Raw genomic sequence first — 47604 nt, 5'->3', positions numbered from 1 at the left:
GCGGGTGACGGTGGCGTCGTCGAGCAGGGAGATCGCGTTGCCGGTCACGCCGATGGGGGCGGTGACGGGTGCGGTGATCTGGGTGCCGCCGAGGATGCCGTCGGTTCCGGTGGTGGTGTTCCCTCCGGTCACGGGCGTGGTCGGTGCGGTGGTTCCGCCGGTCCCGGTGCGGGTGACGGTGGCGTCGTCGAGCAGGGAGATCGCGTTGCCGGTCACGCCGATGGGGGCGGTGACGGGTGCGGTGAGCTGGGTGCCGCCGAGGATGCTGTCGGTTCCGGTGGTGGTGTTCCCTCCGGTCGCGGGCGTGGTCGGTGCGGTGGTTCCGCCGGTTCCGGTCGCCGAGGTGTCACCGAGGAGCGAGATCGCGTTCCCCGACACCGTCACCGGTGCCGTGACGGGCGCAGTCACCTGCGTGCCGCCGAGGATCGCGTCGTCACCCGAGGTGCCCGCCGCGGTGGCGGGAGCGGACGAAGCGGTCGGGCCGGCAGTGCCGGTTCCCGTCGAACTCGTGTCGCCGAACAGCGAGATCGCGTTCCCCGACACCGTCACCGGTGCCGTGATGGGGGCGACGACCTGTGTGCCGCTGCCGATCCCGTCCTCTCCGGATGTGCCCGCGCCGACCGGGGTCGAGGGGGCCGGTGCTGCGGCGCCCTGTCCACTCGATGCCGCGCTCTCGCTGTCACCGAGCAGCGACACGGCGTTGCCCGTGACGGTGATCGGGGCGTTGACCGCGAGCAGCGCCTGGGTGCCCGAGAGCACGCCGTCCAGGCCGTTCGTGGTCACGAGAGGCGCCCCGGCCGGCGTCTCGGCCTGGGGAGCCGAGCTCTGGGGAGTTGCGGCCGGGGCGCTGGTCGAAGAGGTGTCGAGCACGCTCACCGCGTTGTTCGACACGGTGACGGGGAGGTCCACGGTGACCACGGCCTGGGTGCCGGATACCGTGCCGGACGAGCCGTCGGTGACGGCGGCCGGAGCGGCTGCCGGAGCGGGCGCGGGCGCGGGAGCCGGAGCTGGGGCCGGTGCCGGAGCGGGTGCCGGTGCCGGCGTGACCGCATCGCCGAGCACCGAGATCGCGTTGCCCACGACCTTGATCGGTGCCGAGATGGTGGTCTCCGCCTGCGTGCCGGAGAGAAGTCCGTCGTCTCCGGATGTCTCGGCCGCATTCGCGGCCGTCGCACCGAGGAGCGTGATGCCCCCGGCGATGAGCGTGCCCCAGAGGGCTCGCTTGAGGTAAGTGCGCATGATGATGTCTCCTGACTGGATGGATCGTCTGATGGGTGCGCGCGAGGAAAGTGCGCGCGCAGCACGGCATCTGTCGTTCCCGGGGGAACGACGTGACGGTCCGTCAGTCGGGAGAGACGTCGGTGTCGGCGACCGGCGACGCGGGAAGCACGTCGTCGGTGGCGCCGGATGTCCGCTCGCCAGCACGGAGCGGAGCAGGATTCACGTCGCTCAGGCGCGCGTGGGCAGCACCTGAGCCTCCGCCGGGGCCGGCGGAGGAGGACGCGGGTACGGGAGCACCGGGCGGACTCCCGGAAGGAGTGCCCGTGGGCGCGAGTGCGGGGGAGTCGCCGGCTTCGACGGCCTCGTCCGTGGGCGCGCTCGCCGAGGGGAGCGCGCCATCGAAGCCCGAGGACCACGAGACGGATGCCGGGACGGATGCCGATGTGGACGCGGGCGTCGTCGTGAGGTCGGCCGGTGACGGCGCCGACGGGGCGTCGATGATGCCGCCGGCACCGGGGCCGGGGACGGGCGTCGTCGGATCGAGGGCTTCGAGCACGGGAGGCACGGTCTGGTTCGTGACGCCGCCGAGAAGGGCGGTCGTGTCATCGACCACCCCGACGACATCGTCGACCGCGGAGATCACACCCAGATCCTTCACCAGGCCACCGACCACCGGGATCCCGGCGACCGTGTCGAGGATCGGATCGGTGATCTGCGAGACGGGAGCGTCGGTCAGGACCTCGGCGACCGGCGTGACGACCGATGCGGCCGTCTCGGTCACCGCGTGCACGACCGGGGCGGTGACGGGTCCGACGACCGGAGCCTTGGACACGGTCTTCGTCACCGTCTCGACGACGGCCGGCGCGGCCTTCTGCACGGGGGCGACGACCTGCGTGACGACGGGGGCGACGACCTTCGTGACGACCGGCTTCACCGGCGCCGTGACGGCCGAGACCGTGTCGCTGACGAGAGAGGTGAGTCCGTCGAGCGGACCGTCGTCCTCTTCGTCCGCGTGGGCGGAACCGCCTCCGAGGAGCATCGTGAACGTCGCCCAGGCGAGCACGCCGAGAGCACCCCAGATGACGACGGCAGGAACGCCGCGTCGGGTGGCCCGAGCGTCCACGTCGACCTCCCCCTCCGAAGGCAACGTACATCGAGGCGAGTGCATCGATTGCGGGTGACGATACTCGTGTGCACCTCGCCTGTCTAGGGGGTTACCCGCGGGTTTCCGGGGATGTCCGGGTGTGACGCGCCCGGCGAAATCTCGGCTTGACTTTCCCCAAGTTCTACACATCCCTGCCCGAAGAGAGGCAACCTTCAACGCCCGATTTAAACTGATTCTCATCCACAGGCTGGGGAAAGGGAAAATCCCAGTTCAAGGCGAAGAAAAAAGTTTGCTCGGGGAGTCCTCCACGGGGTTATCCACACCCGTTGTGCACAGACACTCCGACTTTGTCCGCACGCTTTCCACATGGTTATCCACAGGCTGTGTTGCATGTGGAAAGCGTCGCTCGTAGCGTGGGCGAGCGACCGAATGTCGGAGGCACCTGTTTCGCTGTGCAGGGTGGCGTGGCGGCCGAGAGCCACACGGGCCCCGCCGTCGAAGCGTCTCATCAGAACATCGCATCGGAAACGTCGCATCGAAGGGAAGACTGTGTCGATCGCCGACATCTCAGAGGAGCGCATGGGCGCCAAGCGCGCACCGGAGCGCACACCTCCCCATGATCTTCTCGCCGAGCAGAGCGCGCTCGGCGGCATGCTCCTCTCGAAGGACGCTGTCGCCGATGTGATCGAGACGCTCAAGGGCGCCGACTTCTACGTCCCGAAGCACGAGCTGATCTTCGAGGCCATCCTCTCGCTGTACTCGCACGGCGAGCCGACCGACGTCGTCGCCGTCACGGATGAGCTCATCAAGACCGGCGAGCTGGGTCGCGCCGGGGGCGCCGACTACCTGCACACCCTCACCTCGATCGTGCCGACCGCGGCGAACGCCGGCTACTACGCGGGCATCGTCTCGGAGCGTGCGATCCTGCGCCGCCTCGTCGACGCCGGCACCCGCATCGTGCAGCTCGGCTACGCGGGCGAGGGCGATGCGACGGACATCGTCAACAACGCCCAGGCCGAGATCTACTCGATCACCGGATCCGAGACCGCGGTCGACTATGTCCCGCTGCAGATCGCCGTCGACGCCGCGCTCGAGGAGATCGAGGCCGCGAGTGGTCGGGACGGCTCGATGACGGGTGTGCCGACGGGCTTCAAGGAGCTCGACGAGCTCACGAACGGCCTGCACGGCGGGCAGATGATCGTCGTCGCCGCGCGACCCGCCATGGGTAAGTCCACGCTCGCGCTCGACTTCGCGCGCGCGGCATCCATCGGGCACAACCTTCCCTCGGTCTTCTTCTCGCTCGAGATGGGCAAGAGCGAGATCGCGATGCGTCTGCTCAGCGCCGAGGGTGCGATCCCGCTGCAGAACATGCGCAAGGGAAACCTCGACCCGCGCGACTGGACCACCGTCGCCGCGACGCGTGGGCGCATCAACGACGCGCCGCTCTACATCGACGACAGCCCCAACATGACCCTCGTCGAGATCCGTGCGAAGTGCCGTCGACTCAAACAGCGCGAGGGTCTGCGCATGGTCATCATCGACTACCTGCAGCTCATGACCTCGGGCAAGCGCGTGGAGTCGCGTCAGCAGGAGGTCTCGGAGTTCTCGCGAAGCCTCAAGCTCATCGCCAAGGAGCTGCAGGTTCCGGTCATCGCCCTGTCGCAACTGAACCGTGGTCCCGAGCAGCGCACCGACAAGAAGCCCGCGATCAGCGACCTGCGAGAGTCCGGCTCGATCGAGCAGGACGCCGACATGGTCATCCTGCTGCACCGCGACTCGGTCTACGACAAGGACGTGCGTCCGGGCGAGGCCGACCTGATCGTCGCCAAGCACCGTAACGGCCCGACCGCGACCATCACCGTCGCGTTCCAGGGTCACTACTCGCGCTTCATGGACATGGCGCCGGGCGGCGACTTCAACTGATCGCAGCCTCGCGGCTCACAGCGCGGCGGGTATGAGCGGCCTGAAGTCGATGGGGTCGTCGGCCTGGCCGAACCTGCGCCCGCGGAGCGCCTCGACCGCTTCGTGCAGGTCCTCGCCGATGCGGGTCAGCGAGTCGAAGCGGGTGGTGTGGAAGATGGGCAGTTCGCCGTCGCGGGAACGGTCGCCGGTGTCCCAGGCGAGGTAGTCGCCGTTCTCGCTCATCGCGAAGACCACCAGTCGCTGCGCGATCTCCCAGGAGCCGTCGGGCTCGATCTTCCCGTCATCGCCCTCGGTCTGGCCTTCGCGGAACTCCTCGTGCAGCCGATCGGTCAGGTGCCCGCCTCGGCCTACGACACCATCGCCGAATCCGGAGGGAACCGGCGTGTAGACGAGCCAGAGTCCGAACAGGCGCCCCCAGCCGAACGTCCGCACGAACGAGATGTACGAGGGGGGAAGCCCGGCGCCGTCGGGCAGCCGGTGATGCTCGATCGTGTCTTCGTCCAGCATCGGAGACGGCGTGTGTCCGATGGTCAGGTCCCATCGCGGTTCGTGTTCCACCGCTGAAGGCTATCGATGCATCGGTCGGTCGAGTACTCCGGGGCCGCGGAAGATCCCATCGCGCGGCAGGCTCGTGTCGATCGGCTCCTCCGGCCCCAGGCTGCTGCCGATACCGTGGAGAGAAGCGATCGCGAGGGGGGAGCGCCATGGCAGACGACTCCGGAAGCGACACGCGCATCCGAGACGGATACGCCGCGCGTGCCGGCGAGTACACGGAGCTGTTCGGCGACATCGGGCAGATGGACGACGTCGACCGTGAGCGCATCGGGCGCTGGGCGGATGGCGTCGACGGGCGCATCCTCGATGCCGGGTGCGGTCCCGGTCATTGGACCGCCTTCCTCGCCGACCGAGGCGCTGACGCCGAGGGCATCGATCTCGTGCCGGAGTTCGTCGCCGGCGCCTCCGCACGGTTTCCGCAGATTCCGTATCGGGTGGCATCGCTGACCGACGCCGCCATCTCGGCGGGCTCGCTCGGCGGCGTGCTTGCCTGGTACTCGCTGATCCACGCGAGCCCGGATGAGCTGCCGCTCCTCCTCACGGCCGCTCGGCGCTCGATCCGAGAGGGCGGCCGTCTGCTGATCGGGTTCTTCGACGGGCCGGACGGCGAGCCCTTCCCGCACGCCGTCACCACGGCGCACTACTGGTCGGTGGACGGGATGTCGACGCTGCTCGAGCGCGCGGGCTTCTCCGTGATCGACAGCGATGCGCGGGCGCAGGACGGGCGGCGCCCGCACGCGTCGATCAGCGCTGTCGCGGTCTGACCGATGCGGCGGGGCGCCCCCAGCGCCGATCAGCCGAGACTGCGGAAGAACCCGCGGATGTCCTCCGCGAGGAGCTCCGGCTCCTCCATCGCGGGGAAGTGCCCGCCCTCGGTGAACTCGCTCCAATGCTCGACCGCACCGGTCGGATCCATCGTTCGCCGGATCAGCGGATGGGCGTCGAAGACGGCCCAGCCGGTCGGCACCCCGGAGGGCATGACGACGTCGAGCTCGGCGTGCTCCGACTCGTAGAAGAACTGCGCGACCGAGGCGCCGCTGCGAGTGAACCAATACAGGCTGACGTTCGTCAGCAGCTGGTCGCGATCGACGTCCGGGGCCCGGAACCCGTCATCGGTCCGGCGCTTGAACTTCTCGACGATCCACGCGAGCTGGGCGACGGGCGAGTCTGTGAGTGCCGGACCGATCGTGTCCGGTCGGTGGTTGTGCATGCCGATGTAGCCGCGCTCCGCAGCACTCGCGAGGTGTGCCGTCTCGAGCTGGGCGAGCTCTTCGTCGGACAGCCCGTCGGGCGCGGGGAACCTGTCACCGACCAGCCCGAGCCACACGCGGTCGCTGGCGAAGTGCGTGCCGATGACGCGCTCCGGATGGACCGCGGCGAGCCGTCCGATGATGCCCGTGCCGACATCGCTGCCATGAGCCGCGAACCGGTCGTAGCCGAAGCGCGTCATGATCTCGGCGTAGGCTTCCGTCGTCCGCGCGAGGTCCCAGCCGGTACCGGACAGCGGCGTCGAGAAGCCCAGGCCGGGCAGCGACGGGATGACCACGTGGAACTCGTCGGTCAGCAACGGGAGCAGCCGCTGGTACTCCACGAACGACGCCGGCCAGCTGTCGCTGAGGAGCAGCGGCGTGGCCTCCGGGTTCGCCGAACGGACGTGCAACACGTGGAACGGCTGGCCGTCGACGACCGTCGTGAACTGCTCGTACGTGTTGAGGGCCGCCTCCTGCACACGCCAGTCGAAGCCCTCGCGCCAGTACTCGGCGAGCTCCTTCAGGTACGAGAGGGGGATGCCGCGGCGGAAATCGGTGCGATCGTCGCGTCCCGGAACCGGGAGCGGCCAGCGGGTGCGGGCCAGACGATCGTGGAGGTCGTCGACGGCGTCCTGCGGGATGTCGATGCGGAAAGGGGTGAGGGAGGTGTTCTGGGTCATGCTGTTCACGCTCCCAGGCAATGCGGAAGATCAGCTTCCGCATTTGCTGAGAGGATCAGACATGCTCGAGACCTCGGCCCGCTTGCTCGAACTGCTCTCGCTGCTCCAGCTCCAGCGCGACTGGACCAGTTCCGCGTTGTCCGACCGGCTGGGGGTGAGCACACGGACGATCCGCGCCGACATCGGCAAGCTGCGTTCGCTCGGCTATCCGGTGGACGCGCGTCCGGGTGTCGCCGGCGGGTACCGGCTGGCCGCCGGGACGGCGATGCCTCCGCTTCTGCTCGACGATGACGAGGCCGTCGCGGTCGCGGTCGGACTGGGAGCGGCCGCGACCTGGCGGCTCGGCGTCGAAGAGACGTCCCTCACCGCCCTCGCCAAGCTGGAACAGGTGATGCCCTCGCGTCTGCGCCGCCGTGTCGACGCGATCCGCGCGACGACGAGCGTGGTTCCCGGAGCGGAACCGCCGTTGGACCTCGCGGCGCTCAGCACGGTCGCCTCGGCGATCCGCGGTCACGAGCGGCTCCGCTTCGACTACATGAAACCCGGCGGCGTCGAAGAGCAGCGGCACACCGAACCGCAGCGCCTGGTGAGCTGGGGACCGGTCTGGTACCTGCTCGCCTGGGACCTCGATCGGAATGACTGGCGCATCTTCCGCGTCGATCGAATGGTGCCGCGTGCGCCGACCGGAGCGCGTTTCCGGCCGCGTGCGATCCCGGAGGGCGACGTCGTGGAGTACGTCGTGCGGCGCGTCACGACGACGTCCACCTCATGATCTCGCTCCGGGCAGGCGGAAGGTCGTCCGGGGGATGTCGTCGACGAGCCGGTGCGTGAGGTCGAACGCCTGGTCCTCGGTGAGGCGGTGCTCGGTGACGAGTGCCGCGAGGTACCCGGCGTCGAGTCGACGGGACATGTCGTGGCGGGCAGGGATCGAGCAGAACGCCCTGGTGTCGTCGACGAAGCCGCTGGTCTTCGCGAACCCCGCACTGTCCGTCACCGCCCGGCGATACCGGGAGATGGCATCCGGGGTGTCGAGGAACCACCACGGCGCGCCGGCGTACACCGTGGGATAGAAGCCGGCGAGCGGTCCGATCTCCCGGCTGAACGAGGTCTCGTCGACCGTGAACAGGACCAGGCGGAAGGTCTCGTTCGTCCCGAAGTCGTTCAGGATCGGGGTGAGCGGCCGCGTGAAGGCGACCACGTCGGGGAGGTCGTGTCCGCTGTCGGGCCCGAACCGCGCGAGAGTGTCGCGGTGGTGGTTGCGGATGACGCCCGGATGCAGCTGCATGACCAGGCCGTCCTCGGACGACATCTCGGCCAGGCGATAGAGCATGTTGTGGCGGTACGCGATCGCCTCCTCCGCGGTCGCCTCGCCGCGCAGACCGGCGGCATGGATGCGCTCCGCCTCGTCGCTGCCGAGAGGCCACGAGCCGGCGTCGAGCACTCCGGTGTCGGTGGCCGTGCCACCGGCCGCACGGAAGGCCTCACGACGTCGCCGCAACGCGTCCAGCAACCCGGAGTACCGGCCGGTGTCGATGCCGGACACCTCCGACAGCTCTTCGACCGCCGCCACCCACCCGGGCGTCGACGGGTCCATGTAGCGGTCCGCCCGGAAGGTCGGCAGCACGTGCCCGCGGAACGTCGGGTCCTCACGGAGACGCGCGTGCGCAGCGAGGTCAGCGACGGGGTCGTCGGTCGTCGCGAGGGTCTCGATGCGGAAGCGGTCGAACAGCGCTCGCGGGCGCAGGGCGGGCGTGGCGAGCAGTCCGTCGATGTGCGCGTACAGCTCGTCGGCGTTGGCGGCGCTGGGCTGCTCCGTCACCCCGAAGATCTCCGAGAGCGACGTCTCGAACCAGTAGCGCACCGGCGTTCCCAGGAATGCGTCCCAGTTCGTGCAGAACGCGCGCCAGACATCCTGCGGGTCGGCGGGTGCGTCGCCCCGTCCCAGGGCGTCGAGCGGGACACCGACGGCGTGGAGCAGCCGCAGGACGTAGTGGTCGGGCGTGATCAGCAGCGTCGCCGGATCGGGGAACGGGGCGTCGTCGGCGAGCAGCGCGGCATCGACGTGTCCGTGCGGCGAGAGGATCGGCGCATGCGCGACGGCCTCGTACAGGCGTCGAGCGAGGTCGCGGACGCCGGGGTCGGCGGGCAGCAGCCGGTCGGCGTGCGGGCTGAGCACGGTGCTCATGAGTCTCCTTCGGGGGTCTGTCGGCGCGGTGCGGGGCCGGTCGACTCCCGCACGGTCAGGTGCGTGGGCAGCGCGGCGATATGACGTCTCTGGAGGGCACCCGCACCGACCCGCTCGCTCTGCAGCCGGTCGAGGAGCATCGACACCGATACGCGGGCCGCCTGCTCGACCGGGGCGGTGAGCGTTGTCAGGGGCGGATTGCAGAAGTCGGCTCCGAAGATGTCGTCGCAGCCCACGATGCTCATGTCCTCCGGCACGCGCACGCCCCGTTCCTTGAGACGGATGAGCATCCCGATCGCCAGGAGGTCGTTGAACGCCACGCAGGCTGTCGCCCCGGTGTTGAGCGCGGCATCCGCCGCGGCCGCCCCCGCCTTGGTGCGCGGCTGATAGGGCCCGACCCTCGTGTACTCGATGCCGAGGCGCTCGCACGCGGTCTCCACGGCACGGCGGCGAAGGTCGCTCGCCCAGCTGGTCGGCGGCCCGGCGACGTAGCAGATGCGCCGGTGGCCGAGCGAGGCGAGGTGCTCGACAGCCTGATCGAAGCCGAGCGGCGTGTCGATGAACACCGACGGCACCCCCGGCACAGCGCGGTTCAACGCGACGAGCGGGAGCTCGGCGCTGAGCTCGGCGAGCCGTTCGTCGGACAGCCGCGACGCGGTGAGGATCGCCCCGTCGTACGAGCTGCGCAGCGTCTCGAGGGTGCTCTCCTCCATTTCAGGCGACTCCTCCGTGTGCACGAGGATCTGCGAGTAGCCGGCGACGCGCAGCGCCTGCTGCGTGCCGCGGATGATGCCGAAGTAGAACGGGTTCGTGACGTCGGAGACGAGCACGGCGACCATGCGCGTCGACGGTGCGGCGTCGCCGGACGAGGCGGCGGTCGGCGTGTATCCGAGGTCCTTCGCGATGCGGATGATGCGATCTCGGGTGTCGGGATTGCCGCGGCCGGGGACCGCCAGCGCGCGGGATGCCGTGGAGATCGCGACGCCGGCGGCGGCGGCGACATCGGCGAGCGTGGGCCGATGCGGGGGAACGGAGGGGGGCGGCATAGGGCAACAGAATCACAGCATGGCAATTCCTGGCAATGGATTGCAAAGAATTGCCATGGCTGCCTACCTTGGCCAGGACGCAGTCACGTCCCTCACTGTCTCGAAGGAGAGTTCAATGAAGTCTCGACCCCTGATCGCCCTCGCGGCGACGGCCGCAGCGGCGATCGCCCTGACCGGATGCACGGGTACCTCCGGACCGGACGACGCCGGCTCCGGCGGTGCCGTCGACGGCACCGGCAAGACGCTCTCGGTGATGGTGGCGGCCAACGGCCTCTACCCCGAGCAGCAGAAGGAGTGGTTCCAGCAGGTCTCCGACGCCTTCGAGAAGAAGACCGGCGCGAAGGTCGAGTTCGAGACCTTCGCGAGCGCCAACGACGAGCTGACGAAGATCCAGACCTCCGTGCTCTCGGGCCAGGGCCCCGACGTCTACGGTCTCGGCACGACCTTCACCCCGACCGCGTATGCGACGGGCGCCTTCGTCAAGCTCACCGAAGCCGACTGGGACAAGGTGGGCGGGCGGGATCGCTTCGTGCCGTCCACCCTGGGCATCTCGGGCCCGAGCGACGAGGACGAGATCGCCATCCCGTTCGTGAGCCGGCCGTTCGTGATGGCCTACAACACCGAGCTGCTCAAGGCCGCCGGCATCGATGAGGTGCCGACGACCTGGGACGAGCTGACCGCCGCCGCCGCGAAGATCGACTCCGGCGATGTGCAGGGCCTCGCGATCGGCTACGCCGACAGCTTCGACCCATGGAAGTTCATCTGGGGCATGTCGGTGCAGGCGGGCAACCCCCTCATCGATGTGGACGCGAAGAAAGCGAAGATCGACGACCCGACGGTCGCCGCCGCCTATGACACCTACTTCGGCTGGTTCCAGGACGGGCTCGTCGACCCGGCGTCCGTCGGATGGAAGAACGCCCAGGCCGTGGCTGCGTTCGCCGAGGGCAAGGCCGGGTTCCTCCCCATGACGGCGGCCGTGTCCAAGCCCACGTTCGCCGACTCTCCGGTCGCCGACTCCTACGCCTACGCGCTGCTGCCGACCGTGCCGCCGGGCGCGACCGAGCGCCCGAAGGACGGCAAGGACGCCGCGAGCATCCTCTCCGGCGACAACCTCGTCGTCGCCCAGTACTCGCCGAACCAGGACCTGGCCTTCGCGCTCATCGAGATGCTCACCAGCACCGAGTCGCAGATCGACTACTTCGACACCTTCGGCGAGCTGCCCACCGGGGTGGATGCCGCCGCGCAGGTGGAGAAGGACAACCCCGATCTGAGCGCCAACGTGCAGGCTGCGTCCAAGTCCGTCGCGACGCCGTTCACCGGCGCTTGGGGAGACACGCAGCTGGCTCTGACCAACGTCGTGGTGCAGTCGCTTCCGTCGCTGCAGGCCGGGAGCCTGAGCGAGGGCGACATCGCCTCAGCGATCGCCGAGGCCCAGGCGAGCTCGCAGTCCTCGCTGGACAAGTCCAAGTAGCGGGGCGAGGACCGCACATGGCGATCGCCACACCGACGAGGCGCAGACGCGCCGACGACACCCCGCCGAGCGAGCGGCCCCGACCGCTGTGGATGCTGCTCCCCGGTGGCGTGCTGATGACGCTGCTGATCCTGGTGCCGCTGCTGCTGGCGTTCTGGATCTCGCTCCTCGATCTGGACCAGTACACGATCCGCCAGTGGCTGCAGGCCCCGTTCATCGCGTTCGGCAACTTCGTCGAGGCGTTCACCACCTCGCCGCTGCTGCGCGGCATCTGGCTGAGCGTCAGCTACGCGCTGATCGTGTCGGTGGCCGCGATCCCGATCGGCGTGCTCGCGGCGCTGGCCACGCAGAACGCGTTCCGCGGACGCGGGCTGGTGCGCTCGGTCTACCTGATCCCGTACATCCTTCCCGCGTTCGTCGTGGCCACCGTCTTCCGGGCGATGTTCCAGCCCGAGGGCGTGGTCGATGAGGCCTTCGGGGTGTTCGGGGTCGACCCCGGGCTGTGGCTGAACGGTCCGCAGAGCTACTGGACGCTCGTCGTCACGCAGCTCTGGGTGAGCTGGCCCTTCGTGTACCTGCTGACGCTGGCCGGGCTCCAGGCGGTCGACGCGGAGGTGCACGAGGCGGCGGCGCTCGACGGAGCCGGCTGGGGGATCAAGTTGCGCAAGGTGGTCCTCCCGTACCTGCGCGGATCGATCCTGCTGGCGTTCATCCTCACCTTCCTGCACAGCATCAACGCCTTCACCATGCCGTTCGTCCTCTTCGGCATCCCGGCGCCCGTCGACGTCGAGGTGCTGCCCGTCCTCACCTACGTCACCGCGTTCCAGAGCTTCCGGTTCGGGTTGTCCGCCGCGATGGCGGTCGCCTCTCTGGCGATCGTGGCGATCCCGCTGTTCATCTACCTGCGCGCCGTGCGCCTCGACACCGGAGAGGATGCGAAGCGATGAGCGTCACCACCACGATCGCGCAGGTCAACCCGCGCCGGAGCCGCCCCGGCGGACACAGCCAGGTGGATCGCCTGCTGCCGCGACCGCTGCTCGTCGCCGCGAACGTCGTGCTGTGCCTGCTCGTGTTCGGACCCGTCTCGTACATGCTGTTCGCCTCGATCAACGCGGACGTCGCGGTCGCCGGCGGCGCGTACTGGCCGACCGAGCTGCGCCTCGACAACTACGTCAAGGTCTGGCGCAGCGTCGACCTGGCCGGGGGTCTGGCCAACAGCCTCCTGATCTGCGGAGCGGTCGCCGTCGTCTGCGCGGCCGTGGCGGTGTCCATGGCCTGGGTGCTCGTGCGGTTCACCTTCATCGGACGCGTCACGATCCTCCGGGGACTGCTCGGGCTGCAGTCGGTTCCGGGGACGCTGATGCTGCTGCCGGTGTTCGTGATGTTCTCGACGCTGTCCTCCGTGCTGCGCATCCCCACCATCGGCACGCACTGGTCGGTCTTCATCACGTACCTCACCTTCGCGCTGCCGTTCTCGACCTGGGTGATGGTGACCTACATCCGCGGCCTCCCGCGCGAGCTCGAAGAGGCCGCCCGCATGGACGGCGCCTCCAACATCCGCGTCCTCACCCGCATCGTGCTGCCCCTGAGCTGGCCCGGGATCGTGGTCTCCGCGATCTTCGCGTTCCTGCAGGGGTGGAACGACGTCCTGTTCGCGTCGGTGATGACCAACCGCGACAGCCGCACCGCGGCGGTGGCCCTGCAGATCTTCGGCGCCACGCAGGAGACGGGCGCGGTGCCCTTATACGGCCAGATGATGGCGGCCTCGCTCATCTGCGCCATCCCCGTCGTCGTGCTGTATCTCGTGTTCCAGCGGTATCTCGTAGGCGGTCTGACCGCAGGAGGAGTGAAATGACCCCGTGGCAGCTCTCAGGTTTCGGTGACGAGATCGACGCCGATCCGGTCGTGCAGGTCGCCGTGTTGCAGGCGCTCGGTGCGCGGCACATCGAGGTGCGGAGCGCGTGGGGGGTGAACATCGTCGACCTCGACGACACCCGGCTCGACGCGCTCGCCGCGGTGCTGCACGAGCGCGGCATGGCCGTCTCGGCGATCGCGTCTCCGGTGGGCAAGGTCGACGTGTCCCTGCCGGTCGAGCACGAGGTCGGTCGCCTGCAGCGGGCGATCCACGCGGCCGAGGTCCTCGGGACCCCGTACATCCGCATCTTCTCCTTCTTCCGCGCCGAGCACCTGGCCGCGGAGGACATCCGCGACGACGTGCTGGTCCGCATGGCGGCGCTCGCCCGCACGGCCGAGGCGGCCGGCGTCACGCTCGTCCATGAGAACGAGAAGGACATCTACGCCGACGTCCCCTCCCGCGTGCTCGACGTGATCGAATCGGTCGGCTCCGAGCGGCTCCGGGTGGCGTGGGACAACGCGAACTTCGTGCAGGTCGGCGTCCGGCCGTTCACCGACGGATACGCGCTGCTGCGCCCGCATCTGGAGTACCTGCAGCTGAAGGACGCGCTCGCCGCGACGGGTGAGGTGGTGCCGGTGGGCGACGGCGACGGCGAGCTGCGCGAGACCCTCACCGCCCTTCGCGATGACGGCTACGCGGGATTCGCCTCGCTCGAGCCCCACCTCGCCGATGTCCACACGCTCGGCGGATTCTCCGGTCCCGAGGCCTTCGGCCGGGCCGGGCGAGCCCTGCGCACCCTCACCGACGAGATCGGAGTCACCCTCTCATGACCGAAGGAACCCTCGACGTCGCCATCGTCGGATGCGGCATCATCGGCGTCAACCACGCCAGAGCCATCGCGCTCATCCCCGGAATGCGGATCACCGCCCTCGTGGACGAGGTGCCGGCCGCGACCGAGCGCCTGGCCGCGCTCATCGTCGACGAGCTCGGAGGAGAGCGGCCCACGACGCACGCCGAGATCGAGGCGATCCCGGACGGGGTGTCGGTGGTCGTAATCTGCACGCCGAGCGGATCCCACGTCGAGCTCGCCGAACGGGCCGTCGCGCGCGGGATGCACGTCGTGCTCGAGAAGCCGCTCGACGTCTCGATGGCGCGCGGGCGCCGCCTGGCGGAGATCGCCCGCGACGCCGAGGCGCGCGGCATCCGGATCTCGGTGATCAGCCAGCACCGCTACGACCCCGGAGCGGTGGCGGTGGCCGAGGCCGCGCACACCGGACGGCTGGGGCGGATCACCAGCGCGGTCGCCACCGTGCCCTGGTGGCGCTCGCAGGAGTACTACGACTCCGGAGCATGGCGCGGCACCTGGGAGCTCGACGGCGGCGGCGCGGTCATGAACCAGGGGGTGCACACCGTCGATCTGCTGCTGTGGTTCCTCGGCACCCCGGTCGAGGTCTTCGCCCACACGGCGCTGCTCGCCCACGAACGGGTCGAGGTGGAGGACGTGGCCGTCGTCACGCTGCGCTTCGAGTCGGGCGCGCTCGCCGTGCTGCACGCCACGACCGCGGCGTTCCCGGATCAGCCGGTGCGCGTCGCGGTGCACGGCGCACAGGGCACCGGCATCGTCGAGAACGACCAGCTCGCCCACCTGTGGGTGGACGGGGAGACGATCGACCGCACGGCCGACTGGGTCCCCGCGGGCCATCGGCTCGGTGATGAGCGGGACCCGCAGGCCTTCGCCGACGGCCACGCCCGTCAGTACGCCGACATCGTCGACAGCATCCGCGGCGGACGCCCCTCGCGGGTCGGGGTGCCCGAGGCGCTGATTGCCCTCGCCACGGTGCGCGGCATATATGTCTCGGCGACCACCGGTTCCCCGGTGCGCATCGCCGATCTCATCGACGGCACCGTTGATGACAGTGAAGTGCGAACGGGAGGCATCGCATGAAATTCTCGGTGTTCACGGCGTCAGTGCCGGACTGGGAGCCCGCAGAGGCGGCTCGCCGCATCGCCGCGATCGGCTACGACGGCGTCGAGTGGCGCATCACCGACCAGGAGGAGGCGGAACCGCCGGGATTCTGGGCCGGCAACCGGGCGACCTGGCCGCTCACGGGTCTCGAGCAGGTGGTCCCGGAGATCGCCAGGGTCACTCGCGAGGCGGGTCTGGAGTTCAGCGGCATCGGCGGCTACGCGCCCGCCTCCGACCGTGACGACGCGCTCCGGATGCTCCGCGCGACCGCCGAGCTCGGCGCCCGGCAGGTGCGGATGCGCATCCCGTCCACCGACCTCCTCCAGGAGGGCTACCAGGCGGTGTTCGATCGGACCAGGACCGACCTGGAATGGGCGGCCGCGGAGGCGGGGCGGCTCGGCGTGAAGGTGCTCATCGAGCTGCACCACCAGACGATCACGTCATCGGCCTCGGCCGCGCGTCGACTGGTCGACGGCATCGATCCGGGCACCATCGGAGTGATCCACGATCTGGGCAACCTCGTGATCGAGGGCCAGGAGGACACGCATGCCGGGCTCCAGCTCCTCGGGGAGTACCTCGCTCACGTGCACGTGAAGAACGCCACGTGGCAGCGGACCGGTGAGATCGGCGTCGACGGCGACGTGCGCTGGGAGTCGGCGTGGGCGACGCTCCGCGCGGGCATCGCCAGCGTTCCCGACTACTTCCGCGCGCTCGCCGAGGTCGGATACGACGGCTGGGTGACGCTGGAGGACTTCTCGACCGAGGCTCCGCTGGAGGAGAGGCTGATCGACGATCTCGCGTTCCTCCGTGCGTCGGCCGGCGCCGCGGGCATCAGGTCGTGACGGGGCCCGCGCGCACGCAGCATCCTCCGGTCCGCGCTGCCCACCTGGGCCTCGGTGCCTTCCACCGCGCGCACCAGGCCTGGTACACCCAGCAGGCCAACGATCGGACGCGCGCGGAGGAGGGCTGGGGCATCGCCGCCTTCACCGGTCGCACCCCGGCCGCCGCCGAGGTCCTGTCGGGCAGCGACGGCGTGTACACGCTGCTCGAGAGGTCGGCGGAGGGGGACCGGGTGGAGACGGTGCAGTCGATCGTGCGCGCGGTTCCCGGTGCCGACGAACGGTCGTGGATCGACACGATCGCCGATCCGGAGGTCCGGGTGCTCACGGTCACGGTGACGGAGGCGGCGTACTCCGCGACCTCCTCCGTGCCCGGTCGCGTCGCCACGGCGCTCGCCCGCCGTGCCGCCGCCGGGGCCGGTGCGATCGCCGTCGTGAGCTGCGACAACCTGCCCCGTAACGGTCGGATGCTGCGCGACGTCGTGCTGGCCGCCGCCGGTGTCGAAGCGACGAGCGTCTCGGACATCGCGTCGTTCGTCGACACCGTGGTGGACCGGATCACCCCCGCCGTCACCGCGGAGGACATCGCCGTCGTGCGGGACATCACCGGGTACGACGACCCCGCCGCGGTGGTCACGGAGCCCTTCAGCGAATGGGTGCTCGCTGGCGACTTCCCCGGCGGAGCACCGGACTGGGCACAGGCCGGGGCGCGATTCGTGGCCGACGTCGGGCCCTATGAGGCTCGCAAGCTCTACCTGCTCAACGCCGGGCACAGCTTCCTCGCCGCGGCCGGCCGACTGCGCGGATACGAGACGATCGCCGAGGCCTTCGACGATGCCGTGCTGCGCGCCGACACCGAAGCGCTCTGGGCCGCGCAGCGGACGGCGGTCGACCTGCCCTCCGCCGAGCTCGACGACTGGCTGGACGCGCTGCGGATCCGCTTCGCCAACCCGCGCATCGCCCACCGGCTCGATCAGATCCGACGCGACAGCCCGATCAAGGTCGCTCTGCGGCTCGTGGCACCCCTCCGCCGGCGGCAAGACGCCCACGACGCCGTGGACGAGGCGCAGCGGTACGCCGTGGAGACCTGGATCCGCTCGCTCCTCGAACTCGATCCGACCGACTCCGGGACGGCAGCCGTCGCCCGAGCTCTCTCCGCCGTGCCCCCGACGGACCGCACACGTACCGTCATCGACCACCTCACACCCGAAGGGACCCTCGCATGAGTATCGATAAGGCTGAGGTGATCGTCACCAGTCCGGATCGGAATTTCGTGACGTTGAAGATCACGACCGCGGATGGGGTGACCGGTCTGGGGGATGCGACGTTGAACGGACGCGAGCTCGCGGTGGTCGCGTATCTGACCGAGCATGTGGTGCCGTTGTTGATCGGGGCGGATGAGTCGCGGATCGAGGACACCTGGCAGTTCCTCTACCGCAGCGCCTATTGGCGGCGGGGTCCGGTGACGATGGCCGCGATCGCCGCGGTCGACATGGCCCTGTGGGACATCAAGGGGAAAGTCGCGGGCCTGCCCGTGTACCAACTGCTGGGCGGTGCGAGCCGGAACGGACTCCTCGCCTACGGGCATGCGTCGGGGAAGGAGTTGCCGGAGCTGTTCGATTCGATCCGTGCGCATCAGGCGCAGGGGTATCGGGCGATCCGGGTGCAGACCGGGGTGCCGACCCTGAAGGCGATCTACGGGATCGCGTCGCAGGCGGCCGATACCGGGGGTGGGGAGGCGCGGTACGACCACGAGCCCGCCCGCCGCGGGGCCAAGCCGGTCGAGGAGGACTGGGACACCCGGGCGTATCTGAACCACCTGCCCGGGGCGTTCGAGGCCGTGCGCAACGAGTTCGGGGCGGAGATCCCGCTCCTGCATGACGGGCATCACCGGATGACACCGATCCAGGCCGCACGGCTGGGCAAGGATCTCGAACCGTTCGACCTGTTCTGGTTGGAGGACTGCACCCCGGCAGAGAACCAGGAAGCGCTGCGTCTGGTGCGCCAGCACACCACGACGCCGCTCGCGATCGGGGAGATCTTCAACACGGTCTGGGACTTCAAGGACATCATCCGCGACCAGCTCATCGACTACGTCCGCGGCGCCGTCACCCACATGGGCGGGATCAGCGCGTTGAAGAAGACCCTCGACTACGCGGCCATGTACCAGATCAAATCCGGCATGCACGGCCCCACCGACATCTCCCCGGTCGGGATGGCCGCCGCGATGCACCTGGGTCTGGCGATCCACAACTTCGGCATCCAGGAATACATGCAACACGGCTCCCGCACCGACCAGGTGTTCCAGCAATCCTTCACCTGGACCGACGGGATGCTGCACCCCGGCAACAAACCCGGACTCGGCGTCGACCTCGACACCGACGAAGCCGGCAAGTACCCGTACGAGCAGGCCTACCTCCCCTACAACCGCCTCCACGACGGCACCGTCCACGACTGGTGACCGCGCACCTGGTGGTACGGGGCGTACCGTGTCGACACGGTACGCCCCGCGCAGGGTTCGGCTACTTGCGGGGCGGGTTCAGCGGCAGCCACTCCTCGAGGCGCGTCTCGAAGATGTGCGCCCCCTCGATCGGGATGAGGGTGCGCTCCTCGATCCGGGCGCCGTAGTAGGGTGCCGTGTCGTCACGCACGACCGTGCGGGGGTCGCCGCGGAACGCGAGCGCGCGGCGCGCGAACTCATCCATGCCGAACGCCTCGGGACCCGCGATCTCGACGTCGCCGGCCGGCTCGCCCGCCGCAGCGCGCGCCACCGCGGTGGCGACGTCCTCCGCGGCGATGGGCTGGATGAGAGCGCCGGGAAGGCTCACCGTGTCGCCCTCGGTCGAGATGTCGGCGATGCTGCCGACGAACTCGAAGAACTGCGTGGCGTGCACGAGGGAGTAGGGGATGCCGGATTCGCGGATGAGCTGCTCCTGCGCGACCTTCGCCGCGAAGTAGGGGATGCTCTGCGGCCGGTTCGTCCCCACGATCGTGAGGGCGACGTGATGGGTCACCCCGGCCGCGGCCTCGGCGGACAGCAGGTTGCGGGTCGACGTGGTGAAGAACTCGAGCACGTCGGCCGGAGCGAACGACGGCGAGTTGGACACGTCGACGACCGTGCTCGCGCCGGCCAGGGCCTCGGCGAGCCCTTCGCCGGTGAGGGAGTTGACGCCGGTGTTGGGCGATGCCGCGACGGCCTCGTGGCCGTGCTCGGCGAGCTTCGCGACGACCTTCGAGCCGATGAGGCCCGTTCCTCCGATGACGACGATCTTTGCCATTTCCAAGCCTTTCGATGGGGACGGCGTCCGTGCGGCGCCTACAGGTATGACCGGGGTGGCGGGGCGCGTGTGACAGAGCTGTCGTCGCCCTGTCACGGATCGGCGTGCTGCGCGGTCTGAGCTTCCGAGGGAAAGCGCTACGTTGGCCACACGCAGGAGAAGGAGACCGGACGAGTGAACTCCAGGAGCGATTCCGGCCGGCAGCCCGCCGACCTCGACGATGCGGTGGACGTCTTCGCCGCGCAGCGCCGCCGTCTGTTCGGGATCGCCTACCGCATGCTGGGCACCGTGGCCGATGCCGAGGACATCGTCCAGGACACCTGGATCCGATGGCAGAACACCGATCGGGCTCAGGTGGCGGAACCGGCGGCGTTCCTGGCGACGATCGCGACGAGACTCTCGATCAACGTTCTCCAGTCCGCCCACACGCGGCGCGAGACGTACATCGGCCCGTGGCTCCCCGAGCCCGTGAACACGGACGCCGATCCGGCGCTCGGGGCCGAGCGCGCCGAAGCGCTGCAGTTCGCGATCCTGCTGACCCTCGAGAAGCTGACACCCACCGAACGTGCCGCCTACATCCTGCGTGAGGCCTTCGACTATCCGTATCCGCGCATCGCCGAAGTGATCTCGTCGAGCGTCGTGAGCGCCAGGCAGCTCGTCAGCCGAGCGCGAGGGCATCTGGCCTCTGCGCGCCAGACGACGGTCGAGCCGTCGGAGCAGCGCCGACTTCTCGAGGCGTTCCTGATCGCCGCGCAGAAGGGCGATGCACACGAGCTCGAGAAGCTCTTCGCCGAGGACGTCGTCAGCTACACGGACGGCAACGGGGTGAAGCTCGCGGCACGGATCCCGGTCATCGGGCGGGGGCGGGTCGCGACCTTCGTCGCGGCGTTCGCGCATCACTTCTGGACCGGCAAGTCGATCGACTGGGTGCACGTCAATGGGCAGCCGGCGGCGACGCTCACCGAGAACGGCGAGGTCACCACGGTCGTCACCGTGACGACGTCGGACGAGGGCATCCTCCAGCTCCTCTGGGTGATGAGTCCGCACAAGCTCAGCCACGTCGCCGCGGTCGGCGCATGATCCCGAGGCAGTACCCGGCGTGGTTGCGCCGGAGACGTCATGGCGCCCCCGACCGGCGCATGATGCAGGACCTCGCGGACGCGATGGTGGCGGCGGATGAGTGCGCGATCCGTGACATCCTCCGCCCGGACGCGGTCGCGATCATCGACGGCGGAGGACTCGTGACCGTGCCGACGACCCCCGTGGAGGGGCGCTTCGCCGCCGCGGCCGCCCTGGTCGCGGTGTCGGCGGACGAGACGTCGGCCACCGTGGCATCGATCAACGGGGTGCCGGGTTTCGTCCTCTCCCGGAAGGACGTCGTGGTCGCTGCTGTGACCGCCGAAGCGCGTGCCCGGCTGCTGTCGAGCGTCTGGGTCGTGTGCAACCCGGACAAGCTCCGGCACTGGAATCGCGGCTGACGGCCGGCCGCGCGTCTCAGGGGATCGGGACCGCGCGGTCGGCTCCGAGGCGCTTCATCACCATGGTCGACGTGAGGCGCTGCACGCCGGGGAGAGCTCCGAGCGTGTTGTCGTACAGCTCCTGGTACGAGCCCATGTCGCGGGTGAGGATGCGCAGCATGTAGTCCGGGTCGCCGAACAGGCGCTGCGCCTCGACGACGGCGGGGATGGACACGACCGCCTCCTCGAACGCGATGATCGTGTCCTTGTCCGTGCGGCCGATCGTGACGAAGACGATGGCCTCGAACGTGAGTCCGACGGCCGCGGGGGCGACCACCGCGCGGTAACGCTCGATCGCGCCGGACTGCTCCAGCTCCTTGAGTCGGCGATGGCAGGCGGAGAGGCTCAGACCGACCTGCGCGGCCAGGTTCGTGGCGCTCATCCGGCCGTCATCTTGCAGCAGCGAGAGGATCTCCCGGTCAAGCGCATCCATGGCGACAATTCTTGCACGTCGAAGGCATGATCAGACGAAGAATCGAAGCACCTCTCGCCGGATTCTTCGTAGTCTCTTCCTCGGATTGAGGAGGACCGATGGACATCACCCTGGTCATGCAGTTCTGGGTCGTCGCCGCGATGCTCGCGCTGACGCCGGGCGCCGACTGGGCGTACGCGATCTCCGCCGGACTCCGGGCCCGTTCCATCGCGCCCTCCATCCTCGGCATGATCGCCGGGTACATCGTGGTGATCGTCGCCGTGGCGGTGGGTCTCGGTGCCCTCGTCACCGCCTACCCGGTGACTCTCACGACCCTGACCGTGGTCGGCGCCCTCTACCTCGTGTTCCTCGGCGGCACCACGCTCGCCAGCCGGCCCGCGCCCATCGCCGAGAGCGGCGAACCGATCGCGAGCAGCGGCTGGGCGCAGTTCCTCCGCGGGTCGGGGGTGAGCGGCATCAACCCCAAGGGTCTGCTGCTCCTGCTCGCCCTGCTGCCGCAGTTCACCAGCCCGGACGGATGGTCCTCGACGGCGCAGATGCTCGCCCTCGGCGGGCTCCACATCCTCAACATCGCGATCGTCTACACGACGGTCGGACTGCTCGCGCGTCGGCTGCTGCGGACCCGGCCGCGGGCGAGCGCCCTGGTCACGCGACTCGCGGGCATCGCCATGATCGTCATCGGCTGCGCGATCCTCGTGGAGCAGGTGATCGAGTGGCTGTGACGGCCAGTCGCATTTCTCCGGCCGTCAGGCGCCGCGAACGCATCCGGTCGGAGTAGCGTCGAAGCACCGGCGATGAGCGGGAGATGAGGACTTCGTGACTTCCATGGCGCGCACGACCACCGCCCTCCGTCTGCTGCTGCCGGCGTTCCTGCTCGGTGCGATCATCGCGATCTCGTTCCTCGAGGCGCCGCTGAAGTTCCTCGCACCCGGGGTGACGATCCCGATCGGCCTCGGGATCGGGCGGCTCGTCTTCACGGCGCTGAACGTGCTCGCCGGCGTCGTCCTGATCGCGCTCACGCTCGTGAGCGTGCGGGCGAGGGCGGGGCGCACGATGCTCGGCATCCTGGGCGCGATCTGGGTGGTCTTCCTCATCGAGGTCATCGTCATCCGGCCGGTGCTGAACCAGCGCAGTGATCTCGTGATCGCCGGGGCCGAGGCGCCGGGCACGAACTGGGCGCACTACGCGTACATCGCCGCCGACGTGGCGATCGTCGGGCTCCTCGTCGCGGTGATCGTGGTCACGGTTCGGAGCGTGCTTCCGTCGGACAGCCGCTGAGGCCTGCGGTCAGGGGCGGACGCGGACGGTGCGGCCCTCGAACGAGACGAGGTCTCCGTCGCGCAGTTGGCGTCCCCGGCGACGATCCACCTCGCCGTTGACCGTGACGTAGCCGTCGATGATGACCTCTTTGGCGTCCCCGCCCGAGTCGAGGAGGCCGGCGAACTTGAGGAACTGCCCGAGGCGGATCACCTCACCGCCGATGGAGATGTCGTCGATCGGATCGGTGTTCGTCATCCTTGAATGCTAATCGCCTTCGAGCCGGGTCGGAGGAGATCGTCGAACTCGACGAGGAACCGATCGATCATCGCGTGCTCCTCGGCGTCGAGGTCGCGGGCCGGCGCGCGGCAGATCGCGGTGTCGAGGATGCCGCGACGTGCGGAGATCTCCTTCTCCGCGGCGATGATCAGCTCGACCGACTGCATCCAGTACGAGATGTAGGGGAGGAGGCGCGCGTGCACCGTGGCCGCCTGCTCGTGGTCGCCGCCGCTCCAGGCGGCCCAGATGGCGAGGTAGATCTCGGGGAACGACGAGCCGGGTTGCACGCCGACCGCTCCACGGCGCAGGGCGTCGATGAGCTGCACGCCCGCATAACCCACGACGCACGACAGGGCGGGCGCCGCCTCACGCAGCGCCGAGATGAGCTGCCCGGGCGGGACGGACTCCACCTTCACCTGCACGAGGTTCGGGCTCGTCGCGGCCAGGTCGGCGATGATGGTCGCGTCGAGCGCGGTGCCGGTCTGCGCCGGCGCGTACTGCAGGATCGCCGGCGTCGAACCGATCGCATCGAGCACGGCGCGGATGTGCGCACGGACGGCGGCGCCGCTCGGACTCTGCACGTGGGGCGGGAGGATGTTGATCATGTCGGCGCCCTGCTCGACGGCGCGGCGCGCGCGCTCGACGGCGACGACGGTGGCGTGGTCGGGCACGGACACCGCCACGATCATGTCGTGACGATGCGCCTCATCGAGCAGCACGCCGGTGAGCTCGTCGCGCTCCTGATCCGTCAGCTTGTAGAACTCGCTCGCGAACCCGGGGTACATCACGTTCCGCACCCCCGCGGCGGCGAGTGACCGGATGAGGACGCGGAACGACGCCAGGTCGATCCGGCCCTCCGTGGTGAACGGCGTCTCCACGACGGGGCAGACGCCTTCGATGAGTGTGCGGTTCACGGGAACGGCTCCTTCGGGTCAGAACGGGCTGCGCGACGGTTCGTCGCCGCTGGAGCCGACGAGGAAGTCGAGGTCGACGCCCTGGTCGGCCTGCAGCACGTGGTCGGTGTAGAGCCGGGTCCAGCCGCGCGTGCTCGCGGCGGGCGGTGCCGGAAGCTCGGTCCGCCGGCGCGCCAGCTCCGCGTCGTCGACGAGCATGTCGAGCGACCGTTCGGCCACGTTCAGTCGCACCGCGTCTCCGGTCCGCACGAGCGCGAGCGGGCCGCCCGCCGCCGACTCCGGAGCGACGTGGAGCACGCACGCGCCGTATGCCGTCCCGCTCATCCGCGCATCCGAGATCCGCACCAGGTCGCGCACCCCCTGATCGAGCAGCTTCTTCGGGAGCGGCAGGTTGCCCACCTCCGGCATGCCCGGGTACCCCCGCGGTCCGCAGCCCCGGACGATGAGCACCGTGTCGGCCGTGACGTCCAGATCCGGGTCCGCGGCGACCGCGAGGTACGACTCGAGATCGTCGAAGACCAGAGCCGTGCCCGTGTGGTCGAGCAGGTGGGGCTCGGCGGCGCTCACCTTGATCACGGCGCCGTCCGGCGCGAGGTTGCCGCGCAGCACCGCGGTTCCCGAACCCGCGGGCTGCACCGGATTCGACAGCGGCCGGATCACCTCGGGGTCGTCGTTGCGGGCGGCCGCGACGTTCTCGCCCAGGGTGCGGCCCGTGATCGTGGGCGCCGCGGTGTGCAGCAGGTCGCCGAGCTCCTTCATCAGCGCGGGCACCCCGCCGGCGTAGGCGAACTCCTCCATGAGGAACCGGCCGCTCGGCATGAGGTCGACCAGCAGCGGGATCGCGCGGCTGAACTCGTCGATGTCGTCGAGGGAGAGCGGCACCCCCCGTCGCCCCGCGATGGCCAGCAGGTGCAGCACGGCGTTCGTGGAACCCCCGCATGCGGCATTGACGACGAGGGCGTTCTCGATCGCCTCCCGCGTCATGATCGCCGACGGTCGCAGGCCTTCGAGCGCGAGTTCGACGGCGCGGGCTCCGGTGTCCTCCGCGAGCACGAGCCGCCGCGAGTCGACCGCGGGGAGCGCGGCGCCGCCCGGCAGCTGCATGCCCAGCGCCTCGGTGATGCTCGCCATCGTGGACGCCGTTCCCATGGTCATGCAGTGGCCGGCCGAGCGGTTCAGACAGCTCTCGAACTCGGTGAACTCCTCCTGCGTCACCTCGCCGGCGCGCAGACCCTCGGTCATCCGCCAGATGTCGGTGCCGCTGCCGACGGCACGACCCCGGAACCGGCCGTTCAGCATGGGCCCGCCCGTGAGCATGATCGAGGGGATGTCGACGCTCGCGAGCGCCATGAGGGCGGCGGGAGTCGTCTTGTCGCATCCGGTGAGGACCACGACGGCGTCGAGGGGATTGGCGCGGCAGAGCTCCTCGAGCTCCATCGCCATCATGTTGCGGTAGATCATCGACGAGGGGCGCATGAACGGCTCCCCGAGGGACAGGACCGGGAACTCCAACGCCGTGCCGCCCGCCTGCTGGATCCCGCGGCGCGCGGCGTCGGCGAGCCCCCTCAGGTGGATGTTGCACGGCGTCAGCTCCGACCAGGTGTTCGCGATCCCGATCACCGGCCGGCCGTCGAACTGGCGCCCGGAGAGGCCCGACTGCCGGAGGTGATGGCGGGCGATGAACCCGTTCTTCCCGTTCTCGCCGAGCCAGGCGCGAGAGCGCAGGGGGCGGCGTCCGATGTTCTCGGCGCTCATGCTGTGTCTCGTCTCGGGCGCACGTCGTTCTCCATTGATCGATGCCGGGGTACAGGCGTCCGTCGAACACCATCTCGAATCGCGAATAGGCAATATTCGTTGCGTTGCCGTCGATTATGCATATTATATGTTTACCCGCGCAAGGAGCGGATCACATCCCACCGGCAGCGATGCCGGCGCATCGAAGAAGATAAGGATCGCTGATGAAGCAGCACGCAGCTCGACCCGCATGGCTCCGGCTCGCCGCAGCCGGGGTCACGGCACTGACCATCGCCGCACTCGCCGCCTGTTCCTCCGGGCAGGAGACCACGGAAGGACCCGCCGCCTCCGGTGGTGCGAAGGACGGAGCCCTCACCATCGCCCTCCTGCAGAAGCAGGGCGACCAGCAGTACTTCATCGACGAGGCGACCGGCGCGAAGGACGCGGCCAAGGCCGCGGGCGACGTCACGGTCAACGTCGTCGACCTCGGGACCGACGCCAACAAGGCCATCTCCGAGGTCGAGGCCGCGATCGCGCAGCAGGTCGACGGCATCATCATCGTCGTGCCGGACGGCAAGATCGGCCCGCAGGTGATCCAGCTCGCCAATGAGGCCGGGATCCCGATCATGGCCGCCGACGACCCGATCGAGGACAGTGCCGGAGCGGCCGCCGCCTTCACCGGGTTCGACGGCACGTCGATGGGCGAGAAGGTCGGCGCCGAAGCCGCGCGCCTGTACCAGGAGGCCGGATGGACCGCGGCGGACACCCGCATCCTCTCCGCCTACCGCCAGGACCAGCCGAACTGCGTCGAGCGCGTCGAGGGCGCGGCATCAGCCTTCGCGGAGGCCGTCGCCGACGGCCCGAAGGTCATCGATATCGGCACCGACAACTCGGCCACCGACGCGCAGGACAAGGCCGGCGCCGTCATCACCGCGAACTCGGGCGTGAAGCACTGGGTCGTCTGGGGCTGCAACGACGAGAACGAGACCGGCGTCGTGACGGCGCTGCAGAACTCGGGCGTCGCCCCCGCCGACATCGCCGGCGTCGGACTCGGCGCCTACCTGACCTGCAAGGACTGGAACGCCGGACAGGAGACCGGCAACAGGTCGGCCCTGTTCATCTCCGGCGTCGAGGTCGGCAAGGCCGCCGTCGGCTCCATGATCGCGCTGCTGCGCGACGGTACGGAGCTGCCCCCCAAGACGGTCGCGAACACGGAGATCGTGGACGCGACCAACTGGGAGGACAAGGGCGTGGTCTGCACCTGATCGGCTGCACACGCGGGGGCGGCCGGACGGGTCGCCCCCGCGTCGACATCCCGACGACGGAGAGGTGAAGAGGAAGTGCCGGAAGAATCGATCGTTTTACGGGCCACGGGTGTCACGAAGAGCTTCGGCGTCGTGCGAGCACTCCGTGGCGTCGAGCTGGAACTGCGCGCGGGCGAGGTCACCGCGCTGATGGGCGAGAACGGGGCGGGCAAGTCGACGCTGCTCAAGATCCTCAACGGGGACTACCGGCCCGACGACGGTGAGCTGTTCATCGACGGAGAGCCCGTCCACTTCGCCGAGCCGGCCGATGCCCGGGCCGCGGGCCTGCGCGTCATCGCCCAGGAGCCGGAGATCATCCCCTGGGTGTCGGTCGCCGAGAACATCTACGTAGGCGCACTCGGCGGACTCGCCTACCGCCGCGGCGACCTGCTCGCCCGCGCCCGCGAGGAGCTGACCCGCTGGGGCTTCCACCGCGTCATCAAGGCGGAGACGCTCGGCTCCGAGCTCTCCCCGGCGCAGCGGCAGATCGTCGAGATCATGCGCGCGGTGATCAGCCGCCCGAAGATCATCTGCTTCGACGAGCCGACCTCGTCCCTCGGCGATGACGAGGTGTCCCTGCTGTTCGCGCTGATCCGCAAGCTGCAGAGCGAGGGCGTCGCGATCGCCTACGTGTCCCATCGGATGGGGGAGATCTTCCAGCTCGCCGACCGCATCACGGTCCTGCGGGACGGGGCGTTCGTCGGCACCAAGCTGGTCGGCGAGACGGACCACGACGAGCTCGTCCGGATGATGGTGGGGCGCGACCTCACCCAGTTCTTCCACCGCGAGCCCGCACCACTCGGCGACGTCGTGCTCGAGCTCGCCGGGGTCTCCAACCAGTACGTGAGCGAGATCGACCTCACGGTTCGCGCGGGTGAGGTCGTCGGGATCGCCGGACTCGTCGGCGCCGGTCGCAGCGAGCTGATGAAGACGATCGCCGGGGACTTCGCCCTCCACTCGGGGGAGATCCGGGTGCTCGGCACGCGCCGTCGCATCCGTCAGCCCGCCGACAGCATCCGCGCCGGCATCGGCTTCGCGCCCGAGGAGCGGAAGGCCGAGGCGCTGCTGCTGGAGCGCTCGGTGCGCGACAACGCCGCACTGGTGGTGCTGCGTCAGCTCTCGCGCTGGATCTTCGTGAAGGACCGCGCCGAGCGCGCCCTCGCGCAGGAGTACGTCGACGCCCTGCGCATCCGCACCCCCTCCACCGAGCAGCACGTCGGCAAGCTCTCCGGCGGCAACCAGCAGAAGGTCGTGCTGGCGCGCTGGCTCGCGACCAAACCCAAGCTGCTCCTCCTCGACGAACCCACCCGCGGCATCGACGTCGGCGCGAAATCCGAGATCTACGCGATCATCGACCGCCTCGCCCACGAGGGTGTCGCCGTCATCGTCGTCTCCAGCGAGCTGCCCGAGGTCCTCGGCGTCTCGGATCGCATCTACGTCATGGCCGGCGGGCGCATCAGCGGCGAGCTGCCGCGCACCGAGGCCACCGAAGAGAAGATCCTCGCGCTCGCGATGGACGAAGAGGCCGCCGCATGAGCATCGACTCCCGAAAGGAAACCACCACCGTGACCACCACCGTCGCGAACACGACAGCCGCAGAGGCGCGGCCGCTCTCCCCGCTCCGCCGAGCCATCGGCGCGATCGGCGTGCAGAACCTCTCGCTCATCCTGGCCATCGTGATCGTCGTCGCGATCATCGGGCTCCAGAATCCGCTGTTCTTCAGCGTGCAGAACCTCAAGGTCATCGGCACGGCGATCTCGATCATGGGTCTGCTGGCGGTCGTCCAGACGATCGTCATCATCCTGGGGGCGCTCGACATCTCGGTCGGATCGATCGCGGGCCTGACCTCGGTGACCTCGGCGATGATCTTCACCGTCGCCGGCCCCGCGATCGGGGTGGTCGGCGCGATCGGGATCGGCGTGCTGTGCGGCCTCGTCAACGGCTGCATCATCGTGTTCGGACGGGTGAACCCCGTGATCGCCACCCTGGCCACGCTCGCGGCCTTCAAGGGGATCGCGCAGCTGCTGTCCGACGGGCGCGCGCAGGGCTACACCGGCGCCGACCCGTTCTTCATCTTCCTGGCGCGCGGCGGCATCATCGGCATCCCCACCCTCATCTGGGTGCTCGTGATCGTCGCGGTGCTCGCGCACGTCGTGCTGCGCTACACCTCGCTCGGTCGCAACATCTACGCGGTCGGCGGCAACAACATCGCCTCGCGCCTGGCCGGCATCAACATCAACCGCTACATCATCGGCGTCTACATGGTCACTGGTGCGATCGCGGCGGTGGCGGGCATCCTGATCACCGCCCGGACCGGGTCCGGTCAGCCGATCTCCGGCTCCGAGGGCCTCGAGCTGCAGGCGATCACGGCGGCCGCCCTCGGTGGCGCCGCGCTCAAGGGCGGCAAGGGGACGATCGCCGGGACCATCCTCGCGGTCGTGCTCCTCGGCGTCCTGACCAACGGCATGACCCTGCTCGGCGTGAACACCTTCTGGCAGAATGTGGCCCAGGGCGCCCTGCTCGTGATCGCGGTCGTGATCCAGCAGCTCCGCTCCGGGGAGCGTCGCATCGGCATCCCCGGATGACGCTCGTGGCGCGGGGCGTGGCGGCGCCTCGCACCACCTTTCCGATGGATCAGCCGATCTCCTCGAGGCGCAGCCCCCAGTGCAGCGGGCGCCCGGGACCGACGATCGGCGCGGCTTCGGCCGAGACGGCATCCGCGAGGGAGTCGTACGGTGCGAGCGCGGGCTCGATCGCGACCACCGGTGCGGAGGCGAAGGCGCCCGGATCGATCCACAGCGCGACGGCGGGAAGCTCGGCCGGATCCCAGCGGAGGCGCAGCCCCCTGCCATCCGGCCGCCGCAGCACGACCCGGTCGATCGGGGTGGTCGACCACCACTTCGCTCCGGCGGCGGAGTCGATCAGCGCACCCGGGTCGACCTCGGGGCCGAGGGTGCGCCTCTGGTCCGCCGGGTACACGCGCCGCCACGACACCGCGGCGCCGAGCTCGAGGGTCGTGCCGGGGGTCCAGACGAACTGCGGATGCGCGGCCCACTGCACGGGGCGCGTCTGCGCGGAGGTGAGCTCGTAGTCGAGCCGCACGCCGGTCGGCTCCGGGACGATCGTGCGGCGCAGTCGCAGTCCGCGGACGTCGACCCAGTGCGAGTCCTCCTGCCCCGACCACCGTCGGTTCCACGCCTCTCCGTGATCGCCCCACTCCTCGAAGGAGTCCCCGTGCGGCACCCGGCACGCGTCGACGGTCGGCAGCATCTCGTCCCAGCCCCCCAGTGCGGAGGCGGTGAAGTCCGTGAGGGTGCGCTCACCGGTCGGCTGATGCAGCCACTCCTCCGTGCCGCGCAGGCGGGAGGCCCGTGCGCCGTCCGCGAGGTCGACGGCGGCGAACGAGAGTGTGCTCACAGAGAGTCTTCGTAGGACCGGACGATCAGGTCGCCGGCGGTGCTCGCCGCGCGATCGGCGTCTCCCGCCGCGACGGCGGCGGCGAGCTCGCAGTGCAGGTCGACCGCGACGGCCGAGATGCCGTGGCTCGCGACGACCTGGATGCGGTCGTCGAGCGCCGCGCCGACGAGGGAGAGCAGCTCCGCGATCAGCGGGTTCCCCGCGGCCTGGAAGAGCGTCGCGTGGAAGTCCACATCCGCTGCGGTGAAGACGTCGACGTCCTTCGGACCGAGCGCATCGCGCATGCGCTGCGCCGCGGCGACGAGTCGGTCGGCGGTCTCGGCGTCCCGGCGGAGGGCGGCCAGGCGCGCCGCGGTGGGCTCGACCGCGGATCGCAGCTCGAGGAGGTCCTGCCGGGCGCTCTGGGCATCCGGCCCGGAGAGCCGCCAGCGGAGGACGTCGACGTCGAGCGCGTGCCACGAATCCTCGGCGAGCACACGCGTGCCGACGTTCTGCCGGGCGGCGATGAGTCCCTTCGCCTCGAGGACCCGCACCGTCTCGCGGACCACCGTGCGGGACACCCCGTACTGCTCGCCGAGTTCGTCCAGCGGCAGCTGCGTCCCCGGGACGATCTCGTGGTGCACGATGCGGCGACCGAGGTCGTCGACGACGACGCCGTGCAGGCCGCGCCGCGCGGCCATCAGGCGAACCTCGCGCTGTAGGCGCCGTCGACGGCCCAGTCCGCGCCGTTCACGAAGGAGGCTCCCGGCGAGAGCAGGAAGCACACGACGGCGGCGATCTCCTCGGGCTGTGCCGGGCGCCCCATGGGCTGGACGGCGAGAGTGGCGGCGAGCTCCTCCGGCCTCTCGGCGAAGTGCGTCTCCGACAGCGGCGTCCACACGAGTCCGGGGGAGACGGCGTTCACGCGGACGCCCCGCCCGGCCACGTCGAGAGCGAGTGAGCGGGTGAACCCCAGCTGGCCCGCCTTCGCTGCGGCGTAGGGGAACATGCCGGACATCGTCATCTTGGCGTGGATGCTCGAGATCGAGACGATGGAGCCGGCGGCGGCCGTGAACATCGCCGGAAGGACCGCCCGTGCGCAGAGCCAGGAGGCCTTCAGGTCGAGGTCGAAGAAGTCGTCCCACTCGTCCACCGTCATCGTCGCCGGGTCGCTGTAGGCGTTGCGCCCCGCGTTGTTGACCAGGCCGGTCGGTGCGCCGAGGGCATCCGTGGCGGCCTCGACCCAGCGGGTGACGGCGGCCTCGTCGGTGACGTCGGCCACGATGCCGTGCACGTCGAGGCCGTCGACGGCGAGGGCGGCGACCGCGGCGTCCACGCGCGCGGCGTCGAGGTCGCAGAACGAGACGGCCGCGCCCTGTGCGCGTGCGGCGCGGACGACGGCGTTGCCGATGCCCTGGGCGCCGCCCGTCACGAGGATCACTTCGCCGTCGAGAGTCCCGGCGCCGCTCGCGGTGCCGCTCCCTCCCCCTGGAGGTGCCACTGTCGCCATGCTCAACCCTGCTTCCTCGCATTGCCGGACAAGGCCGGCGGTGCATACTATGATAATAGTATTATCTAGCGTCGATCACCCGGCGCGGGAGACATCTCAGCGAGGGAGCCGGATGCGCATCAGTCGGATCGAGACGTTCAGCGTGGCCCCGCGCTGGCAGTTCCTTCGCATGGAGACCGACGACGGAGTGGTCGGTTGGGGCGAGCCTATCGTGGAGGGAAGCGCCGACGTCGTGGCTGCGGCGGTGGAATCCCTGTCCGAGATCCTGATCGGCGCCGACCCGACGCGCATCGAGGATCTCTGGCAGACCATGACCCGCGGCGGCTTCTACCGCGGCGGTCCCGAGCGCTCCTCCGCGATCTCCGGCATCGACCAGGCGCTGTGGGACATCCGCGGCAAAGTCCTGGGCGTGCCGGTGCACGATCTCCTGGGCGGGGCGGTGCGCGACCGCATCCGCGCCTACGTCTGGATCGGCGGGGATGACCCGGCGGAGGTCGCCACCCAGGCGGCTGCCCGTGCGGCCGAGGGATACACCGCGGTCAAGATGAACGCCTCCGGCCGGATGCGCCACCTCGAGTCGCGGGATGCCGTGCGCGGAGTGGTCGAACGCGTCGCCTCCGCCTCCGAGGCGATGGCCGGCGGCGACGTCGCGATCGACGCCCACGGGCGCTGGACCGTCAGCGTCGCCAGGACCATGTGCCGCGCGTTGGAGGACAACGTGGCTCCGCTCTTCCTCGAAGAGCCGCTCGCCCCCGAGCTCACCTACCGGTTCGGCGAACTCTGCGCGGGCACGTCCGTGGCGATCGCGACGGGGGAGCGCCTCTACTCGAGGTGGGACTTCCGCTCCGCGCTCGAATCCGGCATCGCGCTGGCGCAGCCCGACGTCTCGCATGCGGGTGGCATCTCCGAGACCAGACGCATCGCGGCGCTGGCCGAGCTGCACGGCGTGGGACTCGCTCCGCACTGCCCGCTCGGGCCGATCGCCCTCGCGGCCTGCCTGCAGGTCGACATCGCCAGCCCGAACGCGGTCCTGCAGGAGTCCAGCCTGGGCGTGCACTACAACGACGGCGCCGACCTCCTCGACTATCTCGTCGACACGGAGCCGCTCACCGTGAAGGACGGCTGGTTCGAACGGCCGACCCGACCGGGACTCGGCATCGAGGTCGACGAGGCCGCCGTGCGCAAGGCCGCCGGCGTCGGACTCTGGCGCTCGCCGCTGTGGCGTCACGAGGACGGGAGTCACGCGGAATGGTGAGTCGACTGCAGCCCGGTCCCGGAGTGCGGAGCACCCGGATCGTCGCGATCGTGCGCGACCGCACGGGGACGCATCTGCGTGCCGCATGCGACACGCTCCTCGAAGCCGGGGTCTCGGTGCTCGAGGTGACGACCAACACCCCCGGCGCCGCCCGGGTGGTCGCCGACCTGGTCGCCGCGGGGGCGACCGAGGTGGGCATGGGCACCGTGCGCACGGTCGACCACGTGCGCATGGCGGCGGATGCCGGAGCCTCCTTCGTCGTCACGCCCACGGTGTCGTTGCCGGTGGGCGCCGCTGCGGCCGCGGCCGGACTGCGCTGGTACCCCGGTGCCGCCACCCCGACCGAGATCGAGACCGCCTGGACGGCCGGGGCGACCGCGGTGAAGGTGTTCCCCGCGGGAGTGCTCGGCGGCGTGCGCTTCATCCGTGAGGTCCGGGCTCCCCTCGACGACGTCCCGCTGATCCCGACGGGAGGCGTCCGGGCCGACGAGATCGCGGACTATCTCGCAGCCGGGGCGCTTGCGGTGGGGATGGGCTCCCCGTTGCTCGGCGACGCCGTCGCATCCGGAGACCTCCCGGGCCTCCGCGCCCGGGCGGAGGCGGCGCTCGCCGCGGTCCGGGCTGTCGCCGGCTGAGCCCCGGGTCGCTCAGTCGATGTCGGTGCCGACGACCGCGAAGTCGGCGTCGAAGTCGATGTCGATCGAGCGGTTGTCGGATGTGAGGACCGACGCGTCGTAGGGGCTCACACCGTCGTCGTCGACATCCAGGTCGGTGATCATGCCCTCCGCCTCGGCCAGCGCGGCGGCGACCAGGGCGCGGATCGTCTCGTCGTCCAGCGTGAGCGCGGGGCCGGTGTCGTCGCCGTCCGCCGCATCGGTCGAGACGACGGAAGCGGCGAGATCCTTGCCGACGCGGACCTCGGTCTCGTCGCCGGCAGCGGTCGTCAGCTGCACCTCCCAGGTGCCGTCGCGCTTGGCGTCGATCGAGGTGACCTCGCCCTCGGCGGCGCCGCGCGCGGCCTCCGCGATCGCGATGAGCTCGTCGGCCGAAGCCGTGCCGATGCCGGTCACCGGGCCGCGGCCACTCCCGGGGCCGTTCCCGTCGTCGTCCCGACGGTCGCCGCGGTCGTCGTCACGCTGGCCGTGGTCATCCGCGTCGTGGCGGGGGCCGTCGGACATCGAGGCGCGGTCGTCGTCGCCGAACTCGTCGCCGATGGCCGCGCCGACCGCGATGCCGCCACCCGCGAGGACCACGGCCGCCGCGATGCCGCCGCCGATGAGGAGGGCACGCTTGCGGCCGGGCTTCGGTGCGGAGGCAGCAGCGGGGGCGGGCTCGGCGTCGGGGAAGGTCGGGTGCTGCCCGGCGCCGGCACCCGGAGTGGAGGCATCCGGGGTGGAGGCATCCGCCGTCGGGGTCACCGGAACGGTCTGGGCATCCGGGGTGCTCTCGGGCATCTGGTCGGGGGTGGGTGTCTTGTCGTCCATGTCCCGATGGTCTCGCGCGGGCGCTGAAGCCTCCCTGAAGCGTCCTGAAGACCTCTTCAGGAAGCCGCGACCGACCGACTCAGGCGTCGACGGGCAGCGTGAGGACGAAGCGCGCGCCGCCCCAGCGCGACTCGTCGACCGTGAGGGTCCCGCGGGCGGAGGTGGCGATGCCGCGCGCGATCGCGAGGCCGAGGCCGCTGCCACCGGCGTCGCGGCTGCGGGCCTCGTCGAGCCGGACGAAGCGCTCGAAGATCCGCTCCCGCTCCGCGGCGGGGATGCCGGTGCCGTCGTCCTCGACCGTCACGAACACGTATCCGTCCGCCGGGGTCACTCCGATCGCGACGCGGCCCCGACTGTGGCGCGCGGCGTTGTCGGCGAGGTTGCGCACCAGCTGCCCCAGCAGGCGGGGGTCGGCGTGCACGCGGGCGGCGCCGATGCCGGAGCCGTCGACGTCGAGCCCTGCCGCGCGGAGCCGGCGCACTTCGCCCAGGGCGATGTCGTCGAGGTCGACCGCCTCGTCGTGCGTGCTCGCCCCCTCGTCGAGGCGCGCGAGGAGCAGTAGCGACTCCACGATCCCCTGCAGCCGGAGTCCCTCTTCCGATACGACCTCCGCGAGCTCGCCGATGCTCGTCACCTCGGGGTGGGCCTGCGCGAGCTCGGCGTGCTGGCGGATGGTCGCGAGCGGGGAGCGCAGCTCGTGCGAGGCGTCCGACACGAACCGCCGCTGCGCGGTCGCGGCCGCGTCGAGCCGGTCGAGCATGCCGTTCATGGTCGTCGCGAGCGCGGCGATCTCGTCGGCCGTGTCGGGCACGGGCACGCGCTGGTGGAGACGCTCGGCGGTGATGCCGTCGACCTCCTCGCGGATGCGCTCGACCGGGCGGAGCGCGCGTCCGACGACGAGCCAGGTGGTCACGGCCACGAGCAGCAGGAGCAGCGGAAGCGCGATGGCCAGCAGGGTCGCGACCGTCGCCAGGGTCTCGGCATCGTCCTCCGTCGAGACGGCGAGCACGAGCGTGTGATCGTCGTCGAGGTCCTCCGAGACGACGAGGACGGGGTCGCCGTCGACGGTCGTCGTCTGCGGGTCGTCGTCGACCGGGAGCGGCGTGGAGCCGAGCTTCTCCCGCGCGTCCTCGCTCGCGGCGCGCACGGAGCCGTCCGGTCCGATGACCTGCAGGATCTCGTCGTCGAGGGCGTCGACACCCGCGACGCCCTTGCCGCCCGGCCCGCCTGCCCGTTCGGCGAGCTCCTCCAGCCGCTGCTCCGCCGCGCGCTCCGTGCTGCCGTGGATGCTGGCGCTGAGCACGCCGTAGAACGAGAAGGCGCCGAGGAGGAGCGCGACGGCGACGACCACCGTCGCACCGAGCGTGGTGCGGCCGCGCACCGAACGCCAGCCGCGGCTAGCCACCGTCGGCCGCCAGCCGGTAGCCCGCTCCGCGGATGGTCTCGATCGCCTCGCGTCCGAACGGCTTGTCGAGCTTGCGCCGCAGGTGCCCGACGTAGACCTCGACGATGTTCGGGTCGCCGTCGAAGTCGTCGTCCCAGACGCCGTCGATCAGGGCGCGCTTCGACAGCACCTGGCCGCGGTGGCGCATCAGGAACTCGAGCACCGAGAACTCCCGGGCGGTCAGCGTCACCGGCGTCTCGCCGCGCCAGACCCGGTGCGCGGCGGGGTCGAGGCGCAGGTCTCCCGCTTCGAGGACGGCCGGCCGGGCGACGGCTCCGCGACGCACGAGCGCGCGCAGCCGGGCGACGAGGATCGCGAACGAGAACGGCTTCGTGACGTAGTCGTCGGCCCCGGTCTCGAGCGCCTCGACCTGATCCCACTCGCCGTCCTTCGCCGTGAGCATGAGCACCGGGGTCCAGTTCTCCTCGGCACGGAGCGCCTCGCACACCTTCCACCCGCTCATGCCCGGCATCATCAGGTCGAGCACGATCGCGTCGTACCGCGTCTCCCGTGCGCGCCACAGCCCGTCGACGCCGTTGTGCGCGACGTCGACGGCGAAGCCCTCGGCCTCGAGGCCCCGACGCACGCCCTCGGCCAGGCGCACCTCGTCGTCCACCACCAGGATCCGCATGCCTCCAGTGTGGCGGCTCGACGCTGAATCGCGGCTGAAGCCGGCCCGCGGCCGGAACGACTCAGCACGTACGAGTCGGCTGTCACGCCGTGGGTTCGTCTCCCGCTGCCTCCTCCGGATCCGGAACCGGCTGCGCTTCGAGCCACGCCTGGATCTCGCGGATGACCTCGCCGAGCGCGCCGGCGGCGAGGAGCCCGGGCCCGAGCGGGCCGGCGGTGTCGGTGCCGAGCGGCGGAAGCCGCCGGAGGACGGCGACGGCTCCGGAAGGGAGGCGGTCGAGCTGCCACCGCACCTCCTCGGCCCGAGCGCCGGACGCGGTCGGGTGCGCCAGCTCGACGGCCTTCGCGGCGTAGGCGGCGGCTCCGAGGGCATGGGCGCCCATGTGCGCGACACCCGCTGCCTGCGCCGCCGAGCGGGCCGCGGCCACGCCCGCCGGGGACCTCGCGCTGCCGGCGGCCCGACCCGCGATGAACCGGCGGCGGATCTCGCCCGCGGCCGTGAGCTCTCCGCGGGCGAACGCCCGGGTCCGGGCGATGGCGTCGCGCGCGCGATCGTCTTCCGGGGCCTCCGCCTCGAACAGGGGCAGCACGTGCTCGGCGCAGTCCGCGGCCCACACGGCGACGATCCGCCGGTCGGCCTCGCTCATGCCCTGCGGGGTCGCCATGCTCACCTCGCCCGGCGTTCGGTGCGGGCTCGCGCGGCCTCGTGCGCCTCACGCAGCAGAGCCAGCACGGTCTCCGCCGTCCGCCCCGCGGGGTCGATCACGCACACCCAGCCGGCCGCGCCGTAGAGCGGATGCCGGTGGAAGACATCGACCGCGGTCGGGTCGGCGTCGGAGAGGGGGAGCGAGTCGGCCCGCTCCCTCCCGATGTGGATGTTCACCCGGAAACGGCCGGGGATGCTCAGGGCGGACGAGGTGTCGTCCGGGTAGTCCTTCGTGATGATCGTCCCGTAGGGCTGGGTGCGCTCCGGCATCCGTCCGTCGGGTGCGTGGAAGAAGTAGGCGTCTCCCCAGGACAGTTCGGGGGCGTCGTCGCCCTTCTCGGGTGCGACGACCAGGGCGCCGTCGAGGCCACGGACCGTTTCGATGATCTCCTGCATTTCCATCCTTCAATGGTGAAGCTGACGTGCTTATGTGGACTCAGGGTCCGAGAAAGCGGGGATCATGATGCCAAACCCTCAAGAGCAGGTGCTGACGACGGCTGCGCTCGGCAGACGCGTGGGGTACTCGACCCAGCAGGTGCGCGACCTGGAGCGGCTCGGCGTCCTCCCACCCGCCGAGCGCGGACCCAACGGGTATCGACGCTACGGAGCGCGGCACGAGACGGCGCTGCGGGCGTATCGGGCGCTGGCCGCGGCGATCGGCCCGGTGCCCGCTCGGCGACTGATGCCGGTCGTGATCGGAGGCACGGTCGAGGGGGCCGCCGAGAGGATCGACCTGCTGCACGCCGGGCTCGCGGACGAACGCGCCCGGGTGCGCGAGGCGCTGCGCGGACTCGACGTCGCCGTGGCGGAGGCGGATGACGTCTTCGACGACGCCGACGCGATGACCATCGGCGAGCTCGCCCAGGCCCTCGGCGTCCGCGCATCCGCGCTGCGGCACTGGGAGAGGGAAGGGCTCGTCCATCCCGCCCGCCGCTCGGCATCCGCGCGCTCCTACGGGTCCGTCGCCATCACGGAGGCGCGCATCGTGGCCGCGCTCCGGTCCGGCGGCTACGGCATCCCCGCGATCGCCCGCATCCTCGACGAGGTGCGCTCGCACGCCGACACGGACGAGGTCGAGCGCATCCTCACGCGCCGGCTCGCGGATCTCACCCGCCGCAGCGTCGCGCTCCTCGCCGCGGCCGGATGGCTCCACGAGCTGCTCGACAACCGCATCGCCGGCTGACCAGCGTCGCCGGCTGCCACGGCCGGGCCTGCGGTCACACGGCTCCGAAGAACCCCCGACGTGCCGCCGTCACATCCGCGTCCTCCCGCGAGGGGTGCACGCGGTTGGTCAGCAGGACCCCGTATCCGCCGGACTCGAGGTCCACGGCGAAGGCCGTACCCGTGAAGCCGGTGTGTCCGGCGGCGTCCGCCTCCCCCATCCAGGCCGAATCGCGCACCCGCAGACCGATCGCCTGGTCATACCCCGCGGCGGCCGTGACGACCGGCGTGCGGAGCAGCCGTGCGCTGTCGGCCGTGAGCACGCGTCCGGCAGCACCCTCGCCATCGTCGCGGATCGTGCGCGCGAGGGCGGCGACGTCGTGCACCGTCCCGAAGAGCCCGGCGTGACCGGAGGGGCGCCCCAGTGCATGCGCCAGTTCGTCGTGCACCTCTCCGCGGACGAGGCCGCGATGCGGCTGCACCTCGGTGGCGACGGCACGGTCGACGGGCGGCTCCCAGGTGAGGGTCGCAGCGCCCATCGCCTCCGCGGCGTCCGCGACGAGACCCGCGAGCGGCTGCCCCGAGACGCGCTCGAGCAGCTCGCCGACGGAGATGAACCCGACGTCCGAGTAGAGGTGCGTCTCGCCGGGCTCGGCACGCAGTCCGCTGCGCAGCACCGCCGCGCGCAGCTCCTCGCCCGCGAGCCCCGTCCGCCAGGCACCGCCCTCGGCCGGGAGCCCGGACGTGTGCGTGAGGAGGTGGCGGAGCGTGAGGCGCGCGGACCCGTCGCCGGTGCCGACGCGGAGCATGCTCGACACCGGCGCATCGAGGTCGAGCAGCCCAGCGTCCACCAGGCGCAGCGCGGCCACCGTCGTGAAGATCTTGGTGAGCGACGCCAGGTCGAACAGGTGCGCGGCGTTCAGCGGGGTCGGGTCGTCGTCCGCCGGGGTGCCGAGCAGCGTCAGCTCCCCGGCATCCGCTCGCTGCGTGCTCCGCAGCGAGGCCCATGCCGAGCCCGGTGCCCCGTTCACCACGTCCGACTCACTTGCTCATGCCGGAGGTGAGGCCGTTGATGATCTGCTTGGTCGCCAGCAGGAACAGGACGACCAGCGGGATCGTCGCGATCGTGAGGCCGGCGAACAGCTGCGGCCAGTCGGTGGAGTACTCGCCGAAGAAGCGGGTGAGGCCGACGGGCAGCGTGTACGAGTTGCGGTCCCGCAGCAGGATCAACGGGTAGAAGAAGTCGTTCCACACCGGCACGAAGCGGAACACGATCACGGTCGCGAGCGCGGGTCGCACGAGCGGCAGCAGGATCTGGATGAACGTGCGGAACGGCCCGGCGCCGTCGATGCGCGCGGCCTCCTCCAGCTCGATCGGCAGAGCGCGGAAGAACACGGTCAGGACGAACGTCGTGAACGGGATCCCCAGCGCGCCGTAGACCAGGATCAGGCTGAAGATGTTGCTCGTCATCTTCAGCGAGTCGAGGAGGTAGAACAGCGGCAGGATCGCCAGGTGCACCGGGAGCATGAGCCCGGAGAGGAAGACCGCCTCGACGCCGCGGAAGAACTTCGCCCTGGCACGCGCGAACGCGTAGGCCGCGAGCACCGACACGACGGTCGTGACGATGACGGAGCCGACCGTCACGGTGATCGAGTTGACGAAGTAGGTGTCGAAGGATGCCGTGATCCACGCGCTCTGGAAGCTCGTGAACGTGGGCGGCACCGGGAGGCCGAGGGGCTCGGTCGCGATCTGCTGTTGGGTGCGCAGCGAGTTGTTGACCATGAGCAGCAGCGGGCCGATCGCGACCAGCGCGTACCCCCACAGGAAGATGTTCGCGAACAGGCGCCCGATGAACGGGGTATCCGAGGTGCGGCTCGTGCGGCGCCGCGGCGAGGAGGGGCGACGGCCCGAGACGATCGCCTCGGTGGTCGGCTCGGTGCGGGTTTCGGTGGCGGTGCTCATCAGAACAGCTTTCGTTCGGCGCGACGCATCGTGGAGGTGATGAAGACCGAGATCACCATGATGAAGATGAACAGGACGGTCGCAAGCGCGGAGGAGACGCCGATCGAGTTCGGATTCCCCGACTCGAAGGCGGTGCGGTAGAAGAGCAGCATCATGACGTCGGTGGATCCGGCCGGTGCCCCGTTGGAGCCGGCGAGGGCGAACGGGATGGCCATCGCCTCCATGCTGCCGATGAACGTGAGCACGGTGATGATGCCGATGGTCGGCGTGAGCATCGGGAGGGTGATGTACCGGAAGCGCTTGCCGGCGGTGGCGCCGTCGAGGGCGGCCGCCTCCTCGATCTCCTCGGGGATGCCGCCGAGGGCCGCGCCGTAGAGCAGGATCGGGAAGCCGATCCACTGCCAGGCGCTCACGAGCACGATCACCCAGATCGCGAGCTGCGGATCGCCGAGCCAGGGGAGCGCGAGGCTCTCGAGCCCGACGCCGCGCAGGATCGCGTTGATCGGACCGAACAGCGGCGACAGCATGAGCGACCAGAGGTAGCCGATGACCATCGGGCTCACGAGGTAGGGCAGCGCGAAGATCGTCTGGAAGAAGCGCTTCGTGCGCTTGCGGCGGTGCAGCAGGGTCGCGATGCCGAGGCCGAGGGAGTTCTGGAAGACCAGGGCGCCGGCGAAGAGCAGCAGGTTGTGCCCGAAGGCGTTCCAGAGCTGCGAGGCGTAGGGCTCCTTGGTGAGGAGGGTGATGTAGTTGGCGACGCCGGCGAAACCGCCCTGCTTGGTTCCCTGCCAGTCGAAGAACGAGTAGCTGAGCGCGGCGAGCATCGGATAGAGGATGAGCACGGCGAACAGCACCGCGGCGGGGAGGACGAACAGCGTCGCCGTCGGAGTCGACAGCGCGATCCCCGTGCGCGTGCGCCGCGTCTTCTCCCGGCGGAGGGGGAGGGTCAGGGCCATGATGCCTCTTTCACTGCGTGGTGGGGGCGCCGGACCGGCGCCCCCACCACGGTCGGGTCAGGATGCGGGGGTGAACCAGGTGGAGATGCCGGACTGCAGGTCGGCACCGAGCTGCTCCGGCGTCTTGTCGCCGAGGAACATCGCCTGGATGTCCGGGCCGAGCACGGCCGTCCCGGTCGGGTCGCCGTAGCGGAAGTCGACGAGCAGCAGGTACGGCGCCGGGTTGGCGGTGTACTGCTCGTTCATCTCCTGCATCAGCGGGTCGGAGTACTTCACGCCCGGCAGTGCCGAGAACTGGTCGACCTCGTCGGCGACGAGCTGACCGAACTCGGCCGTCGTCATCCAGTTCAGCAGTTCGGTCGCGGCCTCCTGCTGGTCGCTCGAGGCGTTGATGCCGAAGCTGCCGTCCGCGTAGCCGGGGGTGACTGCGTGGTCGAGCGCGCTGCCGGGGGCCGGCGGCACCTCGTAGACGCCCCACTCGGTGTCCGGAGCCGAGTTCTGGAACGTCGGCAGGTCGAAGGATCCACCGGGCCACTGCGCGGCCTGTCCGGAGGTGAACTGCAGCACGGCGTCGGCGACCGCGATGGCGTTGACGTTCTTGTCGAGGTACTTCTGCATGTCCTTGACGATCTGGAGCGACGAGACGTACGCCGGGTCGGTGAAGTCGACCTCGCCGCTGAGCACCTTCTCCTCGAAGTCGGCGCCGCCGTAGTTCGCCGAGCCCACGATGTCGTGGAACATCGGCAGCACCCAGTCCTCGCGGGCGCCGAGCGCCATCGGCGTGACGCCCTCCTTGAGTAGGGTCTCCTGCAGCTCGATGAACTCGTCCCAGTCGGTGGGCTCCTCGAGGCCCATCTCGTCGAACATCGTCTTGTTGTAGAACATCTGCATGGTCTGGTAGGCGAAGGGCACGCCGTAGGTCTTGCCGTCGTCCTTGCCCTGGGCCGCGCGGAGCACGGTGGGGTCGAACTGGTCGAGGCCGTCGACGATGTCATCGATCGGGACGATTTGCTCGGACTGGATCGCGGGCTGGATGCCGCCGTAGGCGCGGAGCATGGCGATGTCGGGGCCGTCGCTGCCCTCGAGACCGGTCGCCAGGATCTGGTTGTACTCGGTGGGCTGGAAGCCCTCGAACTGGACGGTCACCCCGGGGTGCGACTCCTCGTACTTGTCGAAGACCGCTTCCCACTTCGGCGAGGACGATGCCTGCCAGGACCAGACGGTGAGGGTGACGTCTCCGGCGCCGTCGCCGCTGGATGCGGCAGGCGCGCAGCCGGCCAGAGCAAGGCCTGTGACGAGAAGACCTGCGGGAAGGGCAAGTCGTGTGGTGCGGTGTCGCATGGGGTTCCTCTCGGGTTATGAGAGCCGTCTGACAGACCGGGCGTCTCTGCTGTGAAAGCCTCCCGCCCACTTTGGGCAATTTGTTACAAGATTTCAAGCCCTAGCGGAAAATTCCTTCCATTCCGACCTCGGGTCTGCGATCCTGTTCGCGTGTCCACCAGTGCGATGACCGCGATCCATCAGCGTCTTTCCGCGCTCACGCCCACCGAGCGGCGGATCGCCCAGCACGTGCTCGACGATCCCCAGAGCGCGGTCGAGTCGTCGATCACGCAGCTCGCCGCGGCCTGCGACACCTCGATCGCGAGCATCGTGCGCTTCACGCAGAGCCTGGGCTTCTCGGGGTACCCCGAGCTCCGGCTGGCGCTCGCGACCGAACTGGATCGCCGTGCTTCCGACCGCGAGCGGTTCAACGTCTCGGAGAGCGACGTGAGCCGGCACGACGACGCGCTCACCACCGTGCGGAAGATCGCGTTCGCGGAGGCGTCCGCCATCGAGCGCACGGCGAGCCAGATCGACATCGACGAGCTCGAACGCTGCGTCAGTGCCGTGCGCGCCGCCCGCCGCATCGACATCTACGGCGCGGCGGCGAGCGGTCTGGCGGCTCAGGATCTGGAGCAGAAGCTGCACCGCGCGGGTCTCGTGGCGCAGGCGCGCACCGACCTCCACCTCGCGCTCACCGGTGCGGCGCTCCTCGACGAGCGCGACGTCGCGATCGCGATCTCGCACTCCGGGCGCACGCTCGAGATCGTGCAGTCGGCCGAGGTCGCCGCGCGCGCCGGGGCCACCACCATCGCCATCACCAACAATCCGCGGTCACCGCTCGCGCGGGTCAGCACCCTCGTCCTGGTCACGGCCGTCTCGGAGTCGACGTTCCGATCCGGTGCCATGGCCAGTCGGATCGCGCAGCTCGCCGTGCTCGACTTCCTGTTCACCCGCATCGCCCAGGCCGACTACGACACCATCTCCGACAACCTTCAGCGCACCTACAACGCTGTCACCGATCACAGAATCGACTGATCCTCATGCACCTCGGCATCGACCGCCTGATCCGCCGCGACATCCGCCCCGATCTCCTCGCGCGCCTCACCGCGAGCCGACTCGGTCTGGTCACGAACGACCTCGCGCTGACCTCCGACCTGCTGCGCGGACGACAGCCGCTGGCCGCGAGCGGTTGGCGGTTCACGAGGCTGTTCGGGCCGGAGCACGGTCTCAGCGGTCGCGCGAGGGAGGGTGAGCGGGTGGGCGATCTCCTCGATCCGCTCACGGGGGTCGAGGTGCGCAGCCTGTACGGCGACGCGGTCCGTCCCGCCGCCGCCGACCTCGCCGATCTCGATGTGATGCTCATCGATCTGCCCGACGTCGGCGCGCGGTTCTACACGTACATCTGGACCATGAGTCACGTGCTGGAGGCGTGCGCCGATGCCGGGGTGGCGGTGGTCGTGCTCGACCGTCCGAACCCGATCGGCGGTCGGCTCGATCGCGCGGAGGGTCCGCTGCTCGACGAGCGGGCGCAGTCCCTCGTGGGGCGGTGGAGCATGCCGATCCGGCACGGACTCACGATCGGCGAGCTGGCGCGGCACTGGGTGCGCACCCGCGGGATCGATGTCGAGCTGGACGTGGTCGAGGTCGACGGGTGGTCCCGCGATGCGCCGATCGGGGGCGGCGAGGGCACGTGGATGCCGCCGTCGCCGAACCTCCCCAGCCCCACGACGGCGCTGCTGTACCCGGGCACCTGTCTGGCGGAGGGCGTGAACGTGTCGGAGGGGCGGAGCACGGCCGTGCCGTTCCGCGTCATCGCCGCGCCCTTCATCGACGGGGAGCGCTACGCCGCCGCCATCGCCGCCGCCGGATTGCCCGGCATCGCCGCCGTCCCCTACGGCTTCACGCCGCTGGTGCGCGACCACGCCGGCGAGGCGTGCGAGGGGGTGATCCTGCATGTCACGGATGCCGAGGCGCTGCGACCCGTGCACACCGGTGCGCGTCTGCTGTCCCTCATCGAAGAGGTCCATCCCGGGGCGCTCGTGGAACGTTCGCTGGTGCCGATGCCGGGGGAGTCCGACTGGTCCCCGCTCGAGAAGCTCTTCGGGGTCGAAGGGGCGTTCGCGCAGATCGTCGCCGGCGAGTGGGACGATCCGGAGCGCTTCGCGGTTCCGGGGTGGCGGGATGCCGTGGCGGAGGACCTCCTCTACCGCTGAACCCGCGCGTCGATCTCCGCCTCGGCCGCCGCGACGAGCGGATTCGCGTCGAGCGGATCGGTGATGATCGCGGTGATCGCGTCGAACGGCAGGACAGGGTAGCGCGACACGGCGCCGACCTTGTCCGCACTCGCGAGCACGACCGTCTCGGTGCACCGCGCGGCGATCGCGCGCTTCGTGACCGCGTCGTCGAGCTCGCCGGTGGTGAGGCCGTGCGCGGGGTCGACACCGGTCGCGCCCAGGAAGAATGTGTCCGCGGCGAGGTGCTGGATCGCCTCGAGGGCCAGGCCCCCTCCCGCCACCATCGAGTGTCGGGTGAGCTCGCCTCCGATCATGATCACGCGGGCGTCGGAGTGCTCGGCGACGGCGAGGGCGACCGCCGGGCTCGGTGTGATCACCGTGAGGTCGGTGCCGGAGGGGAGCAGCTTCGCCATCGCGAGGGTGGTGGTGCCCGCATCCAGGACGATCGTCGATCCGGAGCGGACGCCGGCGACCGCTCGTCGCGCGACCCGCTCCTTGCTCTCGGTCGCGACCTCCTGCCGCTCGCTCACGGGTCGATCGGGGGCGGGGAGCGGCAGGGCCCCGCCGTAGACGCGCAGCAGCCGGCCGTCTTCGGCGAGCTCGCGGAGGTCGCGTCGGATCGCATCCTCCGAGACGCCGAGGTCGTCGGCGACGGCCTTCGCGACCACCCGGCCGTCACGGTCGAGGAGTTCGAGAAGGTGGGCTTTGCGTTGCGCGGCCAGCATATGTTTCCTCACGAAGTTGCACGATCTTGCATGTTTCAGACTACAGTCATCCCCATGACGAAGCCACTCCTGATCCTGATCGCCGGCCCCTATCGTTCCGGCACGAACGGCGACCCCGCCCTCATCGCCCGCAATCTGGCGCGCCTGGAGGAGGCCTCGGGGCCGATCTTCCGCCTCGGACACATCCCGATGATCGGTGAATGGGTCGCGCTGCCGATCCTGCGCACCCTCGACGAGGCCACCGCCGCAGACGGCGATGTCATGTACGAGACCGCGCGCCGGCTGCTGCAGCACTGCGATGCCGTGCTGCGCCTGCCCGGGGAATCGGCGGGCGCCGACAAGGACGTCGAGATCGCGCACGAGCTCGGATTGACGGTCTACCGGTCGCTCGAGGAGATCCGCTCAGCCGCGACTCCGTAGGCTGGAGGCATGACCAAGAACATCTGGACCATCCTCGGCGTCATCCTCGCCGTCGTGATCGCGTGGTGGATCGTGAGCGCGCTGTTCTCGGTCCTCGCGTTCATCTTCAAGCTCGGGATCGTGGCGGTCGTCGCCGTGGTCGTGTTCCTCGTGCTGCGCGGACTGTTCAGCCGCAGCGACGACTGACGCCCTGCGCGCTCAGGCGCGAGCGAAGGCGCCGACGCGGTACTGCGCAGCGCGGTGCGTGTCCTGCACACGGTCGCCGCGGCCGTGGAGCTTGTGGCGGAGCGTGCCCGGCGTGTACTCCTCGGGGTAGGCGCCGCGCTCGCGCAGCACCGGGATCACGTGCTCGATCACGTCCTGCCAGGTGCCGGGCGTGACCGCGTAGGCGAGGTTGAAGCCGTCGATGTCGGTCTCCTCGACCCACGACTGCAGCTCGTCGGCGATCTCGACGCCCGATCCGACGATCGTGGGGCCGAGGCCGCCGATCGCGTTGTGGCGGCCGAAGTCGCCGACGGTCCACTCGCGGCCGAGATCCGCCTCCTCCTTGAGGTGCTGGAGCACCGACTGGATCGCGTTGGACTCGACGTTCCCGACCGGCTCGTCCTCGGCGTACTGCGACAGGTCGACGCCCATCCAGCCCGACATGAACGTGAGCGCACCCTCGGGGCTCGCGTAGGAGAGGTACTCGGCGTGCTTCGCCGTCGCCTCCTCGCTGGTGGCGGCGGTGATCACGGTGAGCAGCGTGTAGATACGGGCGTCGTGCCGGTCGCGGCCCGCCGCCTCGAGGGCGTCGCGGATGCGCTTGACGGTGCCGGCGAGCACCTCCTTCGAGGGGGCGGCGACGAAGATGGCCTCGGCGTTCTCGGCGGCGAACTTCACTCCGCGCGGACTCGCGCCGGCCTGGTAGATCACCGGCGTGCGCTGCGGTGACGGCTCGGAGATGTGGATGCCGGGCACGCTGAAGTGCTTGCCCTCGTGTCCGATCGGATGCACCTTGCCCGGGTCGGTGAAGATGCCGCGCTCGCGGTCCTCGACCACGGCGTCGTCCTCCCACGAGCCCTCCCAGAGCTTGTAGAGCACCTCGACGTACTCGTCGGCGTGGTCGTAGCGGTCGTCGTGCGCGAGCTGGTCCTCCTGGCCCATGTTGCGCGCGGCGCTGGGCAGGTAGCCGGTCACGACGTTCCATCCGATCCGGCCCTGGGTGAGGTGGTCGAGCGTGCTCAGCCGGCGGGCGAACGGATAGGGGTGCTCGAACGCGGTGCCGGCCGTGATGCCGAAGCCCAGGTGGTCGGTGACCGCGGCCATCGCGCTCACCAGGAGGATCGGATCGTTCACCGGGACCTGGGCGCCGTTGCGGATCGCGGCCTCGTTGGTGCCGCCGTAGACGTCATAGGTGCCGAGCACGTCGGCGATGAAGATGCCGTCGAAGGTCGCGCTCTCCAGCAGCTTCGCGAGATCCGTCCAGTAGGAGATGGTGTTGTACTGGCGCGACCGGTCGTCGGGGTGCCGCCACAGGCCGGACGACTGGTGGGCGACGCAGTTCATGTCGAAGGCGTTGAAGCGGATCTCGCGGGTCATGCGAC

General features: G+C 70.2%; 50 protein-coding genes. 25 read left to right on the top strand and 25 right to left on the bottom strand.

Going from position 1 to position 47604, the window contains the following annotated elements:
- Together AC07VM_RS06975 and AC07VM_RS06970 are read right to left on the bottom strand one after the other, a co-directional pair.
- Positions 1-1239: chaplin family protein (locus AC07VM_RS06975; protein WP_494910494.1), on the bottom strand; the 1239-nt coding region annotated here is incomplete at its 3' end.
- A 103-nt stretch (positions 1240-1342) separates the two neighbouring features.
- Positions 1343-2344 carry a hypothetical protein gene (locus tag AC07VM_RS06970; RefSeq protein WP_494910493.1) on the bottom strand — a complete coding sequence of 334 codons (1002 nt, stop codon included), beginning with the start codon at positions 2342-2344 and terminating at the stop codon, positions 1343-1345.
- A gap of 531 nt (positions 2345-2875) precedes the next feature.
- On the opposite strand from AC07VM_RS06970, the gene dnaB reads away from it, so the two are divergent.
- Positions 2876-4249: a replicative DNA helicase gene (dnaB, locus tag AC07VM_RS06965; RefSeq protein WP_416383326.1), complete on the top strand. Its 1374-nt coding sequence runs from the start codon at positions 2876-2878 to the stop codon at positions 4247-4249.
- 15 nt (positions 4250-4264) lie between these two features.
- Here dnaB and AC07VM_RS06960 read toward each other — a convergent pair whose 3' ends face one another.
- Entirely contained in the window at positions 4265-4807 is a 543-nt protein-coding gene (locus AC07VM_RS06960) for an SMI1/KNR4 family protein (RefSeq protein WP_494910492.1), read from the bottom strand.
- A 146-nt stretch (positions 4808-4953) separates the two neighbouring features.
- Here AC07VM_RS06960 and AC07VM_RS06955 point away from each other — a divergent pair, with 146 nt between their 5' ends.
- The gene (locus tag AC07VM_RS06955; protein WP_494910491.1) at positions 4954-5568 is read left to right on the top strand and encodes a class I SAM-dependent methyltransferase; all 615 of its coding nucleotides are present in this window, start codon (positions 4954-4956) and stop codon (positions 5566-5568) included.
- Between the two features lie 29 nt (positions 5569-5597).
- Here the strand turns inward: AC07VM_RS06955 and AC07VM_RS06950 are convergent, their stop codons facing one another.
- Positions 5598-6734: an epoxide hydrolase family protein gene (locus AC07VM_RS06950; protein ID WP_494910490.1), complete on the bottom strand. Its 1137-nt coding sequence runs from the start codon at positions 6732-6734 to the stop codon at positions 5598-5600.
- A 61-nt stretch (positions 6735-6795) separates the two neighbouring features.
- Here AC07VM_RS06950 and AC07VM_RS06945 point away from each other — a divergent pair, with 61 nt between their 5' ends.
- Positions 6796-7506 carry a helix-turn-helix transcriptional regulator gene (locus AC07VM_RS06945; RefSeq protein ID WP_494910489.1) on the top strand — a complete coding sequence of 237 codons (711 nt, stop codon included), beginning with the start codon at positions 6796-6798 and terminating at the stop codon, positions 7504-7506.
- Here the strand turns inward: AC07VM_RS06945 and uxaC are convergent.
- Together uxaC and AC07VM_RS06935 are read right to left on the bottom strand one after the other, a co-directional pair.
- Positions 7501-8919: a glucuronate isomerase gene (gene uxaC, locus AC07VM_RS06940; RefSeq protein WP_494910488.1), complete on the bottom strand. Its 1419-nt coding sequence runs from the start codon at positions 8917-8919 to the stop codon at positions 7501-7503. The genes AC07VM_RS06945 and uxaC overlap by 6 nt on opposite strands.
- Complete coding sequence (locus AC07VM_RS06935) at positions 8916-9965, bottom strand: LacI family DNA-binding transcriptional regulator (protein ID WP_267416488.1); 1050 nt, start codon at positions 9963-9965, stop codon at positions 8916-8918. The genes uxaC and AC07VM_RS06935 overlap by 4 nt, the downstream gene beginning before the upstream one ends.
- 115 nt (positions 9966-10080) lie before the next feature.
- On the opposite strand from AC07VM_RS06935, the gene AC07VM_RS06930 reads away from it, so the two are divergent.
- The 8 genes from AC07VM_RS06930 to manD are packed head-to-tail and all read left to right on the top strand — an operon-like array spanning position 10081 to position 18557.
- On the top strand, positions 10081-11436 hold the full coding sequence (locus AC07VM_RS06930; protein WP_494910487.1) for an extracellular solute-binding protein: 1356 nt from the start codon (positions 10081-10083) through the stop codon (positions 11434-11436).
- Between the two features lie 17 nt (positions 11437-11453).
- Positions 11454-12383 carry a carbohydrate ABC transporter permease gene (locus tag AC07VM_RS06925; RefSeq protein ID WP_494910486.1) on the top strand — a complete coding sequence of 310 codons (930 nt, stop codon included), beginning with the start codon at positions 11454-11456 and terminating at the stop codon, positions 12381-12383.
- A complete protein-coding gene (locus tag AC07VM_RS06920; protein WP_267416485.1) occupies positions 12380-13291 on the top strand; it encodes a carbohydrate ABC transporter permease in 912 nt (303 codons plus the stop codon). The genes AC07VM_RS06925 and AC07VM_RS06920 overlap by 4 nt, the downstream gene beginning before the upstream one ends.
- The gene (locus tag AC07VM_RS06915) at positions 13288-14121 is read left to right on the top strand and encodes a sugar phosphate isomerase/epimerase family protein (protein WP_494910485.1); all 834 of its coding nucleotides are present in this window, start codon (positions 13288-13290) and stop codon (positions 14119-14121) included. The genes AC07VM_RS06920 and AC07VM_RS06915 overlap by 4 nt, the downstream gene beginning before the upstream one ends.
- Positions 14118-15236: a Gfo/Idh/MocA family protein gene (locus tag AC07VM_RS06910; RefSeq protein ID WP_494910484.1), complete on the top strand. Its 1119-nt coding sequence runs from the start codon at positions 14118-14120 to the stop codon at positions 15234-15236. Before AC07VM_RS06915 ends, AC07VM_RS06910 begins: the two co-directional genes overlap by 4 nt.
- On the top strand, positions 15233-16099 hold the full coding sequence (locus AC07VM_RS06905) for a sugar phosphate isomerase/epimerase family protein (RefSeq protein ID WP_494910483.1): 867 nt from the start codon (positions 15233-15235) through the stop codon (positions 16097-16099). The genes AC07VM_RS06910 and AC07VM_RS06905 overlap by 4 nt, the downstream gene beginning before the upstream one ends.
- Positions 16096-17322, top strand: coding sequence for a mannitol dehydrogenase family protein (locus tag AC07VM_RS06900; protein WP_494910482.1), 1227 nt, complete (start codon positions 16096-16098; stop codon positions 17320-17322). The genes AC07VM_RS06905 and AC07VM_RS06900 overlap by 4 nt, the downstream gene beginning before the upstream one ends.
- Positions 17319-18557, top strand: coding sequence for a D-mannonate dehydratase ManD (manD, locus tag AC07VM_RS06895; RefSeq protein ID WP_494910481.1), 1239 nt, complete (start codon positions 17319-17321; stop codon positions 18555-18557). Before AC07VM_RS06900 ends, manD begins: the two co-directional genes overlap by 4 nt.
- Before the next feature lie 61 nt (positions 18558-18618).
- Here manD and AC07VM_RS06890 read toward each other — a convergent pair whose 3' ends face one another.
- Entirely contained in the window at positions 18619-19374 is a 756-nt protein-coding gene (locus AC07VM_RS06890; protein ID WP_494910480.1) for an SDR family oxidoreductase, read from the bottom strand.
- A 174-nt stretch (positions 19375-19548) separates the two neighbouring features.
- Here AC07VM_RS06890 and AC07VM_RS06885 point away from each other — a divergent pair, with 174 nt between their 5' ends.
- Positions 19549-20454: an RNA polymerase sigma-70 factor gene (locus tag AC07VM_RS06885; RefSeq protein ID WP_494910479.1), complete on the top strand. Its 906-nt coding sequence runs from the start codon at positions 19549-19551 to the stop codon at positions 20452-20454.
- Positions 20451-20852 (top strand): sigma-70 family RNA polymerase sigma factor family protein, encoded by a 402-nt coding sequence (locus AC07VM_RS06880; protein WP_494910478.1) that lies wholly within the window; start codon positions 20451-20453, stop codon positions 20850-20852. Before AC07VM_RS06885 ends, AC07VM_RS06880 begins: the two co-directional genes overlap by 4 nt.
- A 16-nt stretch (positions 20853-20868) precedes the next feature.
- Here the strand turns inward: AC07VM_RS06880 and AC07VM_RS06875 are convergent, their stop codons facing one another.
- Positions 20869-21324: an Lrp/AsnC family transcriptional regulator gene (locus AC07VM_RS06875; protein WP_267416459.1), complete on the bottom strand. Its 456-nt coding sequence runs from the start codon at positions 21322-21324 to the stop codon at positions 20869-20871.
- Positions 21325-21422: 98 nt separating this feature from the next.
- On the opposite strand from AC07VM_RS06875, the gene AC07VM_RS06870 reads away from it, so the two are divergent.
- Positions 21423-22046 (top strand): LysE family translocator, encoded by a 624-nt coding sequence (locus AC07VM_RS06870; protein ID WP_494910477.1) that lies wholly within the window; start codon positions 21423-21425, stop codon positions 22044-22046.
- A 103-nt stretch (positions 22047-22149) separates the two neighbouring features.
- A complete protein-coding gene (locus AC07VM_RS06865) occupies positions 22150-22602 on the top strand; it encodes a hypothetical protein (protein ID WP_494910755.1) in 453 nt (150 codons plus the stop codon).
- A 9-nt stretch (positions 22603-22611) separates the two neighbouring features.
- On the opposite strand, the gene AC07VM_RS06860 is transcribed toward AC07VM_RS06865, so the two are convergent.
- From AC07VM_RS06860 to AC07VM_RS06850, 3 genes are read right to left on the bottom strand one after another with little or no spacing between them, the layout of a single operon-like run.
- Positions 22612-22839: an RNA-binding S4 domain-containing protein gene (locus AC07VM_RS06860; RefSeq protein WP_267416456.1), complete on the bottom strand. Its 228-nt coding sequence runs from the start codon at positions 22837-22839 to the stop codon at positions 22612-22614.
- A complete protein-coding gene (locus AC07VM_RS06855; RefSeq protein WP_494910476.1) occupies positions 22836-23774 on the bottom strand; it encodes a dihydrodipicolinate synthase family protein in 939 nt (312 codons plus the stop codon). The genes AC07VM_RS06860 and AC07VM_RS06855 overlap by 4 nt, the downstream gene beginning before the upstream one ends.
- A gap of 18 nt (positions 23775-23792) precedes the next feature.
- Positions 23793-25529, bottom strand: a complete 1737-nt coding sequence (locus AC07VM_RS06850; protein WP_494910475.1) for an IlvD/Edd family dehydratase — start codon at positions 25527-25529, stop codon at positions 23793-23795.
- 203 nt (positions 25530-25732) lie between these two features.
- Here AC07VM_RS06850 and AC07VM_RS06845 point away from each other — a divergent pair, with 203 nt between their 5' ends.
- The 3 genes from AC07VM_RS06845 (at position 25733) to AC07VM_RS06835 (ending at position 29397) form a co-directional block, all read left to right on the top strand.
- The gene (locus AC07VM_RS06845; RefSeq protein WP_494910474.1) at positions 25733-26773 is read left to right on the top strand and encodes a substrate-binding domain-containing protein; all 1041 of its coding nucleotides are present in this window, start codon (positions 25733-25735) and stop codon (positions 26771-26773) included.
- A gap of 75 nt (positions 26774-26848) precedes the next feature.
- Positions 26849-28348, top strand: coding sequence for a sugar ABC transporter ATP-binding protein (locus tag AC07VM_RS06840; RefSeq protein ID WP_494910473.1), 1500 nt, complete (start codon positions 26849-26851; stop codon positions 28346-28348).
- Positions 28345-29397 carry an ABC transporter permease gene (locus tag AC07VM_RS06835; RefSeq protein WP_267416451.1) on the top strand — a complete coding sequence of 351 codons (1053 nt, stop codon included), beginning with the start codon at positions 28345-28347 and terminating at the stop codon, positions 29395-29397. The genes AC07VM_RS06840 and AC07VM_RS06835 overlap by 4 nt, the downstream gene beginning before the upstream one ends.
- Positions 29398-29446: 49 nt before the next feature.
- On the opposite strand, the gene AC07VM_RS06830 is transcribed toward AC07VM_RS06835, so the two are convergent.
- Genes AC07VM_RS06830 through AC07VM_RS06820 form a run of 3 tightly spaced genes read right to left on the bottom strand, consistent with a single transcriptional unit; the run spans position 29447 to position 31718 of the window.
- Positions 29447-30229, bottom strand: coding sequence for an aldose epimerase family protein (locus tag AC07VM_RS06830; RefSeq protein WP_494910472.1), 783 nt, complete (start codon positions 30227-30229; stop codon positions 29447-29449).
- The gene (locus AC07VM_RS06825) at positions 30226-30909 is read right to left on the bottom strand and encodes a FadR/GntR family transcriptional regulator (protein WP_494910471.1); all 684 of its coding nucleotides are present in this window, start codon (positions 30907-30909) and stop codon (positions 30226-30228) included. The genes AC07VM_RS06830 and AC07VM_RS06825 overlap by 4 nt, the downstream gene beginning before the upstream one ends.
- Positions 30909-31718: an SDR family NAD(P)-dependent oxidoreductase gene (locus AC07VM_RS06820; protein ID WP_494910470.1), complete on the bottom strand. Its 810-nt coding sequence runs from the start codon at positions 31716-31718 to the stop codon at positions 30909-30911. Before AC07VM_RS06820 ends, AC07VM_RS06825 begins: the two co-directional genes overlap by 1 nt.
- A gap of 112 nt (positions 31719-31830) precedes the next feature.
- Here AC07VM_RS06820 and dgoD point away from each other — a divergent pair, with 112 nt between their 5' ends.
- Positions 31831-32973, top strand: a complete 1143-nt coding sequence (gene dgoD, locus AC07VM_RS06815; protein ID WP_267416447.1) for a galactonate dehydratase — start codon at positions 31831-31833, stop codon at positions 32971-32973.
- Positions 32967-33608: a bifunctional 4-hydroxy-2-oxoglutarate aldolase/2-dehydro-3-deoxy-phosphogluconate aldolase gene (locus AC07VM_RS06810; protein WP_494910469.1), complete on the top strand. Its 642-nt coding sequence runs from the start codon at positions 32967-32969 to the stop codon at positions 33606-33608. The genes dgoD and AC07VM_RS06810 overlap by 7 nt, the downstream gene beginning before the upstream one ends.
- Before the next feature lie 12 nt (positions 33609-33620).
- Here AC07VM_RS06810 and AC07VM_RS06805 read toward each other — a convergent pair whose 3' ends face one another.
- The 5 genes from AC07VM_RS06805 to AC07VM_RS06785 all read right to left on the bottom strand — a co-directional run bounded on the left by AC07VM_RS06805 (position 33621) and on the right by AC07VM_RS06785 (position 37633).
- Positions 33621-34457 (bottom strand): hypothetical protein, encoded by an 837-nt coding sequence (locus tag AC07VM_RS06805; protein ID WP_494910468.1) that lies wholly within the window; start codon positions 34455-34457, stop codon positions 33621-33623.
- Positions 34458-34536: 79 nt separating this feature from the next.
- Positions 34537-35862 (bottom strand): sensor histidine kinase, encoded by a 1326-nt coding sequence (locus AC07VM_RS06800; protein WP_494910467.1) that lies wholly within the window; start codon positions 35860-35862, stop codon positions 34537-34539.
- Positions 35855-36532: a response regulator transcription factor gene (locus AC07VM_RS06795; RefSeq protein WP_267416443.1), complete on the bottom strand. Its 678-nt coding sequence runs from the start codon at positions 36530-36532 to the stop codon at positions 35855-35857. The genes AC07VM_RS06800 and AC07VM_RS06795 overlap by 8 nt, the downstream gene beginning before the upstream one ends.
- Before the next feature lie 82 nt (positions 36533-36614).
- Positions 36615-37196 carry a putative immunity protein gene (locus AC07VM_RS06790; RefSeq protein WP_494910466.1) on the bottom strand — a complete coding sequence of 194 codons (582 nt, stop codon included), beginning with the start codon at positions 37194-37196 and terminating at the stop codon, positions 36615-36617.
- 2 nt (positions 37197-37198) lie between these two features.
- Positions 37199-37633, bottom strand: coding sequence for a DUF6194 family protein (locus AC07VM_RS06785; RefSeq protein WP_494910465.1), 435 nt, complete (start codon positions 37631-37633; stop codon positions 37199-37201).
- A 67-nt stretch (positions 37634-37700) separates the two neighbouring features.
- Between AC07VM_RS06785 and AC07VM_RS06780 the strand changes: the two genes are divergently transcribed.
- Positions 37701-38420 (top strand): MerR family transcriptional regulator, encoded by a 720-nt coding sequence (locus AC07VM_RS06780; RefSeq protein WP_494910464.1) that lies wholly within the window; start codon positions 37701-37703, stop codon positions 38418-38420.
- Positions 38421-38454: 34 nt separating this feature from the next.
- Here AC07VM_RS06780 and AC07VM_RS06775 read toward each other — a convergent pair whose 3' ends face one another.
- Genes AC07VM_RS06775 through AC07VM_RS06760 form a run of 4 tightly spaced genes read right to left on the bottom strand, consistent with a single transcriptional unit; the run spans position 38455 to position 42657 of the window.
- Complete coding sequence (locus AC07VM_RS06775) at positions 38455-39429, bottom strand: serine hydrolase domain-containing protein (protein WP_494910463.1); 975 nt, start codon at positions 39427-39429, stop codon at positions 38455-38457.
- 10 nt (positions 39430-39439) lie between these two features.
- Positions 39440-40360 (bottom strand): carbohydrate ABC transporter permease, encoded by a 921-nt coding sequence (locus AC07VM_RS06770; protein WP_494910462.1) that lies wholly within the window; start codon positions 40358-40360, stop codon positions 39440-39442.
- Positions 40360-41316, bottom strand: a complete 957-nt coding sequence (locus tag AC07VM_RS06765) for a carbohydrate ABC transporter permease (RefSeq protein ID WP_494910461.1) — start codon at positions 41314-41316, stop codon at positions 40360-40362. Before AC07VM_RS06765 ends, AC07VM_RS06770 begins: the two co-directional genes overlap by 1 nt.
- Positions 41317-41373: 57 nt before the next feature.
- Positions 41374-42657 carry an ABC transporter substrate-binding protein gene (locus tag AC07VM_RS06760; protein WP_494910460.1) on the bottom strand — a complete coding sequence of 428 codons (1284 nt, stop codon included), beginning with the start codon at positions 42655-42657 and terminating at the stop codon, positions 41374-41376.
- 150 nt (positions 42658-42807) lie between these two features.
- On the opposite strand from AC07VM_RS06760, the gene AC07VM_RS06755 reads away from it, so the two are divergent.
- On the top strand, positions 42808-43674 hold the full coding sequence (locus AC07VM_RS06755) for a MurR/RpiR family transcriptional regulator (RefSeq protein WP_494910459.1): 867 nt from the start codon (positions 42808-42810) through the stop codon (positions 43672-43674).
- A 5-nt stretch (positions 43675-43679) separates the two neighbouring features.
- Complete coding sequence (locus AC07VM_RS06750) at positions 43680-44852, top strand: exo-beta-N-acetylmuramidase NamZ family protein (protein WP_494910458.1); 1173 nt, start codon at positions 43680-43682, stop codon at positions 44850-44852.
- On the opposite strand, the gene AC07VM_RS06745 is transcribed toward AC07VM_RS06750, so the two are convergent.
- The gene (locus AC07VM_RS06745) at positions 44843-45598 is read right to left on the bottom strand and encodes a DeoR/GlpR family DNA-binding transcription regulator (protein ID WP_494910457.1); all 756 of its coding nucleotides are present in this window, start codon (positions 45596-45598) and stop codon (positions 44843-44845) included. The genes AC07VM_RS06750 and AC07VM_RS06745 overlap by 10 nt on opposite strands.
- A 54-nt stretch (positions 45599-45652) precedes the next feature.
- Between AC07VM_RS06745 and AC07VM_RS06740 the strand changes: the two genes are divergently transcribed.
- Both AC07VM_RS06740 and AC07VM_RS06735 read left to right on the top strand, forming a co-directional pair.
- The gene (locus AC07VM_RS06740; protein ID WP_494910456.1) at positions 45653-46018 is read left to right on the top strand and encodes a DUF4406 domain-containing protein; all 366 of its coding nucleotides are present in this window, start codon (positions 45653-45655) and stop codon (positions 46016-46018) included.
- Positions 46019-46027: 9 nt separating this feature from the next.
- Complete coding sequence (locus AC07VM_RS06735; protein ID WP_267416429.1) at positions 46028-46204, top strand: hypothetical protein; 177 nt, start codon at positions 46028-46030, stop codon at positions 46202-46204.
- Between the two features lie 12 nt (positions 46205-46216).
- Here AC07VM_RS06735 and AC07VM_RS06730 read toward each other — a convergent pair whose 3' ends face one another.
- Complete coding sequence (locus AC07VM_RS06730; protein WP_494910455.1) at positions 46217-47599, bottom strand: LLM class flavin-dependent oxidoreductase; 1383 nt, start codon at positions 47597-47599, stop codon at positions 46217-46219.
- Positions 47600-47604 lie beyond the last annotated feature (5 nt).

The sequence above is a fragment of the Microbacterium sp. GW821-FHT01D02 genome (genome assembly GCF_059422585.1).
The sequence above is the reverse complement of the archived record's forward strand: the minus strand, read 5'-3'. Positions and strand labels throughout refer to the sequence as shown.

Excerpts from the sequence above, each read along its gene's own strand:
- AC07VM_RS06955 (WP_494910491.1), top strand. The coding sequence starts at position 4,954 with ATGGCAGACGACTCCGGAAGCGACACGCGCATCCGAGACGGATACGCC.
- AC07VM_RS06950 (WP_494910490.1), bottom strand. The coding sequence starts at position 6,734 with ATGACCCAGAACACCTCCCTCACCCCTTTCCGCATCGACATCCCGCAG.
- AC07VM_RS06945 (WP_494910489.1), top strand. The coding sequence starts at position 6,796 with ATGCTCGAGACCTCGGCCCGCTTGCTCGAACTGCTCTCGCTGCTCCAG.
- uxaC (WP_494910488.1), bottom strand. The coding sequence starts at position 8,919 with ATGAGCACCGTGCTCAGCCCGCACGCCGACCGGCTGCTGCCCGCCGAC.
- AC07VM_RS06935 (WP_267416488.1), bottom strand. The coding sequence starts at position 9,965 with ATGCCGCCCCCCTCCGTTCCCCCGCATCGGCCCACGCTCGCCGATGTC.
- AC07VM_RS06930 (WP_494910487.1), top strand. The coding sequence starts at position 10,081 with ATGAAGTCTCGACCCCTGATCGCCCTCGCGGCGACGGCCGCAGCGGCG.
- AC07VM_RS06925 (WP_494910486.1), top strand. The coding sequence starts at position 11,454 with ATGGCGATCGCCACACCGACGAGGCGCAGACGCGCCGACGACACCCCG.
- AC07VM_RS06920 (WP_267416485.1), top strand. The coding sequence starts at position 12,380 with ATGAGCGTCACCACCACGATCGCGCAGGTCAACCCGCGCCGGAGCCGC.
- AC07VM_RS06915 (WP_494910485.1), top strand. The coding sequence starts at position 13,288 with ATGACCCCGTGGCAGCTCTCAGGTTTCGGTGACGAGATCGACGCCGAT.
- AC07VM_RS06910 (WP_494910484.1), top strand. The coding sequence starts at position 14,118 with ATGACCGAAGGAACCCTCGACGTCGCCATCGTCGGATGCGGCATCATC.
- AC07VM_RS06905 (WP_494910483.1), top strand. The coding sequence starts at position 15,233 with ATGAAATTCTCGGTGTTCACGGCGTCAGTGCCGGACTGGGAGCCCGCA.
- manD (WP_494910481.1), top strand. The coding sequence starts at position 17,319 with ATGAGTATCGATAAGGCTGAGGTGATCGTCACCAGTCCGGATCGGAAT.
- AC07VM_RS06890 (WP_494910480.1), bottom strand. The coding sequence starts at position 19,374 with ATGGCAAAGATCGTCGTCATCGGAGGAACGGGCCTCATCGGCTCGAAG.
- AC07VM_RS06880 (WP_494910478.1), top strand. The coding sequence starts at position 20,451 with ATGATCCCGAGGCAGTACCCGGCGTGGTTGCGCCGGAGACGTCATGGC.
- AC07VM_RS06875 (WP_267416459.1), bottom strand. The coding sequence starts at position 21,324 with ATGGATGCGCTTGACCGGGAGATCCTCTCGCTGCTGCAAGATGACGGC.
- AC07VM_RS06870 (WP_494910477.1), top strand. The coding sequence starts at position 21,423 with ATGGACATCACCCTGGTCATGCAGTTCTGGGTCGTCGCCGCGATGCTC.
- AC07VM_RS06865 (WP_494910755.1), top strand. The coding sequence starts at position 22,150 with ATGGCGCGCACGACCACCGCCCTCCGTCTGCTGCTGCCGGCGTTCCTG.
- AC07VM_RS06860 (WP_267416456.1), bottom strand. The coding sequence starts at position 22,839 with ATGACGAACACCGATCCGATCGACGACATCTCCATCGGCGGTGAGGTG.
- AC07VM_RS06850 (WP_494910475.1), bottom strand. The coding sequence starts at position 25,529 with ATGAGCGCCGAGAACATCGGACGCCGCCCCCTGCGCTCTCGCGCCTGG.
- AC07VM_RS06845 (WP_494910474.1), top strand. The coding sequence starts at position 25,733 with ATGAAGCAGCACGCAGCTCGACCCGCATGGCTCCGGCTCGCCGCAGCC.
- AC07VM_RS06835 (WP_267416451.1), top strand. The coding sequence starts at position 28,345 with ATGAGCATCGACTCCCGAAAGGAAACCACCACCGTGACCACCACCGTC.
- AC07VM_RS06825 (WP_494910471.1), bottom strand. The coding sequence starts at position 30,909 with ATGGCCGCGCGGCGCGGCCTGCACGGCGTCGTCGTCGACGACCTCGGT.
- AC07VM_RS06820 (WP_494910470.1), bottom strand. The coding sequence starts at position 31,718 with ATGGCGACAGTGGCACCTCCAGGGGGAGGGAGCGGCACCGCGAGCGGC.
- dgoD (WP_267416447.1), top strand. The coding sequence starts at position 31,831 with ATGCGCATCAGTCGGATCGAGACGTTCAGCGTGGCCCCGCGCTGGCAG.
- AC07VM_RS06810 (WP_494910469.1), top strand. The coding sequence starts at position 32,967 with ATGGTGAGTCGACTGCAGCCCGGTCCCGGAGTGCGGAGCACCCGGATC.
- AC07VM_RS06805 (WP_494910468.1), bottom strand. The coding sequence starts at position 34,457 with ATGGACGACAAGACACCCACCCCCGACCAGATGCCCGAGAGCACCCCG.
- AC07VM_RS06795 (WP_267416443.1), bottom strand. The coding sequence starts at position 36,532 with ATGCGGATCCTGGTGGTGGACGACGAGGTGCGCCTGGCCGAGGGCGTG.
- AC07VM_RS06790 (WP_494910466.1), bottom strand. The coding sequence starts at position 37,196 with ATGGCGACCCCGCAGGGCATGAGCGAGGCCGACCGGCGGATCGTCGCC.
- AC07VM_RS06785 (WP_494910465.1), bottom strand. The coding sequence starts at position 37,633 with ATGCAGGAGATCATCGAAACGGTCCGTGGCCTCGACGGCGCCCTGGTC.
- AC07VM_RS06780 (WP_494910464.1), top strand. The coding sequence starts at position 37,701 with ATGCCAAACCCTCAAGAGCAGGTGCTGACGACGGCTGCGCTCGGCAGA.
- AC07VM_RS06770 (WP_494910462.1), bottom strand. The coding sequence starts at position 40,360 with ATGAGCACCGCCACCGAAACCCGCACCGAGCCGACCACCGAGGCGATC.
- AC07VM_RS06765 (WP_494910461.1), bottom strand. The coding sequence starts at position 41,316 with ATGGCCCTGACCCTCCCCCTCCGCCGGGAGAAGACGCGGCGCACGCGC.
- AC07VM_RS06760 (WP_494910460.1), bottom strand. The coding sequence starts at position 42,657 with ATGCGACACCGCACCACACGACTTGCCCTTCCCGCAGGTCTTCTCGTC.
- AC07VM_RS06750 (WP_494910458.1), top strand. The coding sequence starts at position 43,680 with ATGCACCTCGGCATCGACCGCCTGATCCGCCGCGACATCCGCCCCGAT.
- AC07VM_RS06745 (WP_494910457.1), bottom strand. The coding sequence starts at position 45,598 with ATGCTGGCCGCGCAACGCAAAGCCCACCTTCTCGAACTCCTCGACCGT.
- AC07VM_RS06740 (WP_494910456.1), top strand. The coding sequence starts at position 45,653 with ATGACGAAGCCACTCCTGATCCTGATCGCCGGCCCCTATCGTTCCGGC.
- AC07VM_RS06735 (WP_267416429.1), top strand. The coding sequence starts at position 46,028 with ATGACCAAGAACATCTGGACCATCCTCGGCGTCATCCTCGCCGTCGTG.
- AC07VM_RS06730 (WP_494910455.1), bottom strand. The coding sequence starts at position 47,599 with ATGACCCGCGAGATCCGCTTCAACGCCTTCGACATGAACTGCGTCGCC.